Here is a 57671-nt window from a genome sequence, read left to right on the forward strand (position 1 = left end):
GGTATGAATCGGCCAGTCCCCAAGTATTGTCGTCGCACGTGTCGCCGGCAGGTGGTTCACAAACACCCCAGTTTCCCCCCACCGGGTTGCCTCCAGGCAGAATGCCATCGTCGCCGGGCAGTGGAACGTCGTCAGGTAGGACAGCGCCAGCGGCAGTGGCCACGCCGACTAGAGCGAGCCCGGCGGCCGCGACGAGGGCTGTCACTCGCGTCACGCTCGTCACGCCAGTTCGAGTTGGATTTGCCATAGTGCAACGCACCTATCCCTCAATCACGCATAGGCCATGTCTTCGCCCTAGGGTCTACAACGCAGAGCATGGTTAGTCCAGGTTACGTGAACGCTGAGATTGGCTCAGCCACGGAGCATCGTGGACCGTGAAGTCCGCGTCTTCGTACTGAACCCCGACAAGGGGAGCTTTGGCGGCCGCCGCTACCGCGTGCTTCTCGCTCGCGTAGTCGAGGTCGAGTACGCGCGTTAGTTGCGGCCAGGAGGCTGCGAAGGCGGGATGCAAGGGGAGGCTCTCGACGTCATCAATGGGTACCCATGCCAGGGTGAGGGACTCGGCGTCTCCCGCAACCGGCGTGAACGGAAGCGTGACGCGCGCGAGTACGGTCGTGTATGTCCAGACCTGGCGATCAAGAACAATGGCGGCAAACGGAAGTACCGCGTCGACCGGAACGCCCGCCTCCTCCCCTGCCTCACGCAGTGCTCCTGCAAGGGCCGACTCGCCTTCGTGGAGCGCACCACCTGGGATTCCCCACGTACCGCCGTGATGACTCCACAGCGCCCGATGCTGCATCAGCACACCGCGCTCGTCGTCGACCGCGAGCAGTCCGGCCGCTCCGAATCGGCCCCAAAACCTCTCGCCCGTGGCAGCCTCGACCCATGCCTCGCCGGGATCGCGATTCGGGTCCTGCGGAGGGGGTGCATCGGTCATGTGTAGAGCCTCCCATACCGTCGATGCGAGAGACATAGGGTGTCTAGGTCCTCGGCGGAGGGCAGAACGAACTACCGTATACCTATGCCTACACCCGATAATGCGAGCCCTGATAGCCCCGTCGAAGCCCCCGATGCAGTCACGTTCACCGATTTGGGCTTGGGTGACGCAGTACTGAAGGCCCTGAAGGGCGTCGGCTACGAGACCCCTTCTGCTATTCAGGCCGCCACCATTCCACACCTCCTTGAGGGACGCGACGTCATCGGACTCGCGCAGACCGGAACAGGCAAGACGGCGGCATTCGCACTGCCCATCCTGGACCGCCTTGACCGCACTCAGAAGAAGCCTCAGGCACTGGTCCTCGCCCCGACGCGCGAGCTTGCACTCCAGGTCTGCGAAGCCTTCGAGACTTACGCGGGCCACAGCGCCGGTGTGCACATCCTCCCGGTCTACGGCGGCCAGGGCTACGGCGTGCAACTGTCGGCGTTGCGTCGCGGAGTCCACATTGTGGTCGGCACCCCCGGTCGCATCATGGATCACCTCGACAAGGGCACTCTCGACCTGTCCGAGCTAAAGTACCTGGTGCTCGACGAGGCCGACGAGATGCTGAAGATGGGCTTTGCCGAAGACGTTGAAACGATTCTGGCGTCGACGCCGGACAGCAAGCAGGTCGCGTTGTTTTCCGCGACCATGCCGTCCCAGATCCGCCGCCTTTCTGCGAAGTACCTGAATAGCCCGGCAGAGGTCACCATCAAGGACAAGACCACCACCTCTGCAACGATCACCCAGCGCTACCTGATCGTCGGTTTCCCGCAGAAGGTCGATGCGCTGACCCGCATCCTCGAGGTGGAGAACTTCGAGGCGATGATCGTCTTCACGCGTACTAAGAACGACACCGTCGTGGTGGCCGAGAAGCTTCGCGCGCGTGGGTACGGGGCATCCGCCATTAACGGAGACATTGTGCAGGCGCAGCGCGAGAAGACCATTAAGCAACTTAAGGATGGCAAGCTCGACATCCTGGTCGCCACCGACGTGGCTGCACGTGGGCTCGACGTCGACCGCATTAGCCACGTGGTGAACTTCGACTTGCCTATTGACACTCAGTCGTATGTGCACCGTGTGGGACGTACGGGCCGCGCGGGCCGTACCGGCGACGCCATCAGCTTTGTCACACCTCGAGAGCGGCGCATGCTGAGCTCCATCGAGCGGGCCACGCGCCAGCCGCTGACTCAGATGCACCTGCCCACTGCAGAAGACGTCAACGCGACTCGGCTGACGCGCTTCGACGACTCGATCTCAGCAGCGCTTCAGCAGCAGGAACGCATCTCAAAGTTCCGCGACATCATTGACCACTACGTGGAACACCACAATGTTCCCGAGGCGGACGTTGCCGCGGCCCTCGCCGTGATGGCTCAGGGCGACACCCCCCTGTTGATCGACCCCGCCGCGGAACCGCGCAAGCAGGAGTTTGACACTCGTCCTGTAGGCAAAGGGGGCAGCCGGGACTCCGCCTCGGGCACCGGCCGCAGCTCGCGCAGCAACGACCGCCGCCCCCCGTCCGGTCCCATGGCCACGTACCGCATCGCCGTGGGCAAGCGCCACAAGGTCGAGCCCCGTCAAATCGTTGGAGCGATCGCCAATGAAGGTGGCCTTGGTCGTAGCGACTTTGGCGCCATCAAGATTCACCCCAATTTCTCCCTAGTCGACCTGCCGTCAAATCTGTCGCAGGACGCGTTCCGCAAACTACAGAAGACGCGCATCAGCGGCATCTTGATTGACCTCAAACTTGACCGAGGCACCCACCACTCAGGGGGCAGCACGCACGGTGGTGGCACCTTGAATCGTGACACCGATAAAGGCAGCTACGACAAGCGCCCGCCGCGCAAGCCGCGTCACGACAGAGGCTAGCGGCACGACCGCATGGTAGTGGCGTACTGAAGACGTAAAGATGGGTCCGGGGCTTGTAAGCCCCGGACCCATCTACGTCTAATCTTCAAGAATCGCAGCGTGGAGCCACTCCTCTGGAATTCCCATGCCCTCGACGATCGCCAGGGCGTTGGGACGCAACTTGCGGCACATCTCGCTGATCTGGCCGCCAATAGCCTTGGCCTTGGAACCGCTGATGCGGTTGTGCTCGAGATACCACGCACGGTCTTGTTCGATGCTCGTCAGCGCGAACAGCGTGCACAGGGTTTCTAGCACCTGCTTGGCGTCCTTGTCCTTGCAAGCATCGATCCCGGCGACGAACGCCTCAAGGGCTACCCGTTCCATGTGTGCCCGCGCCACGAACTGAACGTGATCGCCCAAGGCGTTAAAGGACTCAAACGAGTCACCCTTCTCCTGCGACGCGGCCTTAAAGCGACGTGCCAGCGACTCCAGCGAGTGACGTTCACGCTCTTCAAACATGAGCGCATGCCAGGAAGAGTCAAGTACGGACGCCTCGTCTGGCTTGCGGCGCGCCGATGCTGCGAGCTTGTCGAGCATCACCGATGCCGCCGTGCGTTCCATCATGGTCTCACTGACCACGCGGCCGGTCTCGCGGACCACTCCGCCTCGGTCCAACTCGCCCCAAGCGCGCTTGTAGTCGGACAGGAGAGACTTGGTGACCAACTGCATCAGCACTGTGTTGTCGCCCTCGAAGGTCGCGAACACGTCGACATCGGCGCGCAGGTCGGTGAGGTGGTTCTCACTGAGGTATCCCGATCCTCCGCACGCCTCGCGCGCCTCTTGGACAGCTTCGTTGGCGAAACGCGTGGTGACCGATTTGAGGCCCGCCGCGCGAGACTCGAGTTCACGTTGATCACTTTCGGTGTGTTCACCGCCACTTTGAATATGCACGAGCATCTGCGTGAGTTCATTCTGCGCGAACCCAAGCGCGTAACTGCGGGCGACACGTGGGAGCAGACGCCGTTGGTGCACCAGGTAGTCAAGAAGTAGTACTCCTCCCGGACGTCCCGCCTCGGGGAACTGGCGTCGCTTGAGCGCATATCTGGTCGCGGTGGAGAGCGCCCTGCGTGCGGCAATCCCGCCCCCGGCGCCAATGCAGACGCGGCCTCGTACTAGTGTCCCCAGCATCGTAAAGAACCGGCGATTGGGATTCTCGATCGTCGACGCATACTCACCCGCCTCGTTGACTCCGCCATAGCGATCCAGCAGCATGCGGCGTGGAACACGAATGTGGTCAAAGATGATGGTGCCGTTGTCGACCCCCATCAGGCCGCCCTTGTGGCCCTGGTCACCAATGGTGATGCCTGGCAAAACCGTGCCGTCCTCGTCCCGCAGCGGGACCAGAATGGTATGGACACCTTGCGACTTGCCGCCCACGTGCAACTGGCCGAAGACCGCCGCCATCCTGCCGTCCCGCGCGGCATTGCCGATGTACGCCTTAGCCGCGGTGGGTGTGGGCGAGTGCACCTCGTATTCGTCGGTCTCCGGCAGGTAAGTGATGGTGGTTTCCAGGCTCGCAACGTCGCTACCGTGACCCAGCTCGGTCATAGCGAATCCGCCGAGCAATTTCATCGAGGTGATGTCGGGCAGGAAGGTCTCGTGATGCCACGTGGTTCCGAGGTTAGTGACGGCACCGCCGAAGAGCCCGAACTGCACTCCCGACTTGATCGTTACCGAGAGGTCTCCATGGCTCAAGATCTCGAAGGCCATCACCGCAGACGTGGGGTCGGACACCGTGTTGGCGCCGGAAGGCACCCCTACCGAGCCAAGTCCGTTGTCGTTGAGGAACCGTAGTCGGTCCAGCGTCCACACGCGCGAGGACTCGATGTCGTACTCGGGGTTACGAAGCAGATCCGTCGCCGGGAAGCTCTCCCGGTTCATGGCGCGGACGTCCGCGTACGGACCATCAAGTGCGCGGCGCAATGACGCCCCTAGTGTGGTGAGTCGTTCCTCGTTCTTCACGGGTCGGCTCTCATCGGTCAACGTCATTGTTGCTCCTTATGTGTTGCTGAATTCAGGGTGTTGTCATAGCGCCGGCGAAGGCCGGTGTGAAAAGCCTGGAGACGTGGTCAACCACTTGGTGGCGAGGTTCCCGCTGCGCGGAGTCCATCCATCTGTCGGCGACTGCGCGAATGAATCCCACCAGCCCGTGGCCCCATGTTGCGGCACATTCCAGGCTCACGCCAGCAGCGCCCGCGTTATTGAAGATCACTCCCCCGACGTAGTCACCAATGCGCATCGGCATGGAACCCAAGGGATCCGCACCGTTTGACCCGGGCATGGGGCCGTTCATAACAAAGCGATAGATGTGCGGATCGCGTTCGACGAGCAGCAAATAGGCGTCCGCGAGCGTTGAGGCGAGGCGGTCTAGATTCTCGGGCTCGTGCTGCGCGATCGCGGCAGTGAGCCCCTGCTCGATGTAGTCATGCACGGACTGCACCACGGCCTCGTAGAGTCCTGCGCGGTCCCCGAAATGCCGGTAGAAGACTGTTTTGGATGTGCCAGCACGGGCCGCTATCTCGTCCATGCCCACCCCCGCGCCATTCACGCGAATGGCGCGCAAAGCATGAGACACCAGCTCCTGGCGCCGTGAGATGCGGTGGGCATCCCAGCGAGTGTTGCGACCGTCTTCAGTCATGGTCAAACCATAACCGATACTCGCAGTATCTGCTACCGTGAGTATCGGAGACATGTTTACGAGCAGTCCCTCAACTCGATTCACAAGCCAATGGAGGCATGATGAACAGCAACGCCGTCATCGTAGGTGGTAACCGCACCCCGTTCGCCAAGGCGGGCGGACCCTATGCGCAGGCCTCGAGCCACGACCTACTCACGTCCGCAATCGACGGACTCGCCGCGCGATACGGACTGAGCGGAAAGCAACTCGGCGAAGTTGCTGCTGGCGCGGTCCTCAAGCACCCTCGGGACTTCAATCTCACCCGCGAGGCAGTGTTGAGTTCGTCGCTTGCACCGACCACACCCGCGTGTGACCTTCAGCAGGCCTGCGGCACCGGCCTCGAGGCCACCATCTATATCGCCAACAAGATCTCGCTCGGCCAGATCGATTCGGGTATTGCAGGCGGCGCGGACTCGGCGTCCGACGCACCCATCACCGTCAGCGAGCCGCTCCGCAAGGCACTACTCGCAGCAAATGCCGCGCGCTCGACGGGAGACAGGCTCAAGGCGCTAGCACGCATCCGTCCCAGCCACCTCAAGCCCCTCGCACCTGGAGTGAACGAGCCCCGTACAGGGCTTTCGATGGGTGAGCACCAGGCCCTCACCACCAAACGATGGGAGGTCACTCGCGAGGCGCAGGATGAGCTTGCCGCGGCGTCGCACCACACCCTCGCGGCTGCATGGGACAACGGATTCTTCGACGATCTCGTCACCCCCTTCCTCGGAGTCGCAAAAGACTCGATCCTGCGACCCGACACCTCAGTCGAGAAGCTCTCCAAGCTCAAGCCCGCCTTCGGCGGACCAGAGGGCACCATGACCGCCGGCAACTCCACCGCACTGTCTGACGGCGCCGCCACAGTACTGCTTAGCAACGAGCAGTGGGCTAAGGACAACCATCTCCCCGTGCTCGCGAAGTTCGTGGACGCAAACGTTGCCGCAGTTGACCACCCCGCGGGTGATGACCTGCTCCTCGCACCAGTAGGTGCCGTGGGCCACATGCTTGAGCGCAACGGCCTCACCATCGAGGACTTCGATCTGGTCGAAATTCACGAAGCGTTCGCGTCCACCGTCCTGGCCACGCTTAAGGCGTGGGAATCCGAGGAGTACTGCACCAGCCTGGGGCTCAAGGGCGCAATCGGCACCCTCGACCGTTCCAAATTGAACACCATGGGATCTTCGCTGGCCGTGGGCCATCCCTTCGCCGCCACGGGCGCGCGCATCGTCCCAAGCCTCGCGAAGATGCTCCACGACCTCGGCCCCGGCAAGCGTGGCCTGATTTCGGTGTGTGCCGCCGGCGGACAGGGCGTCGTCGCGATTCTGGAGGCAGTGTGATGGGCGCGCTCGAGAAGCTGTTCTACTCCCCCGTCGGTCACGCCGTCTCTACCCGTGCGGGGCTTACCGATCCTCCGACGCTCCGTCGCGGTCGCACGTGGCCCGATGGCACCATGGTGCTCGCACCGCTAGGCGCGTCGACACTGGTTGCCGACACCCTGGACCTGCTGGGACTCGAGACCTCAGATCCTATCGTCGATGCGCCTGCCGATTCCCCTCCCGGGTACGGCTCGCGAATCGGCGCGCTAGTCATCGACGCGACGGACCTCACCACCATCGTCGGGCTCGAAGACCTGCGGGCAGTGCTTCGTCCCGCAGTACGGGCGCTCGAGGGTTCTGGACGCGTCGTCATCGTGGCGCGCGAGCCTTCCGGCAACTGGGAAAGCAAGTCAGTCACCCGTGCTCTGGACGGCATCAACCGGACCATCGGCAAGGAACTGCGCCGGGGGGCCACCTCCAACCTGGTCTACGTGTCAGCGGACGCGACGCCAAACGACCTGCTCTCCACCCTCGGCTTCGTTTTGCAGGGGCGTTCCGCCTTTGTGGACGGACAGACGTGGCACGTCGGTGGCGCCTCCTCCATCGTCGACGCGCTCTCCGACCAGCCGCTTAAGGACCGCGTCATCGTGGTCACGGGAGCAGCTCGCGGCATCGGCGCGTCGATCGCTCGCATCCTCGCCCGCGACGGGGCCACGATCGTGGGCGTCGACATTCCCGCCGCCGGCGAGTCACTCGCGGGGGTAGCGAACGAGGTCGGAGGCACTGCGCTGCAACTCGACATCACGGCAGACGATGCTGGGGCAGCCATCGCGGAACACGTCGCTAGGCGCGGCGAAAGAATCTACGGCGTGGTGCACTGTGCCGGAATCACTCGTGACAAGATGCTCGTGAACACGGATGCCGAACGCTGGGGTTCGGTGCTGGACGTCAACTTGGCCGCGCAGATTCGCATGAATGAGGTGCTGCTCGATCCTGCCATCCCGGGCTCGGTCGAGGACGGTGGCCGCATCGTAGGCATCGCATCCACCTCGGGTCTCGCCGGCAATAAAGGCCAGACCAATTACGCCGCGTCGAAGGCCGGAGTCGCAGGACTGGTCGAGGCAATGGCTCCGGATCTAGCTGACCGTCGCATCACGGCGAACGCAGTGGCCCCCGGCTTCATCGAGACAGCTATGACGGCGCGCATTCCGTTCATCCAGCGAGAGATTTTCCGTCGCAGCAACTCATTGAGCCAAGGTGGCCAGCCCGAGGACGTAGCCGAGGCCATTGGCTACCTACTGGACCCGGCATCGGCCGGAGTCAACGGACAGGTTATTCGGGTGTGCGGTCAAAACCTGGTGGGTGCCTGATGGATAGGCGCGAGGAACATCTCGACGAATTGCCCTCTATGGGGTCAGCCTTCGCGCGCGCCCTGGTTCCGAGCCGCGCCAAAACGGCCAAGATTCCACAGCACGTCGCCGTGGTCGAGGACCAGCGGCAGGACCTCGCTCGGCTCGCAGAATACAACCGAGTGTGTGGATTCACGCTACGGGACTCAGTGCCGCCCACGTGGCTCCATGTACTGACGTTCCCGTTACACGTCCACCTTCTGGGCGCGCCTGACTCATCAGTGAAGTTGGTGGGCGCGGTACATGTAAGCAACTCGATGACGCTGCACCGGCCAGTAGGTCTTGGAGAGAAATTGCAGGTGCGTGTGCACATAGACAACCTGCGCCCTCACAAGCGCGGCGCGATGATTGACCTCCTCGGTGAGATTCGCGTGGGCGACGAGACCGTGTGGAACGGGACTAGCACTTACTTGGCGACAGGCATGAGTGCCCCCGGTGAGGTCGAGGACATTGAGCGCCAGCCCTTCGACCCCCTCCAGCCGCAGGCCAAGTGGCGGTTGGCAAAGGACCTGGGACGGCGCTACCGCAGGGTCTCGCATGACCCGAACCCGATTCACACCAGCAAGGTGGCCGCCAAGGCGTTCGGATTTGCGCGCCCACTCATTCACGGTATGTGGACTCATGCCCGGGCACTGTCCGCTCTCGAGGGCCGCCTACCAGAAACCTACTCGGCATCGGTCAGCTTCTTGCGGCCCATCCTGCTGCCCGGAACCGTGGGATTCGCCGCATCGCCAACACCACAGGGATTCGACGCCGCAGTCACTAACCGCGACGGAACTAAGGCACACCTGCTCATGGGCGTCACCGGCGCGCCCTAGTTGTGCCAGAGGGGCAATGACCAGCATCATTGTTCCCATACATGCGACCCATCAACGAGGATGACAATGACTGCTAGCGCTAACACCCCGCTTCCCTCCGCCGACCCGGTAGGCGGCGAGGACCGTCCGTGGTTCAAGTACTACCCCGAGGCAGTGCCCTCGGTCATCAAGACGGTCGAGGAACGCTCACTAAGCGACATGGTCCGCAATGCGGCCAAGCACCACGGAGACAAGACCGCCTTCTCTAACCTGGGCGGCAAGCTTACGTTTAACGACGTTGACCGTCTCGCGACTGACTTCGCCGCTTTCTTGCAGACCGAACTCGGGCTCGTCAAGGGCGATCGCATCGTTATCCAGATGCCCAACCTCATGCAGTTTCCCGTCGCGTTCTACGGGGCGCTGCGGGCGGGGCTGATCGTGGTCAACGCCAACCCGCTATACACGGTCACTGAACTCAAGGAGGCCGTCCATGACGCTCAACCGCGCGCCATAGTGGTGCTCTCCAACTTTGCGTTCAAGGTTGAGGAACTGCTCGAGGGGTCCTCACTTGAGCACGTCGTGATCACAGACGCCGCGGACATGCTGTCGCAGCCCAAGCGCGCGATTATCAACTTTGCGGCCGACAAGATCAAGCACATGGTCCGCAAGTACTCGATTCCCAATGCGGTTTCATTCGTCACGGCACTCAAACAGGGTGCCGCCGCGACGTGGAAGGACCCGGAACTAACTCCAGCGGACGTGGCCTTGCTGCAGTACACCGGCGGCACCACAGGCGGAACCAAGGCCGCAATCCTGTCGCACTGGAACCTGCTGAACAACCAGGAACAGTTCATGGGGCAGATCCGCGACACCCTTGGTGAAGAAAAGCAGCCGGTGATCATCGCCGCCCTGCCGCTCTATCATGTGTTCGCGCTCACGGTGAATGCGATCGGCTTCTACCGGTTTGGGGCGCACAACGTCCTGGTCACCAACCCGCGCGATCTCAAGGGCTTTGTTAAGACCATCCACAAGTCCAAGCCCGACGGTCTGATGCTAGTCAGCACGCTGGCCGCAGCGCTCATGGACAACGAGGACTTCGCCAAGGACGACCACAGCGGCCTGCGCATCACCGTCGCCGGGGGCATGGCGCTGCGCTCATCGGTCGGTGAACGCTGGAAGAAGATCACCGGCAAGGACATCACCGAAGGATACGGCCTCACCGAGGCGTCGCCCGTAGTTGCCGTTAACCCCACCCACATGCCCCCGCGCATCGGCACCATCGGCATTCCGTTGCCGTCCACGGACGTGCGCATCGTCGACGAGGATCACCAGGACGTCGAACTCGGCGCGCCCGGTGAACTTGCCGTGCTCGGGCCGCAGGTCATGAGTGGCTATTGGAACAATCCCGAAGAGTCGGCCAACGTGCTGTTTGACGGTGGATGGCTCCTGACCGGTGACATCGCGACCATGGACGAGGACGGCTTCCTGCGCATCGTCGACCGCAAGAAGGAAATCATCGTCGTCTCCGGCTTCAACGTATTTCCTGGCGAACTCGAGGACGCGGCAATGCTAAACCCCAAGGTGTCGGAAGCCGGCGCCACAGGGGTTCCGGACGAGCACGCTGGCGAGGTTCCCAAGCTGTATGTCGTCAAGCGAGACGACTCACTTACTGCCGACGAGTTGCGCAAGTTCCTCAAGAAGCGCCTTGCTGGCTACAAGCGGCCTCACCAGATCGTCTTCGTGGCCGAGCTACCCAAGACCAATGTTGGCAAGGTGCTGCGTCGCGCGCTCAAGGATCTCGACGCGGAGGCCGCCGCCGAATAGTCAGGCCAAGCGAAGTTACGCGCTCGCACCCATCTGCACGTCCGCATCCTCCTCGATGGAGTGGGTGTGGGGTGGGATGGGGCGGTTGCGGGTAATCGCCCAGCCGGCCAACGCGCAGAGCACACCGGGAACGCAGAGCGCGAGCCCTAGCCAGACCGGTGCGACGTAACCCCAGCCAGCGGCGATCACGACGCCACCCAAGAAGGCGCCGAGGCTGTTGCCTAGGTTCAATGAGGAGTGATTGACGGCCGCCGCGATGGTCTGGCTATCTCCTGCCACGTCCATCAGTCGCGTCTGGATCGCGGGCGACAGCGCCGCCGCCGCGCCACCGACAAGGAAGACGCCCAGGAGCAGTCCGGCAACTCCGTGAACGGTCAGGATGAGTACGGTCATGGCCGCGGCGAGTGCTCCAAACAGAATAAAGACCGCACGCATGGCGCCGCGGTCCGCGAGGCGTCCGCCTATGAAGTTACCCAAGGTCATGCCCAGCCCAAGTGTGATCAGCGCGATGGGCACGAAGGATTCGCTCGCGCCGGTAACCTCGGTGATCAGCGGTGAGACATAGGTGTACACGGCGAAGAACCCGCCGAATCCGAGTGCGCCAGTGAGCAGGGCAAGCCAGACGGCGGGCCGCTTGAAGGCCCCCAACTCGCGTCGCACGGTTGCGGAGGGGTCTCCCTGCTGCCATGGGAGGAACCACAGAATCGCGAGTGTCGTCAGCGCGAAGATCGCGGCCACGGCCATGTAGGCGACACGCCAGTTGGTGTTCTGACCGAGGAACGTAATGGCGGGGACGCCAATCACATTGGAGATCGTGAGTCCCGACAGCACGAACGCGACGGCCTGACCTCGCTTACCGGGTCCCATGATGCTCGCCGCGACCAAAGCAGCCACTCCAAAGTAGGCGCCATGAGGCAGGCCTGCGAGGAAACGTGCAGCTAGAACCGTGTTGAAGGTGGGAGCCAGGGCCGAAGCAACCGTCGCCAAGGTGAACGCGATCGCGAGAACTGTAAGGAGGCGCTTGCGAGGGAAACGCGCCGAGAAAGCGGCGATAGTGGGCGCACCCACCACCACGCCGAGCGCGTAGGCCGAGATCACCGCGCCCGACTGCGCAATGGCGGCCTCAGGGTCCACTGCGTTGAGTCCGGGGAGCAGGTCTGCCGCGATATTGGGCAGGAGCCCCATTGCCACGAACTCCGTAGTGCCGATGCCAAAGCCGCCTAACGCTAGTGCGAACAGCGCGAGCTTGGTGCGGGCCGGGCTAAGTGTGGACATGCGACACCGATCTAAATGGAGACAACTGAAGGACAGTGCGCAACGGTGAGCGCTTCAACGATACCGCACTTACCAGGCGGTAGAAAGAGTGCCCTTGCTCGCCGGCCGGCTCCCGATTCCCAGGAATTCCCCAGGATCCTCATGGTCCGAACTCAGATTCGGTTTCTAGTTTCGATCATGTGACCACTCCACATGCTCCTCCTGCCCAGCACCCCGTACGGGCGGGGGCGCGCCGCCGCCGCATCCGCCGCATTGTCGTTGGCGCAGTCCTTACACTGCTCGTAATCTTAGGATCCGCGACCCTGTGGGCTCTCAATCGCTACGTGTTCGAGCACGTTGAAGTCTCCGACGTGTCGTCCTATGAAGCCTCCCTTGCTGGTGTCGACGAGGCCACCACCGCATCCCCGGCTGACCCCTCCCCTACGCCCCAGACAGAGACCTCCGCCGGCGTCAATACCTCGGACACCGACGCCCCAGACATCGATATCACCGAATACACGTTCGGCACCGGAACGGATCAGGCCAACTACTTTGTCGCGGACGTTACGTTCTCTGACATCGACCAGCTCCGTTCAGCGTTCGCACAGGATTCCTTTGGCCTCAACATCACTGAGGATCCCTCGGACATTGCTGCAGACGTTGGCGCTCAATTCGCGGTCAACGGCGACTACTACGGCTTCCGCGACACGGGAATCGAGATTCGCAACGGCGTTGCCTACCGCGACGACGGCGCACGCACCGGCGCAGTGATCTACGACGACGGGACCATGGATATCTACGACGAGACCGCCACGACGGCCGATGAATTGGTCGCCAACGGTGCTTGGCAGACACTTTCGTTCGGGCCAGCTCTGGTGGACGACGGCGAGATCGTCGAAGGCATCGACCAGGTGGAGATAGACACCAACTTTGGAAACCATTCCATTCAAGGGGACCAGCCGCGCACCGCCATCGGGATGGTTGCTGACAATCACTACGTGTTTGTGGTCGTCGATGGCCGGTCAAGTTCAAGTGTAGGCGTGACACTTCCGGAGCTCGCGCAAATCATGAAGGACCTCGGTGCGACTGAGGCCTACAACCTGGACGGTGGCGGATCATCGGCAATGGTCAGCGACGGTGGCCTCGTCAACGACCCGCTCGGCAAAGGTCGCGAACGTGGCGTCTCCGACATCCTGTGGGTGGGCTGAGCCATGTGGATACTGATTCCCTCGTTCGAGCCCGATTCACGCTTGGTAGAACTGGTCCGGACACTGCTGCCCCATAGCCCCGTCTTGGTTATTGACGACGGCTCGGGGCCGGCATACGCAGGACTGTTCGACAATGTCACCGAGGTGGGCGGTGTGGTCGTGACGCGGGACGTCAACCAGGGAAAGGGCGAGGCCCTGCGCATCGGCTTTGAATGGTTGCAGCGCTACGCCGAAGGCGAGGCCGTGGTCTGCGCGGATAGCGACGGCCAACACCGCGTCCAAGACATCCTGCGGGTGGGGGCCGAACTCTCTCGCCGCCAGCGCGAGGGCAGTCCCGATGCGGTCGTTCTGGGCGCGCGTTCGTTCGTCGGTGACGTTCCGGTTCGCTCACGCCTCGGCAACCGCGCCAGCACCGCGCTGGTGAGCGCAGCGCTCGGCAGGCGCATTACCGACACCCAGACGGGGCTACGAGGCTACCCGCCATCGCTGCTGAGTTGGGCAATTGGCGTACGCGGTGAGCGCTTCGCGTATGAATTGCGGCTGCTGCTGGACGCGTCAAAGCATCATGTGGCGATGGTGGAGGTTCCCATCCAGACGGTGTACCTCGAGAACAACAAGTCGTCGCATTTCCGACCGGTCGTCGACACACTCTTGGTGCTCGCACCACTACTACTATTCGGCGCGTCGTCCGTGGCTTCATTCGCTATCGACGCCATTGCGTTGCTTGCCTTGAATACCGCGACCGGTTCTCTGGCGGTCGCCGTCCTGGGTGCACGGCTGATCAGTGGATCCGCCAACTTCGCATTGAATCGGCGCACCGTGTTCAGGGCGAGGGGCAGCTTGTTGCCACAGGTGGCCAAGTACATCGCGCTCGCCGCGGTGGTGGCGGGGGCCAGCTACTTCGGTCTGCTTACTCTGACCGGGTATGGCTTGGCACTACTGCCCGCGAAAATCCTTACCGACCTGGTCCTCTGGTTCGCGTCGTTCGGCATCCAACGCCGCGTCGTCTTTTCTCATCCTCACGCCATGTCAGAGGCATGCGCCAAGGTGGTAACACCTTCAGAGGAGACGACTTGGCGAGCTACTTCCACGACATCGAGCAGGTCCAGAAAGAACAGCGCAAGCAGACTGATCTAATGGCGAAGATTCTGGCGACTCTCAAGGAGATCGAGAAGAACACGCGTTAAACGGGACCGCCCCTAGCCTAAATAGCGACCGGGGCGATGGTTGATCGCCAGAATCAGGTTGAGGAAGACCGCGCCGATGATCGAGACAATCAGGATGTATGGCGAGACCGTCGACAACGCGGCAACCACCACCACCACCACATCGAACGCACCTTGCGTGTAGCCCGCTCGGATTCCCTTGCGTTCCTGGAGATAGGCGGCGACAATGCCAAATCCGCCCGCCGATGCGCCATGACGGAAGATCATGATCATGCCTACGCCCACAGCCAACCCCGCAAAGATGCTGGCGTACAGCGGGTTAATGGCGCTCACGTCAAGAAAATGCTCGTGAACCCACTCGAACACCGAAATCAGCGAGACCGTGATAATTGTCTTCGAGGTGAATAGCCATCCCATACGCCAAATGGCGAACACAAAGAATGGAATGTTAAGCACAAAGTAGATCAGGCCAAACGACCAATGAGTCCAGTAGCTTCCGAGGATGGCGACTCCGGCGACACCTCCCGAGACGCCCCCAATCTGGCCTAGCAGGAATAGACCAAAGGCCATAAGGAAGGCGCCACTGGGAATCGCTAGCGCGTCCTCCCAGAGGGCGTGCTTCTCGGCCCGTGGTGCTTCTACTACTGCTGACAAGGCTGATACTCCAGGTGTTGGTACGGATCGCAACCGAGGCTTAGGTCACAGCCTCCATTGTTGCCGACGTCAGCGCACGTGGAGTTCCGGTGTTTCCCGTGAGCGGCGCGCCACCAACTCGTCACCAATGGCCTCTGCTGGGGCAAATGGCGTTCCGTAGCGGTGCGCCGTCATGGAGATCGCCTGCTCCCTCAGGAACGGCATCATTTCGAGTTCGGCATTCGCACTGACCGGAGTGTCGAATACCGCGACGTCTGGACGTCCTCGCAACTCGTTCTCAACAGTTCCGATTGTCCGAACGCGACCGCCCGGCACCGCAGCCACACGATCTGCCAGCGCCGATGCGTCCTCTACAATCACCGGCACCAGCACCTTGGCAAGGGCATGCGCGACGTCATCGGCCACATTTGCGGCCACCGAGACCTCGGTGGAGACATGTGCAGCGACCGACGCGGAGGCAACCCGAGCCAGGTACGCGGCGTTCTCGCCGTCCCAACGGATCACGGTGGGCGCCGGCAGGTAGCGGAGCACGTTGCGTTCGCTCACGAGCCCCGTGGGATCGTGCCCGATCCCAAAGCGCTCGACCCACGCGGCAGCATCCAGTTCCGCTCCCCTGCGCACCCAAGCCTGTCCGGCCAGATCAACTAGTGGGGCCACGCGAGTCGGAACTGAGGCGGATTCTGGCTCGCCCGCGTCGGTCGGCGTCCATCCGGTCAGCGTCTGCACGTAGTGAGGTCCACCAGCCTTGACGGTGGGCCCGACGACCGAGCGCTTCCATCCGCCAAAGGGCTGGCGCTGCACAATCGCACCCGTGGTACCCCGGTTGACGTAGAGATTGCCAGCATGGATGCCAGACATCCAGTGGCGGATCTCTGCCTCGTCCAGCGTGTGGATTCCAGACGTCAGGCCGTAATCGATCCGATTCACCAGATCAATTGCCTCGTCGAGCGTGTCCGCTCGCATCATGCCCAGTACGGGACCAAAGCACTCCACTGTGTGCATGAAGGAGCCTGGCTCGACCCAGCCTCGTACTCCTGGAGTCCACAAGGCGTCGGCGAGGCGCCGAGGCTCCACCCACCACTGTTCGTCGCCATCGAGGTCAGTGAGCCCCCGCAGCAACTTGTCAGTTGGCTCGCTAATCACGGGACCCATCTGCGCAGTGATCTCAGTGGCGCGGGCTACGTGCAGCGACTTGACGGCATCGAGCAGCTGGTCGTGGAACCGGCGGGAGTCTGCGACCGAACCCACCAGAATCGCGACCGAGGAAGCCGAGCACTTCTGGCCAGCGTGGCCAAAGGCCGAAGCCACCAGGTCCTTAGCCGCGAGGTCGAGGTCCGCGCTTGGCGTGACAATCAGCACGTTCTTGCCCGATGTCTCGGCGTGCAGCCTCATGTCCGGTCGCTTGCTCAGAAATAGTTCCGCGGTCTCAAACCCACCGGTCAAGATGACTTGATCAATGCGCTTGTCCGTGAGGAGGTTATCCCCGATCTTGCGTGTGTTGATCGTCATCAGCGTCAGCAGATCCTTGGGCACCCCTGCGGCCCACATCGCCTCAGCGAGCACTGCCCCACAGCGACGTGACTCGCGGGCCGGCTTCAGAATGACGGCGGAACCGGCCGCGAGCGATGCAAGTACGGAACCTGCGGGAATCGCCACGGGGAAGTTCCACGGTGGCGTCACGAGAGTGAGCGGACGTGGAGCCGCGGTAACTCCCGCCATCGAGTCGAGCTCGCGTGCACGTGCGGCGTAGTAGCGAGCGAAGTCGATTGCTTCTGACACTTCGGGGTCCGACTGGTCGAGAGTCTTTCCGGCCTCGGATGCCATGACCTCCATGAGATCGTGCCGGTGCAATTCCAGTTGGTTGGCGATGCTCTCCAGGAGATCGGCACGCTCAGAAGCCGGCACCCCACCCCAACGAACGCCAGCGGCGTGGGCCGCGGAGATGACGCGGTCTAGCGGCTCGGGTTCTTCAAGGTGCGCGACCGTCAACGACGCCTCGCCAGCATGCGAGGTTCGGGCTGCGAGCAGAATCGCCCTACCAGAGTCACGAACAGAGGCGCGGGCGGGATCCTGGTCGGGGGTGTTGACGAACCCGGCGCCGGTGGTGGCCTGAGAATCCACGTCGCGGCGTGTCTCCACAATCTGCGGCTTAAGGGATTCCGTGAACGAGGTGCGGAAGGCCTGCTCTTCACGGTCAAAGTGCTCTTTACTGGTGGACATGGTGGCGAGACGCGACAAGAAGTTCTGGGGGTTCGCGACCTCCTCAAGACGACGCACCAAATAGGCGAGCGCAACGTCAAAGTCACGCGGATTGACCACGGGCGTGTAAAGCCGGAGCGTGCCGACATCCGCGCTGACCGCGGTGGCCACGTGCTCCCCCATTCCCAGCAGCATCTCGAACTGAACGTCATCCATGACGCCACGCTCTTGCGCTCGCGACCACGCCAAGGCGATGTCAAACAGATTGTGACCGGCAATGCCAACCTTGAGCGCGCGCGTACGTTGTGGCGTCAGAGCTCGGTCCAGGAGCCGCTTGTACTGTGCGTCAGACTCCTGCTTGGTGCCCCACGTCGCCAGGGGCCAGTCACGAACCTCAGACTCGACGCGTTCCATGGAAAGGTTCGCGCCCTTCACGATTCGTACCCGCAGGGGCGCTCCCCCAGCGGCCACCCGGGAGTCCGCGAGGTGTTGGATGCGCTCCAATGCGGTACTCGACTCGGGCAAGTATGCCTGGATGACTATCCCGGCGCGCAAATCCATGAAGCGCTCCGTCATCATGAGCTTCTCGAAAACGGAGACCGTCAGATCCAGGTCCCGGTATTCCTCCATGTCGAGGTTGACGAACGTGCTGTTGTTCTCGAGAGCGGCCTCGTACAACGGAGTGAGAGTCGCGATGATGGGCTCGACAGCTTCCTCCGCTGCCCATGGCGAGTGCGGGGCGATGGCCGCGGAAACCTTGATGGACACGTAGTCGACATCAGGGTTGCGAATCAGGTCACGTGTCGCGGCCACGCGCTTCAGTGCTTCCTTCTTTCCCAGCACAGCCTCACCTAACAGGTTCACATTTAGGTGGGCACCACCCGCACGGAGCTTTCGCAAGTTCCCCGACAGTTTTGCGGGTGTGGCGTCAACCACCAGGTGACCCACCAGCGCGCGGATAAAGCGACGAGCAATGCGGACGGTGAGCACAGGCGCGACTCGCGCCGCAACGCCGCCCATCTTGGTGAGAAACGCCATTCCGCCCGGAAGGTGAAGCTCGGCATTCTTGCTCGCGCGCACCAATTCTCGGGCTGCGACACGAAGGTCCTCGGGGCGCACCACCCCGTCCACAACCTCCGTCAAATAGCGGAGTCCGCCTGGCGAGGACAGCGCCTGCGTCATGATCCTCGCAGCGGGTCGTTGCCGTTCGCTATGGACGGCGTCGAGCCACGTATGTACCTGTGCGACAGCTGCGTCGGCGGCGGCCTGGTCATTGGGCGAACCGGGCACGACGTTGAACCCGGCTGACTTCATGTGTGAAGTGGTCATTCCCCAAGTCTCTACTCGTTTATTGCATAGAACCAGTTCCTCTATCTGCATAATTTCATTAAGCCATGCTTAACTAAGACATGCTCGACGCCAACCAACTCAGAACCCTTCGCGAGTTTGCTCGCCGCGGCACTTTAGCCGCAACCGCAGACGCTCTCGGTTACACGCCGTCGGCCGTCTCCCAACAACTCACCTCGCTTGAGCGCGCGGCCGGCACAGCACTTACTCGCCGAGTGGGTCGGAAACTCATCCTGACGCCGGCGGGTGAACGACTTGCGGCATCGGCTGATGATGTTTTGTCGGCGTTGGAGCGCGCCCAATCGGCGGTGCGCGGAGCGGATGCCCGCGTGGCGGGCACCGTTCGACTCGCAGTGTTTCAGTCGGCAGCCCTGGCCCTGTTGCCCCTTGCCCTCGGAAATGCTCGACGCGTCGCACCCGAACTACGCGTGCAAGTAACTCAGAGCGAGCCGGCGCAAGCGCTCGAGGACACCTGGGCTCGCGACTTCGATCTAGTGGTAGCCGAGGAGTACCCGCATCATTCGGCGCCGCACTACGCGGGGCTGGTCCGGGACACGCTGGTCGCCGATGCCGTTCGACTCGCCACTCCCCTGACTCATGAAGGATCCACCATAGGCTCATGCGCGGCAACACCTTGGGTGATGGAGCCGCATGGCGCTGCGTCGCGCCACTTCGCCGAGCAATTGTGCCGGGTCGCCGGGTTCGAGCCTGACGTGAGATTCGTGACCGCTGATCTGCAGGCACACGTCGCCCTAGTAAGGGCCGGAGAGGCGGTGGCACTGCTGCCGGATCTGATGCTCACTGACGCGGATCCTGCGTTAGCGATGCATTCACTTCCCCAGGCACCCACCCGCACGGTGTTCACGGCCATGCGCGAATCGTCGCTCGCGGACCCCGCGATCAGGGTGGTCGTGACGGCACTTCGTGAGGCCGCGGCGCACTTGGGAACAGCGAGCTAGACGCACGGCGTGTCAGGGGCGAAGCGTGCTCGGGTCCGGATCACGTGTGCCATAGGCTGGCCAGCAGCACCTACGACGTTCGGAGACTGCGGATGGCTACGCGACGCAAACTATACCGACCTCACATCGGCCTACGCCGCCCCGGTGACCAGGGCGCGCCGAGTCCCCTCCCCACCAAGGACGTTCTGCGCCTGGCCCGGTTCGTTGAGGACGGAGAGGTGTCGCGGGCTCCGGAGCACGCCAGCGTCAAAGATGCCATGGACTACGCGAGCGGCGCGCCCAGTCGGATGTCCATGCTGCTCTACGCGGAGCCGGCGCAGGCCACTATCGACGAACTGGCTACCGCCTGGGGCCTACATCCCTTGCTTGTCGAGGACCTCATCAAGGGTAGGCAACGGCCGAAGATCGAACGCTACGACGACGTCGTGTTTTTGGTGGCGCGCTCCGCCTGGTACGTCGACGACCAAGAGATCGTTGAGTTCGCGGAGTTCCACGTACTACTGCGTGAGAATGCCGTGGTGGTCATCTGCCAGGACGGTCGATGGATTGGCGGCACCGATATCACCACTCTCGACATCGACGCCCAACTCTCCCCAAACGTACGCTCAGGAAACCTGCTGTCCGATCCGATCATGTTGCGCCTGGGCCCCGCCGCCGTCGCCTACCGCCTCCTCGACAGCATCGTCGATGGCTTTGTCCCTGTCCTCGAGGGACTTGCGGTCGACAAGGATCAGATTGAGCGCCAGGTCTTCAGCGGCGACGCCGCTGCAGCGGAGCGCATCTATCGTCTTAGTCAGGAGGTGATAGACCTCAAGCAGGCAATTTCTTCCCTGAGTGGCGTGGTGGCAACTCTCACCGGTGGCTACAAGAAATTTCATGTCACTGGCGACCTGCAGGCGTACCTCGGCGACCTGTCCGACCACCTCGCACGGGTGGACACCGAAGTCATCGAGCTACGGGAGTCGCTTACTCAAATCCTCGCGGTTAACGCGACACTCGTGGGCCAACGCCAGAACGAGGACATGAAGAAAATTTCCGGCTGGGCTGCGATCCTGTTCGCACCAACGCTGATTGCCGCCGTTTACGGGATGAATTTCACACACATGCCAGAACTACACTGGCTATTGGGATATCCGTTGGCTCTCGCCATGATGGTGGGGTTTGCCAGCATTCTCTACTGGGTCTTCAAACGCAGGAAATGGATGTAGGCATGTACGTAGGTTGAGGCAGGGAACGTCTCGACCACCTTGGGCGTTGTAGAAATGTCGCATATGTCTTGCGTCGCGTCACAGGACACAGGTTCGAATGGTGCGCGAGCGTATTAGGGCAGCGCGCGCAGTCTCAAAGACTGCCTAGAGCCACCGCAGCGACACTGGCGCCTTTGACAGTCGCATCTCAACACGTATGCGTCACTGCATCGCGCCGTTGAGAACCTCCCTGCCCCGAGAGTTCTGAGATCTATGAGCAATCCGATTCACAAGTCCCATGTCGTCGTCGCCGGTGTCGCGCTCGCGTGCTTCGGCGCAGGCTATGCCAGCACAAACGGCGCCCACAGCATCGAGAGTCATCGAGCTGTCAACCAAGCTTTCGCCGCGGCACGCGAAGTTGACGACAAACGACAGGCGCTCGAGGTATCACTTACCCGCGCACAGGATGTTGCCGCGTCAGCGGCTCCCGTGGCGGACGATGCGCAGGTCCAGAACGCCGCGGCATCGCTGTCAATCGCCTCAAGTGACGCCATATCCGTCGCCAGCGAGAATGCCGTCGAGGTGGCGGCAGCGCCCGTAAAGCTCACGCTCACCCCAGTGGCCAAGGTTCCCACGCTACTGCCCACGACATCCACTCCCGTCGCCACCACGCCAACCGCCGTTGCGGACGATCAACTCGCCAACGTGGTCGAGGACGAGGAGGTCGAGAAGGTCCTTGCTGGAGACGTCAAGGACATCGACGCCGCGCGTGACGCCACAGCAAAACTCACTGAGGTGAGCGATGCTCTCGACGCAGCGCTCGAGGAAGTTGACGCCAGCACTGATGCCGTTGAGGACGTCACCGCCAAGGCGAGCCTGGTTCTCAAAGTCAACGACCTCGACGCCGCCATTGAAGAAGTGCCGTTGTCCACGGAATCCGCATCGGAGATCCTCAGTACTGTGGGCCTTCACGTCGAATCGAGCGCCACGCTTTCCACCGTGCGCACCAGCATTGAGAAGCTCAGTAGCGCGGCCGCAGAAGCGAAAGAAATCGACCGCACGGATCCAGCATCAGTGATAAAGCAGCTCACTCGCATTAGCAGCGCCACCTACAGCCTGGACGCGTCGATCGACGCGGTGAGCACATCTCATCAGATCTGGATCGATGCTGAGAATGATCGCCGCGATAAACTCAACGATCAGCGCATCGAAGAGCACCAAGACGAACTCGCCACGGCGCTAGCTGACCATACGCGACAGAATCTGGATTTCGTCACGAGCCGCAGCAATGGGTGGACAGGGATGCCTGCCGGCACGTCGGGTTCCAACGGACGGCTTGCGAGCAGTTCACTATGTGCCGTCTCCTTCGCCATCGGCCACTCGCTTCAATGTGACGCCGCAGCCGCGCTCGACGCGGCTGACCAGGCGTATTTCTCTGAGACTGGCACACACCTCAGGATGACGGACTCGTACCGCACCTACCAGTCTCAGGTGATCACCAAGGCGCGCAAGGGCCATATGGCCGCCCCTCCTGGCACGTCGAATCACGGCTGGGGCATGGCGGTCGACTTGTATCCCGAGTCTGCGGCCTGGCTGACGGCTAACGGCGCGAAATTCGGTTGGGTTCACCCCGCTTGGGCGCGCCCGGGTGGATCGTTGCCAGAGTCCTGGCACCTTGAGTATGTAGCACCCGAGGTTGGCCGTTTTGTCGCCCCCGAAGCACCCGTATTGCTCGACCCCATCAAGAACGTCTTCGAGACCATCGCCGAGGACGAGGACGAGGATGGGGCGCGGGAGCCACTCGAGCAGGACTAGGTCGTCGTACTAGCCGAGTTGGATGGCCTCGCGCACGTCGTCGTACGGGAGGTCGTCGACAACTGCGGTGACGCTGAGCGACTCAAGGTCAAGCGTCCCGCTCAGAACGGTAAGGAACGCGGTGTCCGCGGCATCCCTACCGGTCGCGATGCGCACCATGGACGAACGCGGTGCGAGTGTGGTGGGATCAACGACTAGCCATCGCCCGTCGACATGCGCCTCGCACACGGCGTGAAAGTCCATGGGACTCAGGCCTGGCGCGTACACCGACGCGAGGCGTGCGGGGACATTCATCGCCCGTAACAGCCCGATGCACAGGTGGGCGAAGTCGCGGCACACACCTTCGCGCGCCAGGAGCGTTCGCACCGCACCGTCCGTGGGCAGGCTGGAGCCCGAGACATAGAAGAGTTTGGTGCCCACCCACGACCCCACAGCTTCCAGCAACTGACTTCCGGTGAGGTCAGCAAATGTCGCGAATGCGGTAGGTCCCAGCGAGTCCGACTCGCAGTAACGACTGGGGCGCAAATAGCGGATGATGTCCGCCTCGTCGGCCGTCTCGGGTTCAACTCGGCTCGGGATGTTCGCTGCGTAGCGGATCTTGAGTTCCCCTGGCCCCGTGGTGAGCCTGTGCAGCCGAGTGCTGTGACGATCCAGCAGTTCCAACGTGGGCAACGACTCGCCATTCAGCTCCACAATGAGTTCCTCGGAACCACCGGACAACTCCACGTCGGCACAGGCGACGGACAACACGATGTCGGCGGTGGACGTGACGTCCAAGACAAGTTCGGAATTTACGTCGCGGTTCATGTCCTCATAATCGCACGCCTCGTAGCCCACCGACCGCGCTATCGCTGTTTCTGGTCCGCCTGCTGCGATTCCTCAAGTACGCGGGCGCTCTTGGCGATGCGCCGGGCGCGGGTCGCGGGCGTAGTCGCCGTGGCCACCTGAATGATGTGTTGGTAACGCTCCGCTTTGGTTAGCGCGGCAAAGGCGGCAGCGGCTTGTGGTGACGTCGAGAGGGCTGCAGCCAGGTCCGCTGGCACCTCGGCCGTTGCTTGCCCTGCGTACGCACGATCCCACCGTCCATCCGACTTGGCCCGGTCAATCTCCGCCTGACCCTGCGCACGCATGCGGCCCTGTTCAGTCAGCATGGTGACGATACCAATGTTGCGCTGGGACCACATGGACGCCCTGCGTCGGGGCGTGAAGCGTTGCAGGAAGCTGTGAGCGTCACGGCCGCGCTTTTGCCCATCAATCCAGCCGCTGCACAGCGCCTCGTCGAGGGCTTGATCGTAGCGCAGCGTCGTGGGGTGTTCGGCGCCCTTCTTTGCCAGCACCAGCCACACGCCGTCCGATGCTGTTTCGTTCTTGTCGAGCCACTCACGCCATGCGTTCGCGTCGGCAACGATGAACTCCTCGATGGGCGCCTTGGTCATGTCACTCCCCCTGCCGCGCGTTCAGGCCAGGGCTGCCAGCCGTCCGCCAAGCCCTTGAGTGTCTCCCGGGCCGCGCGGACCCTTGCCGTGGGGTATTCGGACAGCGATCTACCGTGGGACCCAATGGAACCACCTGGGTACTTGAGATCCATGGCGTACTTCGCTCGTGGCCTCGACGTCATCGTCTCGCGAAAGCCGCCTGCAGCAACTGCCAGCACCTGCCACTCCAACTCCTCCGCCTGATAGACCCCTGACTCGTCGCATGCGTCGCAGCCGCAGTCGGGGAACCTCAAATCCTGGAGCACGCCGGCGTGCACAATGACCCCTGGAAATGCGGTGAACACGAACGTGATCCCCGCCGCATCAGCGGACGTCGGAGTGACCCGAACTGCTCGAGTGACGCCTTCTTGTTCATTGAGGAGATCCGCTGCGTAGGACACGGATTCGTCGACGACCGCGTCGTAGCGCGTCGTGAGGTGGTTGATCAGTGCATCAGCACTCGTATGCACAGGCGCGAAACGCTCCAGGTTGGAGGTCACGCTATAACTATCTTCGGGAGGCCCGGCTATGCCCCATCGATTTCCGTAGTCGATTACCGCGCCCGACGCATCGTGGAACACCGGGAGACTAATCGCCGGCCTCACATATGGTCGTGTCGGCACCGTCATAAGCGAGAATCTACCGCGCAACTCGCTTAGCGCCTGCGCCGGCCAGAAAACAGCGCGTGCATCAGCGGCAGAACGGACACGATCATCAGCAGGTTGCCAAGGAACGGGTCGTCGTGTCTGAGGGTCGCACCCGTGAAGAGCAGTGCCGCGAACAGCAACCCGGACATCACTTGGCGTGCGGAGTTCTCGAGACGCTCCATGCGGCGTTCAAGCTGGGGCATGGTGATGGCGAGTCGACCTTCGTCGATCTTGGTCACCAGCCCGTCGATCTTTTTGGGCAGACCCCAGGTAACCGCCGCCACATCAAGCGCCTCCTTACCCAGGTCCTTCACGACGTTGCTGCCTTCTTCGCGCAACAGCCGGGCCGCATAGGGCTCGACGGAGTCCCACAGGTTGTACGCGGGGTTCAGCGTGCTGCAGACGCCCGAGGTAAGCGACATCGCCCTGCCTACTAGCAGGAAGTGCCCGGGCAACTGGATAGGCAGCGTCCGCACCACATCGTTGAACTGCACCGCGAATTCCCTGAAGTCGTTGGGGTCAACATCGCGCAGTTCGGCAAAGCCCATTCCTCCAAAGCGCGCGAACAACTCCTTGAGGACGCGCTCGAGCTCGACGGTATCCGCGGAAGGTAGCAGCACTCCCAAATCGCGACCGGCCTGGACCAGGCCCTTGCCATCCCTGGTGGCAGCGGCGATCAGAAGTTGACGTAGTCCCCCGCGAGTGCTGTTCGGCAGCTCGCCCATCATGCCGAAGTCAATGAAGGTGAGCTTCCAAGAACGCTCGCCCGGCGCATCGGGCGTCGGGGTGACGAAGACGTTTCCGGGGTGTGGGTCGGCGTGAAAGAATCCATTGCCGAACAACTGGTCGTACATGACCTCAGCAAAGTCATGCGCCACGTCGGCGGGATCGATTCCCGCGGCCCGCAGTCCAGGCAGGTCCGAGATCTTGATCGCGGTCACGTCCTCGAGCGTCAACACTCGCCTCGAGGTTCGCTCCCATGCAATCGCGGGCACCGAAACCCTGTCGTCTCCCTCGAATTCCTCCGCGAAACGTTCCGCATTTGCGGCCTCGTGGAGGTAGTTGATTTCCTCGCGACTGGTGCGCGCAAACTCCTCGATCAGCGCTGGCAGGTCGACCCTGCGGTTCACGGCCCGGAGTCTGCTGAGCCAACCACCCACCTTGCGCAGCGCGGCGAGGTCGACGTCAACGATCGCGTCGATGCCGGGCCGCTGCACCTTGATGATGACGTTTGAGAGCCCTGTGTCGGACGCATCCATTGAACCAAGTCGTGCCCGGTGTGCCTGGCCCAGAGAGGCCGCCGCGACGGGTGTCTCCTCAACGTGAGCGAACGCACGATCCAGTGACACGCCGAGCTCCGCCTCGGCCAGTTCACGAATGTACTCGAACGGTACTGGCGGCACCTCATCCTGCAGACCAGCGAGCTCCTCCGTGATTTGAGGCGGCAACACATCGAGGCGCGACGACATGTATTGCCCGACCTTGATCATCAGGCCGCCGAGGTCCACAGCCAAGCCGTGAAACCGCTGGGCAACACGCTGCATGCGTGCAGCCCTGGTGCGCTCAGCGACCCTCGACAGGCCAATGCGCGTCAGCAGGATCTCGTACCACCACGTCACCACGAGGTTCCACGTAGCAAACCTCATGATGCGCCGGTAACGGGCGCGCGTGTTCCCGGCGCCGGCGTATTCCGGGGCCGGGCGTGGAGGCGCTGGCGTCAACCCGCTAGTCCTGGGCGAGAATGGCGTACATGCGGCGGCGCGTCTCGTCGAGAACGCTCGCCGCTTCCTTTACCTGCTCAGGCGTGCCCTGACGGCCTACCTGAGCGGCGGCCTGGGCGAGATTGATACCCGCCTTGGGGAGCTCGCCCATGGCGTGAATGTCGCGAGCACCGGTGGCCTCCCACGGAGGCGTCACGTCGGGGCCCTCGGCCGCCTCACGCCCTGCATCGGTCAGGGTGTAGGTCTTGCGTCCGTTGGACTCTTCGGCGGTAATGAGCCCCTCGTCGGCAAGAAGCTGAAGCGTCGGATACACCGATCCTGCGCTGGGCTTCCAACTTCCCTCGGTGCGCTCTTCAATCTCGCGAATGATCTGGTACCCGTGCATCGGCTCTTCCTTGAGCAGCGCGAGCACCGAGACGCGAACATCTCCGCGTCCCATCCGCGTGCCGACGCGCTTCTCAAACTGTGACCGCAACTGGTCCATCGCCTGCCACATGTTTTCGGCGCCCTTGCTTGGGTCGAAACTGCTGGTCTTGAACGATCCGCTCATGATGACCTCCCGTGTCGGTAGTGAACGATACTTAACGATATATCGCTAGCGCTTAACGCGCTAGTCCAAACTCGGATTTCTACTCGCGGCCTTCCTCGAGCGGAATCAGCATGGTGCGGAACTCCGCCGGAGTGTCCTGCAGGTGCCAAATCCTGTCCGCAACGTCGTCAATGCCGTGGGGCAGCTCGAGCTTGGGGATTCCTCCGGGAATGACCAGTTGGTGCACGCCAACCCCCTCTCCTTCCAGGGCCGCGTGAAGCATCTCGCCATAGGCGGTCTCCGCGGGGAAGGCGACGGATGTACCGGAAAAGTCCGGGCGCGACTGAATGGAGGTTCCGCCGTTGATGAGAACGATGCTGCCCCGGCCGGCCGCTCTCATGGAGGGAAGGACGGCACGGACCGCGCGAATCAGCCCAATCGCAGAGAACCGCAATGCCTCTACTGCGAGTTCAGGCGTGAGGTCGAGGACCGGTTTTAGGTAGCTGCGGGCCGGGAGTGGGCTGTATTGCAGTACGTCGATGGGGCCCAGTTCGTTGGCCGCGCTCGCAAGAGCGTGTTCGAGTGACTCCGGTTCCAGGACATCGGCGGCATAGCCGCGGGCCGCGACTCCACGATTAGTAAGTTCTGCTGCGAGGCTGTCTAGCTTGTCTTGGTCGCGTGAAATGAGCGCGACTGCGTAGCCTTCGCGCCCAAACCGACGGGCCACCGCCGCCCCGAGTCCAGGTCCAGCTCCAATAATCGCGAGGACAGGCATGACTTCTCCTTAATTGATGGCGTGACCTCGACAATATCGCGGCCAGGACGTGCCAACTTCATCGTTCAACTCGGACTGTGAGACTCACGCGTCGATAGACTGGAGAGCAGACCTGCACACAGTTTCGGAGCCAAACATCCGGTGGGAACGTGCACCTATTGCGACACGAGAGGCGACATGCGCGCACTGCTCAAGGCGACCTCGGGCCCAGGGCTCGAACTCGCAGACGTGCCAGAGCCAATTGCGGGCGATGCGGACGTCACCATTCGGGTCTTGCGCACAGGAATATGCGGCACCGACCTGCACATCGAGTCCTGGGACGCCTGGGCGGCGTCAACGCTGATGCCGCCGATTGTGCCGGGGCACGAGTTCAGCGGTGAAGTCGTTGCCGTGGGCTCCGCGGTTCGCGACGTCCACGTGGGGGCAATCGTCTCCGGTGAGGGCCACATAGTGTGCGGCACCTGCCGCAACTGTCGCGCGGGACGTCGGCAGATGTGCAACCGCACCTCGGGTCTTGGCGTCAACCGCAACGGGGCCTTTGCAGAGTACGTCGCGCTTCCCGAATCGAACGTGTGGGTCCATCCTGACGGCATGAATCTTGACCACGCGGCCGTCTTCGATCCACTGGGCAATGCGGTCCACACCGCACTGAAGTTCCCACTCGTAGGCGAGGACGTGCTCATCTCCGGCGCGGGTCCCATCGGTCTCATGGCCGCCGCCGTCGTCCGTCACATTGGTGCCCGCTTTGTGGTCGTCACCGACGTCTCCGAACCCCGACTCGAACTGGCACGCATCGTTGGTGCCGACATCGCCCTGAACGTGACGCAACACAAGATCGCCGATGCTCAGGAAATGTTGGGTATGCGCGAGGGCTTCGACGTGGGTTTGGAGATGAGTGGCCACCCCACGGCGCTACCCGAGATGATCGAGAATCTCACCCACGGTGGGCGTGTGGCGATGCTCGGCCTGGCATCCGAGCCGATCAACGTCGACTGGGCCAAGGTCGTGACGCACATGCTCACTATCTCGGGCATTTACGGCCGCGAGATGTTCGAGACGTGGAACGCCATGAGCGCAATGCTGCAGTCGAGCGCAGACCTTCGCGTTGCGCTCGACACGGTCATCACCCACCGCCTACCCGTGAGCGAATGGGAACAGGGATTTGCGGTCGCGCGCACCGCTTCGGCCGGCAAGGTTGTACTCGATTGGACCGAGGCTCCGGGTTAACGCCGGGCCGGGAAAGGACACCCCATGTACGGAAGTATGCAGGCACAGTTGCAAACGGCACTCGGCGAGATTCAGTCCGCTGGCACACTCAAGGGCGAGCGGCCGCTGGGAGGGCCCCAGTCGTCAGTCGTTGCTGCCGGAGGCGCCGATGTTTTGAACTTCTGCGCCAACAACTACTTGGGTCTCGCGAACGATCCACGGTTGGTGGAGGCTGCCAAGAAGGGCATGGACGACTGGGGCTTTGGACTTGCGAGCGTCCGCTTCATTTGTGGCACTCAGGACTTGCACCTCGAGCTCGAGGCGCGTGTCTCCGCATTTCTCGGCACCGAAGACACCATCTTGTTCTCGTCCTGCTTCGATGCGAACGGCGGTGTCTTCGAATCCCTCTTTGGCCCCGAGGACGCCATCATCTCGGACGAGCTCAACCACGCGTCGCTCATCGACGGCATCCGGTTATGCAAGGCACAGCGCCTGCGTTACACGAACCGCGACCTCGGCGACCTCGAGGAACAACTCAAGGCGGCATCGGGCGCCCGTCAGCGCATCATCGTGACTGACGGCGTCTTTTCGATGGATGGCTACCTCGCGCCGCTGCGTGGCATCTGTGACCTGGCGGAAGAGTACGGCGCCCTGGTCCTCGTGGACGACTCTCACGCCGTGGGCTTCATGGGCGAGAACGGGCGCGGGACCCCAGAGCTGATGGGCGTGTCCGACCGTGTCGACATCTACACAGGGACATTCGGCAAGGCTCTGGGCGGCGCCTCCGGAGGCTACGTTGCAGCGCACAAGGAGATTGTCGCGATGCTGCGCCAGCGAGCTCGCCCCTACTTGTTCTCCAACACCGTTGCGCCGGCAGTCGCGGCCGCCACGCTAGTGGCGCTGGACCTCATCGAGCACAGCGGCGAATTGCGCAGCCAACTCATGGCCAACGCCGCCCTGTTCCGCTCCCTCATGGCAGAGGCAGGCTTCGACCTCTTGGACGGTGAGCACGCGATCATTCCAGTGATGTTTGGCGACGCGGCGCTTGCGGCACGCGTCGCGGACAGAATGCTTGATCACGGCGTCTATGTGGTGGCCTTCTCCTACCCCGTGGTTCCCACGGGCAAGGCACGAATCCGGGTTCAACTGTCCGCGGCGCACTCCGAATCGGAGATTCGCCGCTGCGTTGCGGCATTCGTCGCGTCGCGCGACGAGAGCGAGGGTTCGGCCTAGGGGAGGTCCGCCGGTTCCGTACTCGTCCGTCGCTATGCGGAAAAGATATCGAGGCGTAGGTCACGCGCCAGGCTCTGAGCGATACCTGCGCCCTTGACGCTGTTGCCCGCCGCGTCGAGTCGGGGTGCATAACTCGCCAGACCCAGCCTGCCCGGCGCCACGGTAACAATATTGCCGCTGATTCCACTCTTGGCGGGCAGGCCCACCTTCATCATCCAGTCCCCCGTGGTCTCATAGAGGCCCGAGGTGGCCATCACAGCGACGCTCGCTCTGGCGATGTCTCCGTCGACAACGCGGTCACCCGTGAGCGGGTTGGTTCCGGAATTTGCGAGAGTTGCTCCCATCGCCGCTAGGTCGCGTGTAGACACGACGAGGCAACTGGCACGCGTGTAGAGCTCCACCGCGTCCCCCGGCGGGCTCGCCAGTGCCCCACGAGCAGAGAGCAAGTGCGCAAGCGCGCGATTTTGGTGATTGGCGGCGGACACCGAGGCGTATGCCTCGGGATCAGTTTCTAGGGCACGGCCGGCGAATTCCGATACCGCCTGAATAATGTTCTGCCACTGGTCGTCGACGGAGTCACCTGGCGTCAGGGCAATGGTGGCGAGCGCCCCTGAGTTCACCATCGGGTTGGTCCGAGACGTGGGATCGCGTTCGACCGCGGTAGCAGAATTGAAAGGTAGCCCTGTGGCATTGACACCTACACGCTCGCGCACCAGGGAGATCCCTCGTGCTTGGGCCACAAGCGCAAACACGAACGGTTTGGCGCAACTCATCATGGAAAAGCCCACACCGCAGTCGCCGACCTCGGCGATCTCTCCACTGATCTCAACCACCGCGGCTCCGAACAGCTCCGGCTCTGCGTCGGCGAGCACCGGGTACACGCTGGACACGGTTCCAGACGCATCACCGGACGCGTCAAGGTAGGAGCGTTCAAGTGCCTGAAGCACCCGCGATGGGACAACCTGGGTCACTCTAGGATCCTCGCTTAATGGTGCGGGTAGCAGCAAGATGCTCACGACTCGGCCGTCGGTTCTTAGTCAGAAGAACTTTCTGCGTGCGCCACGCACCTCGTGGCTGTTGGCACCGGACATTCTGCTATTGGACATTCCGGTCTTAGAGCGCACGAAGGTGTCCCCCTTCTTCATGTTCAGCAATGTTGCCTCAGTCTCGGACTCGTGCCGGTGTCGCTTATCCGCGTTGCGGTACCTGAAGTACATGAGCGCGTAGAAGGCGAATCCCGAGAGTAGGAAGATGAATCCAATAAAGCCGCCATCATCCCCTGAGGATCCTCCCGAGGCTAGAACTTGGTCATGTACGGCAAGCACCATGGCAGAGGTAGTCATCAGATTCCTAACGCCGTGAGAACAATTGCGGCGATGATTCCGGCCACCTCGACGCCGCCGGAGACCAGGAGCAACTTGCCCTGGTGGATAGGCACGCTTCCCATGGTTTCTCCTGTCCGGGCATTGACCGCAACGTAGTGCAGAAAGGTCTTGCCATTGGACTTGTGCTGCTGATAACTGTAGAGCCATACAGGCAAGTAGGCGGATACCCAGCGCTGGCCCCGCACGTTCACGTCTTGTTGAGTCCAGCGCACTCCGCGGTCGTAGAAACCGAGGGTGCTATTCACGCGGTTGCGGGTGATGTCTTCCGCCTGGGTAAAGGCGATCGGAGACAGTTCGTCAAGATTGCTATCTCTGCGTTCCGACGTAAAACCCTTCATGTAGTTCGAGTCGTAACGCACCGCATTCTCGACATCAAACGGCATGATCGTGTTGATGATGTTGTTGGAATTCTGTGAGGTGATTTGCTCGAGCCGGTCGCTCGACGACTCGACAGTGAGGTCACTCACATGGACGTCGAAGTCTCGGACCACGTTGTAAAGATCCGCGTCGTACCTGGTCTGCTGACTGTCTCCCACCTTGACCGTATAGGACCGCGTCTGGTGCTCCCCCTCACCGCTGAGGCGCGCGTGCGCGTTAATGTCGACCACCATGTAAGGCAGGTAGACGCCCATCACGTTCTCCGCGGTGAACTCGGCACGGAAGAGCGGGTGGGCAAAGAACCTGCGCTTTTGAACGAATTTATTGATGCTCGCAATCGCGGTCTCTTTAGGTACCTTGAACGGCAGAATCATGTCGGGTACTGCGCCGTTGGGCACTTGCTGGTTCATGGAGAGAGTGTTGCGGCACCAGTGGCAGCGCGCTTGAGTGCTGCTCGCGGTGTCAATCAATACCTCCGCCCCACAAGCGCTGCACTTGAAGGTCATCACTTCGTCCGTGGACGGCACGATGTCACTAGAACCCGAACCAACCGTGACTCCTAGGAGCTTCCCAATGTCACCGTCGAGATCAAAAGCGTCGTTCGCACTCTCCGCTGACCACTCGAACCGACAGAAATTGCAGCGGAGATTCCCTGTTGCGACATTGAGAGAAATGTCGGTCGCCCCGCAGCGGGAGCACTTTGCGAGCCCGTCCGTGGCACCCTCATCCGTCTGAATCACTCGCGTCGCATCATCATCGGGTTCTGGCGTAGGCGCCTCAGAGGAGTCGGCACCTCTTGCCCAGGAATCGCTGACCGGGTTCGTGGCCGCGACTGGCTCAGGCGCCGCGGGAGGCGCCTGGTCCTGGGGAGAACTTAGAGGTTGCTGCTCGGGCGCACGCGACGTTGGGTCGGGATTCTCCATGGGGATCGCTCCCTACAAGCCGAGTACTTTAGCCTTGGCGGCGTCGTAATCAGCCTCGGTGATGAGCCCGTTGTCGAGCATGTCCTTGTACTGCTTAAGCTTGGCCATCGGGTCGTCGGCTTCCGGAGCGGCGGCCCCAGGGGCGGGCGGTGTCTGTGGAGTCGGATTTGCCGGCTGTTGGAGACCACCGGCGGCTCCGCCCGCAGCGTTCATGCCCATGCCGAGGAAGGCCATTCCCGCTCCCCCGCCGGCGCCACCCTCGTTGGACCCTGCCGCCTCGAAGCCACGTGCGGCCGCTTGTTGCATGAAGGAATTGCCGCGGGCGCCTCCCAGTGCATCGGCCTTCTTGACGTCGCTCAGCAATGCACGTGTGTCCTCGTCGTACTCAATGGACTGAAGCGCAACTTTTGCGATGGTGAGCCCGCGGTCGGTGGTCCACTGATAACCATCGTCAACCGCGGCGCTCAGTGACTGTGCGAAGCCAATCGCGTCACCTTGGATCTTGGCGATCCGGTTTCCCTTGCTGGGGTCGTTCGTGTAATACGAGAATGCTGCCGCGAGCGAACCCACGACCTCATTGAAGAGCTGGCTGGCCGCATCGTTGTCGAGGTCTGAAAAATCAAACACTTTTGCGTCGTAACTGAGGTAGGTCAGCGGAACAAAATTCTTGACAAGCAGGATGGGATCGACGATCTTCAGCGAGTAGCTACCGCGAGTGATGGCGCCGACCTGAGTGCCTAGGTACGCGTCGTCCCAGTAGATCTCGGACTGAGTTCCGAACCTGTTGTTCGGGATCTCCTTGAGATTGACGTAGAACGCGAGCTGCTGCGATGCGGGTTGGCCGCCAAACTTGAATCGTTCCCACGAGGTCTTGACCGTGGGGCTGATAATCCCGTCGCCCGCAAACATGGACTGTGCGTTCTGGTCCTCGCTCGTGAAGATGAATCCGCCGGGCTCGCCGATGAATCCGGTGAGTGCGCCATCCTGGAACGTCACTAGCCCGTAGCCCTCGGGGACCACAATCCGGCTTCCGTTGGTGATGATGTGCTCAGAGCCCTTGGTGTTCGAGCCCCGGCCCGCGTTCTGGCCCTGCGGCACAGCTGGGAAGATCGCGGCGGTCGGGGCGAGCCCAGACGGCGGTACTAAGAAGTCCTTCCACTGGTCTGCGAATGTGCCGCCAATTGCACCCGCGAAGGCCTTAATAAATCCCATTTCTGCACCCCGTCAGCTCGTAGTGAGGGCCGCCCTCAAAGCAGAGGCCGTAGAAACACAGGCGGTGGGCTGGAGAGCCCACCGGAGCTGCGCGACTACGAGCGGCGTTCATTCACGATAGCACCGGGTCCGCCCCGAGGCCGTCTCAAAGCCCTGGCAGATCCCGGTTTGGCGAATACCTGCGGCGACGGCAGTGTGCACGCTTTGTCAGGCGCTAGTGATTAGGCTATATCCCAGCAGCAAAGCTGTGTTTAGCGCCCTCACCATCTCACCACATGGAGTTCCGATGCCCACCGAAAAGACACCCGCTGGCTCTTCGGATGAGGAACTTGTTCTTGCCGTTGTCGCTGACAACGCCGACGAAGCTCAAGACTCGGGCGACTTCCAGTCCAAGCTGTACAAGGCCATTGCCGTGCAGCGGCCGGTGGTGCTTGAATACCTCAAGTCAGTCCGGCGCGACAAGCCGAGCGCCACACCCGCGCAGATACTGAAGGAACTTGACCGACGCTATGTCGCGACCGTGACTGTTGCCAGCACGGGCGTCGGCGCATCGGCCGCAATACCCGTTGTGGGCATCCCCGTCGCCCTTGGACTCGGAGTTGCGGACTTGGTGTTCTTCTACGAGGCATCAGCGCTGTACGTCCTTGCCGTCGCAGAACTCCACGGAACGGAAGTGGGCGACATCGAGCGCACCCGACCCCTCATTCTTGGAGTGATGCTGGGAGAGAAGTCGCAAAGTCAACTGTCAAAGATCGTGCTGCAGGCATCCGGGGCGGGCGTCATTACTCAGGCTCGTACGGCAGCCGATGGCACGGTTGCGCAGGTACTTCCCGAGGGTTGGGGCAAGGTCCTCACCCAGCAGCTCCCTGACTCGGCCCTCGTGCCAGTCGCGACGGTAATTGCACGGGAGGCTCTGACTGCGGGTGCGCGGTTTGGGGCCGGCACGTTGGGCAAGGTCATTCCCTTTGGCATTGGCGCCGCCGCCGGAGGACTCGCGAGTTTCAAGTTTGGCAGTGATGTGGTGAAGGCGGCCAGGGTAGCCTTTTCGGCGCCGCCCTCGGAGTTTCCCGGCGGGCTGGTTGACTTCCACAAGCCAGATCCGGGAACGGTGGAAGCGTCACGTGCGGCGAAGGCCCTTCAAGCCGCCAAAAGCAAGGCAGCAGACTTTGGAGAGGCATCCTGGGGCAAGGCCACGGATGTCGCGGGGGTGTTCCGTAGTGTCGACACCAATGGGGACGGGATCCCTGACGAGGCCCGAGCACTCACGACGGTGAAGCGCACCGGCTCGGCCATCAAGGGTGCGGCTTCGAGCAGTGTGCGTGCGGTGGGATCGCGTCTCAAGCGCAAGGAATGACCTCCGCGTAGATGCGGTTGACGTAAGCACGCAGATTCACTGACGCGAGCGAGACGGGAGCCCTTCGGTGAGCAGAAACAATTGCAATGCACCAACGGCTGATGAGCTGAGTAGTCCACGTGGGTCTGAGGAAGCGTTACGCGCCCGGCCCCTCGCCAACGGTGACGCCCCGCTGGTGTTAGTGCTGGGCGCTACCGGGTACCTCGGCGGCAGGCTTGTCCCTCGCCTTCTCGCCGGCGGCTATCGAGTGCGCGCGCTGTCGCGAAACAGCCGTCGCATTAAAGCACTCCCGTGGGGTGACGAGGTTGACGTCGTAGACGGTGACGCGGCAGCTCGGGATTCAATGGACACCGCAATGGATGGTGTCGACATTGTCTACTACCTAGTTCACTCCATGACCGCCGGACACGATTACGGAAAGCTTGATCGTACTATTGCTCTCAACGTCGCGCGTAGCGCGCGCACCAACAACGTCAGCCGCATCATCTACCTGGGCGGACTCCACCCGGACGGAGTCGAACTCGCCGCGCACCTCGAGTCGCGCAAAGAGGTGGGCGACATCCTGCTTGCCACAGCCGTGCCGACCGCGGTGCTTCAAGCAGGCGTAGTGATCGGCTCGGGCTCCGCGTCGTTCGAGATGATTCGCCACCTGACGGAGGTCCTGCCCTACATGCCCGCTCCCAAATGGGTGCGCAACTCAATTCAGCCTATCGCCGTGCGTGACGTGCTGTATTACCTCCTAGGTGCGGCGCGTGCCACGGGAGACGTTAACGGGACGTATGACATTGGCGGTCCGGACGTCTTCCGCTATTCGGAGATGATGAATGGCTATGCCCGCGAGGCGGGACTTCCGCAGCGCCACATCGCAGCCCTGCCCGTCATGACTCCGTGGCTCGCGTCGCATTGGGTAGGACTCGTCACCCCTGTTCCGCGGGCGCTCGCAATGCCGCTCGTGGAGTCTCTCCTGCACTCGTGTGTGGTGAAGGACGATGCGATCGACCGGTTGGTGCCGCCGCCTCCCGGAGGCCTCACGGGATACCGAGAGTCCGTTCGGCTGGCGCTGGGCCGTATCGAGATCGATCAGGTGGAGACCAGCTCGCTCGACGCCAGGGTTTCCGGAGTGCCCAGCGACCCCATGCCGAGCGACCCTGACTGGGCTGGACGCACAGTTTTCAAGGACGAGCGCCATAAGACGACGTCCGCGGACCCGGCCGCGGTGTGGCGAGTCATCTCCCAAATTGGCGGGGCCACGGGTTGGTACTCCGCCTCGGTGCTGTGGGCAACGCGTGGGCTCATCGACCGAGTCGCGGGCGGTGTGGGCTCTCAGCGAGGCCGTCGAACCTACTCTCGACTTACTGTGGGTGACGTCGTAGACGTGTGGCGTGTCGAGGTCGCCGAACCCGAGAAGCTGCTGAGGCTTCGCGCCGAGATGCGCGTGCCGGGCAAGGCGTGGCTTGAACTCGGAGTTCGCCCCACCGAGGAGGGCTCCGAATACTGGCAACGCGCCGTCTTCTTTCCGCGGGGGCTCTCCGGCCGCCTCTACTGGTTGACGATGCTGCCGTTCCATGGCCTGATCTTTAGCGGCATGGTGAACCGTATCGTGGCTGTAGCGGAAGGCGACGGCTCCGACGGGGGGCGTTCCGTTAGCATCAAAGAATGACCAAGGCCATGAACACTCACGCCATCGCGAAGGCCACGGGCTTGACTTGGGCGCAATGGGTGACGCACCTCGACGCATTGGGCGGACGCGAACTGAACCACACCCAGCTAGCCACCGCCGCCCATGAGTTCATGCCGCCCGTGACAGGCAACCGCGAATGGTGGAGCCAGGGAGTCGCCGTGGCCTACGAGCAAAAAATTGGGCGTCGCGTCCCGGGCCAGCGCGCGGACGGCACCTTCGAGGTGTCAGCGTCACGCACACTTCCCGGATCTCTCGACGACGCACTTGCGGCATGGATCAGTCACGTCGAGAATCGCGCGACGTTGGCTGGGCGGGAACTCACTCAGGCCCCCACCACCTCAAGCACTGCCAAATGGCGGCGCTGGCGTGGCAAATTGGAAGACGGCCGCGCGATTGGCGTCGACGTCGGCTCTCGCGGAGACAAGTCCGTCGTGACGGTCACCGTGAGCATGATGGAATCGCTCGACGAACTGGAGTCCACACGTGCCTCACTCAAGGCTCTGCTCTCCGAGATCAAATGACCGCGAGAGAGCGCATGGCCAACGGTTAGGACATCGCGGTGAGATCCGAGATGTCGCCATGCACCTCCAGTCCGGCTGCCTCACCCACGTCCTTGTAAACCGTGCGCCCTGCTGGGTTCACCAGTTCCACGTGGACGCGTCCGTCGAGAGTTTCCTCGACCCGACGATGCATCTTGGTACGCGTGGGCGCGTGCAGTAAACCGCCGCGCCGGCGCTCTGCTCGGATGCGTAGCTCCGCGCCCTGAATATTGCGAAGCGTCCACGTCACCAGCTCATCGTCCACATTCAGCATCGTGGTCTCCGCACCCGTGTAGGTGGCAAAGCGGTGCAGGACGGGCGTTCCGTCGCGGCCGGGCATACGCAAGCCAACGATGAAGCCTCGAAACCGACTGCGTCCCCACGGGATCAGTGCTATCGAGGCGGAGAGGCTCACGCCGGGCATTTGAAAGTGGTTGGTCTGCATCCACACGTAGCCCGCCGGAAACGCACGTCCCCAATCCTTCTCGATATAGCCAAGGCCGCCGTCGAATGACTGCTCCACTCCATCGAGTGTGAGTGATCCCGCCAGATCGTGGCCAAACGAGACGAGCCCGTGATAGCACTCCATCACGGGAACCCACCCGTAGCGCCCCATGATTCCCGGAGACGTTGCGGTCACCGGCCACGGGTCCATCGGAGAGGTGAAGCGCACGCTTCCGTTCAGGCCCGACAGCGGCAGGTTCACGCCCACTCCCCTGTCGTTGAAGGTGTTTCCGGCCACATTCACGTCGAAGGACTTGGTGGCGCCGCGGAATTCTCGCGCGTCGAATGTCTCGTACCAGGACCGTCCGGTGACCCCGTCAAGCACCTGAACGAACGCCTCGTCGTGCTCGCCTAGGAACACTCCGGGAATGATCGCGATGCGGGCGGTCTTGTCCGCAGAGATCAGCTTGACGTACCAGCCCTCGAAGAACTGGCTACCGCGCTGGTAGTCGCCGTGATACCCCTCAGGGTGACCGGTGGCTGCGAGCGTGCGGATAGTGCGCGGCACCGCGTTGAACACTGATTCAAGTGTCATTGCTTCAGACTAGCGCCCGCGCTTCTTTTACTCCCTGATGAGCTCCGTAGACGACCAAGGCCAGCATCGCCAATCCAGAGGCCAGCACCAAGAGAATCACGATTGTCACTGGGATGGGCACCATTGCCACCATTCCGCTGAGGACCGAGATAGTCCCGGCGCTACGGGTCGGGCTCAGCGCGCGCCGATGCGCCGCGAGCCATGCCTCTTCGCTCGCCATAGTCTCGGTGGTCCGAATCCCTGCAAGATGATTTCGCTTCAAGTTTCCGGTGGCGGCACGTTGCGCCAGCCATATCATCAAGATTCCGGAGCCGACCATCGTGACGAACAATACGGTCCGTGTGGCCCACTCGGCATCCATCGTGTCCGACGCTACAGGTTGTTGCCGAGAACGGCAATAAACCACCGCCCTACTTGAGCGGCTGTCCCGATGTCATCTGTCTCGTGAATGCCCCACCCCCGGTTCCGATAGCTCGCGCAGTCGAAGGACCGCAGCCGCGCGACTCGTGACCCGAAGAACTCGGAAGATTGCCTCGAGATGCTTCTTGACGGTCGCCTCCGACATGCCGAGGTCACGGGCGAGTTCATTATTGGAACCGCCCGTGCGAGCGAGGGCCACCACGACATCCGCTTGGCGCCGAGTCAGACCAGCCCTCATGAGGACCTCGGAATCCGCGGCTACGTCCTGCTGCTTGCGCAAAAGCAACACGGTTGGACCGAGCCGGACCGGATGGACGATGCAGTGCCAACGTTGTGACCCAATCATCACCTCATGCCGCGCCTCCTCCCCTGGCTGCGACGACTTGTCGACCACAATCGACAGGAGGCTTTCTGGGACTCGCGTGCCCGCCTCGAACACGTGGGAGGATGAGGCTTCGACCACGCCATCCGATCGCACCGAGACCACGGCCCAGGCATAGCGATCCATCTCCGCGTCCACGAGGCGTGCGCGCTCGCCGTCGAACACTGATCGGTGGTGCATGGCGAGGTGTCCGCTGAGCGTATTCATGACGGAAACGTCGCGATCGCTGAACTCTCCCCGTGTCGCACTCCGATTGAGGGCGTAACCCACCACCACATCTGGCGGGGAAGGAAGTTCGACCACCAGTTGGAATCGGACGTTGAAGGGCTCGTAAAAGTGCCGATATAAGTCAGTGGACGTGATGTCCGCCCCGCCGTCGACGTCACAGAATCGAATAGCGCCAAGCCCGCGCGTCGAGTTCGCTGCCGTGATCAGTGGATGCTCGTGAAAGTACTTGTCGTACTGAGGTTTGAGACGCGTTGCTAGCACTGCGTCAGCGGCAGGCACGATCGCGTAGCGAAAATCACGGGTCTCCAAGACCATGTCGTTGAAGGACGCGCTGTCGCAGTCAATCACTTCGCGAAGGGTCTCAAGGACCTCGGCGAATCCCACGGGCGGATACTCGGTCAAACGCCCTGCGGCACGCAAGACCGCCTGCGCATCGTCATCGCTTAGTCCCATGCCTTTCCACACTACCCGTGCGCCTACGGCGAAAGCCGTATTGCGGGACTCGTGTGCCCGTTGGCAACCTTGACTACATGACAACTCTCCACTCCGCCATCACCAGAGACTCGCTCCCATGGGCGCGCAAAACACGCGCTGCCGCCGTCGGATTGGCCCTGGTCGTAGCCCTGGCCGGTTGCTCTCCCTCCTCGGAGAATGAGCCAGCCACCTCGAACGCACAGCCTTCCGCAACAGCGGGCAGCGACCTCACCGATGCAATTGCGGAGGACTCCAACACTCTGGATGCTGGCCCGGTGGACGAGAGTTCCGAAGCCGACGGCGCGGACGAGGCGACGGAGGAGGCACCCGGCGCAGGCGGACCGATTCCCGACGACGTCGGCAACGCCACCCTTTATGTCGATGGCGTTGAGTTTAACGACTTCACGGGCGACTGCGAGATCAGCCGCGAGCACGGCAAGAAGGACGTCGGCGATCTCAATGAGGGCGATATCTCGGCGATCATCGCCATTGACAACGTCAAGGCCCACGAGGACATGGCCATGAACTACGTCGCAATTAATGAAGAAAGGTTTAGGTTCGGCGATCCACTGGAGGCAGCGGGCGTAGGCGGACCTCGCAACAAGGGCGAAATCCTCACGATGACGGAGAAGGGCCCGCGCGGCGCAGACGGAAGCCGCGACATCGTCGAAGTGCGCTTTGCCGGCGTCCTCGAGGACGGGACTGAAATCAACGCCGACGTCATCTGTGAGCTACAGAACGCGTTCTAGAGTGGTGCCGGCAACTCGCCCGATGCCGCGCGGTGTCGAACCCCGCGACGACTCGGTTAGTGCGCGACGGAGGCGAAGTACTCGTCCCAGTTTTGGTGGGGTCGGCCCGCAGCCTTGGCGTAATCGCTAGGCGTATCGTTCGCTCCTTGGCGGATGCCTTCGTAGATGCCTGCGATGACAGTGCCCAGGAAATCGCCGAGCTCGTTGACGCGGTCAGTCCGATAGTCCTCGACACTCATTGAGCGGAAGGTGAGCTGGGTTCCAAACGCAGTGTTGAGGAACGCGGACAGTTCGGCCTGGCTGATGGGCTCGCCGTTGAGCGCGAGGGTTCGCCCGTCATTCGTAGATTCGGTGAGCAGTCGCGCGTACGCAAAGGCGAGTTCAGGGCGAGTCGTGTATCCGCACTTTGCGTCACCCGCGCAGTTGGCGACCTCCCCAGCAGACTTGTATGCGTCGACGCTCTCGAGGTCAGGTTCGATATAGATGCCGTTGCGGCCGATGACCCACTCCATGCCGCTGGCTCGTACGTCCGCCTCCGTCTGTCGATTGCTCTGCACCACTGGTGAAAAGCCGTTGCCCTCCTCCGCACCCTGCACGCTCGTGTAGACGACCTTCTCCACGCCGGCGGTCTTCGCCGCATTAAGCACGTTGCGGTGCTGCTGAATTCGCATGTCGGGTTGCTCGTTGCCAGAGACCAGCAGAACAGCGTCTACTCCCTCCAGTGACTTGGTCAGCTGCTCAGGATCCGAGTAGTCCCCAGGGCGTACCTCAATTCCAAGCCCAGCGGCGCGGGACGGAGTCCGGGCGAGGCCGATCACCTGCTCTTCAATGTCCATCGCCTGAAGCGCTTGAACTACTGCCGCGCCTAGTTGCCCGGAGGCGGACGTAACTGCGATCGTCATGTGGTTCCTTGCCTGTTTGGTGGTGGCTTAGTTGGTGGGGAGCTTGCTCTTGGCGCTCGGCGTCTCGGTGGCGACAGCGGCAGACTTCCGGAGCTTGCGCAGGGTGAGGCCAAGCTTGTGAAGTTCCTCTGCGGTGATACTGGCATCGAAGTAGCGGTGGAGCTCCGCGCTCACGACCCTGGCTGCGCGATTCAGCACTGCCGTACCATGGTCCGTGAGCTCGAGGACTGAGGAACGCCTATCCTCTGCGTTCTGCCGCCGAATCAGTAGCCCGGCGCGTTCCAGCCGATCAGCGAGCTTGCTCGCGCCCCCCACAGTGATGACCAGGTCCTCGGCGACCTGGTTGACGCGGGAGGTTCTGCGGTCCTCGATCACTTTCAAACCCTCGTAGTCGCCCAGAGACACTCCTGCTTCGCGGCGCACGGCAGTATCGACGACGTTCCACGTTTGAATCTCTACGCGCACCAAATCAGCGAAGATCGACTCGACCATCTCACCCCTTCCATTGATGGATACATTACCAGGAATGTAAATCTCGACACGCTGCCGACCGTTAGCATTCAGAGATGACAACAAACCAACCGGTGGAAGACGTCCGAGTCGACGGGGAGGTCATTCGGCTCGGTCAGTTCCTGAAGCTGGCCGGCCTGATTGACTCCGGGGCCAATGCCAAGGAAGCCGTCATGGACGGCGACGTGCTCGTCAACGGAGCGACCGAACTCCGGCGTGGTTATCAGCTCAAGGACGGCGACCTCGTCACGTTCCAAGACCGTTCGGCGCGAGTACGCTACTGACCTCAGCCTCGTCGAGGCACGATCTTGGCACGCCGTCGCGCGCTGGAGCCAGCGTCAGGACCGTCTGGGCCGCGGCATCGGCGGCGGTGGGACTTCCTTCGCGGCGATGATGTCCCCAACGGAAATCCGCTCGACGCCGCGCACTCCGTCAATCACCACCGTCTGGTCGTCGGCACTGAGCAGTTCTCCAAGAGCGTCCGTCGCTTGTCCCGTGGCGATCAAGTAGCGCACCACTACTCGGCTGCCCGGCGCGGGCCACCGCTTTGTGCTACTTCTCTCTTTTGGGTCGCTCACTCCCTCATCCTTACAGAGTCGGCTGCTAGTTGAGAACGAATGTGCACTATGTGGGCTCGCGCGCTGTAGGGCGTGGCCGTGCGACGCGCACCCCTGGCCGTGGCTAAGTCCGGGCCAAGTCGCGCGTCACTCGGTAGTGTCAGTGTGCGCGCTAAAGCGCACACGAGTGGAGGATGGTCGCCCATGGATCACTACGACACCCTCGTCATCGGCGCCGGAGTGGCGGGCCTGACTGCAGCACGGCTGCTCGCTAAAGCTGGCCATCGCGTAGTGGTGCTTGAAGCACGCGACCGTGTGGGTGGCCGAGTGTCCACCGAGCGCACCAACGGCATCGCCACCGATCTGGGAGCGTCGTGGATCCACGGCATAACCGACTCCCCCGTAGCCGCCGCGGCCGAGGCCTTCGGGCTACGGACCGTCGAGTTCACCGTCGGGGGCTATCAGCCCGACAGTCGACCCATCGCCTATTACGGTCCTGACGGAGCCAGGCTGGACGACAAGGGTGCGATTAGCTTCGTGAAGGATGTCCACGCGCTCGATGCCGCGCTCGTCAAGGTGATCGCTGCATCGGCCGCCAATGCTTCGTACAGGGACGTCACCGATGAGGCGTTGGCTACCCTTCGCTGGGCCGACGATCGCACACAGCGGGTACGCGAGTACCTCGAACATCGGTCGGAAGAACAGTACGGGGCCCGGATTGAGAACCTCGCCGCCCACGGTCTGGACGACGACCAGATCGAGGGTGACGAGGTGGTGTTCCCCGACGGCTACGACGGTCTTCCTGCGGGCCTCGCCCGTGACCTCGATGTGCGGCTCAATCACATCGTCTCTCGTGTCGAATGGTCGGCCGATGGCGTGGTGGCCTTCACCGACGAGGGCAACTTTGCAGCGGCTAGCGCAGTGATCACCGTGCCAGTGGGAGTGCTTCAATCCGACGACCTCGCCATCCAACCGCCCCTTCCCGAGCCCGTCGCTGGCGCGCTGAGCCGTCTTGCCATGAACGACTTCGAGAAGGTTTTCATGCGATTCCCCAAAAAATTCTGGGACGACGACGTCTATGCCATCCGCCAGCAAGGCGCCCAGGGGCACTGGTGGCACTCCTGGTACGACCTCACGCGGCTACATGACACGCCCACGTTGATGACGTTCGCCGCGGGCCGCGGCGCCATCGGGACGCGCGGTTGGGACGAGTCGCGTGTTGTCGACTCAGTCATGGCGCAATTGCGTCGGCTTTACGGCGACCGCGCCATGGCGCCATCCAGCGTGACCGTTACCAATTGGCACGCCGACCAGTTCGCGCGAGGTTCATACGCCTACATGACAGTGGGGTCGACCACAGCCGACCACGATGCGCTCGCGACTCCCATCGGCGGCGTGTTGCATCTCGCAGGCGAAGCTACCTGGACCGACGACCCCGCGACTGTCACTGCCGCACTGCTGTCGGGACATCGTGCCGCTGAGAACATTTTGGGGCGCGCGGTCGCCATGGAGGAGATCTGGACGGCATCGACGCCGTAGTTCACCTTGTCTCGCGAGGTTAGGCTTTCCACCATGTCCAGAACTCACTGGCGAGTGCTCGCCGCCTGCGTCAACCACCTTGAGCCTGCTGACGTTCGATGCGTCGATGGTGGCGTGACGCCGTGAGCGCCGTCCTGGATGAACTACGGCGCTGGCCTGACGTCGAAGCGCCTGGACTTGTCGCCGTTGACGCGGCCGACCGTTTGATTCTGGATGAGTCTGCCGCGCTGCGCGCTTGTGCCAAGGTCGGCGAAATAGTGGTGATCGGCGACGCATACGGAGCCCTCACACTCGGCGCTGCCGACGCGGGAGCAACTGCCATCCGCACGCACCTTGACTCCCTGAACAGTGAACGCGCGCTCGCGGCCAACGCAGAGCACGCAGGCATGGCGGAACACTTCCGCACCCTCGCGCTTGATGCCGAACTGGTCCACGATGCGCGAGTGGTCCTACTGCGCCTTCCCCGGTCCCTAGACGAACTCCGAGATATCGCCGGCCTGATTGCTGCACATGCGGCTCCGAACGTGGTCGTGCTTGCCGGTGGCCGACTCAAGCACATGTCGCTGTCAATGAACGAGGTGCTCAGTGAGTTCTTTGGGCGGCTGGACGTCACCCACGCCCGGCAAAAGTCCCGCGTGCTCCTCGCCCGTGAGCCTCACGATGGGCGCGATCCAGAGCCGGCGGCTGCGCAAGTCGATGGTCTCGAAGTGCGGGCCTTCGGCGGCGTATTCGCTGGCGCACGCCTCGACATCGGCACGCGGTTGTTGCTGGACAATCTCCCCGCGGAACTTAAAGGAGGGACGGCCGATGATCCCTATATTGACCTCGCGTGCGGGACTGGCATCGTGGGCGCGTGGTTAGCGACGCGGCATCCGAATACTCATGTCTACGCATGCGACCAGTCGGCAATAGCAGTCAGGTCCGCTCGCGCGACGATGAACGCCAACGGCATCGACACACGCGTCGAGGTAAGGCGCGACGACGCACTCTCCGCGAGACCTCCCGCTAGTGCCTCTCTCATTGCGCTCAACCCGCCATTCCACTCGGGCGCAGCCGTGACCGATCGGCTGGCGCCCAGACTCTTCGCCGATGCAGCTCGAGTACTTCGTCCCGGAGGAGAGCTCTGGTGCGTGTGGAATTCGTCGTTGGCCTACCGCCCGCTGCTCGAAGGCACTGTAGGACCCACCCAGCAAGTCGCCCGCAACGCAAAGTTCACGGTGACTGTCTCTAGGCGACGCTGAGTACACCTCGAGCCTTCGTAGTCGGGGCGTATCTGGAGATCTCAGCTCCTCGGGCACGGCCGACGTACACGCGTTCAGAGCCACACAAACAAAAAGGGCCGCCCACCCAGGTTCCCCCAGGTAAACGGCCCTCATCGGTCGGGCTGACAGGATTTGAACCTGCGACCCCTTGACCCCCAGAACGCCGGAGTAGACCTGTTTCGTACGGTTTTGAGCTGCGCAGTTTCGAGTCAGGGCCCTTTCGCCGGGTCTCGTGACGTAGAAACCTATACAACCTCGCGGCGTTTGTGATCACATTGTGACCGGGTGAAGCCAACGCCTCGCAAGACAACCGTTTCGACGATTAAGCCTTAAATCGCCATTCCTCGACCTCGGAACCGGAACCTTCGGTCCAGGAGACTAGGACGGTACTATCCGCAGTGGCCAGCGATGCCTCTGCCACGAACTCCAAGCGCTGGCCCGGATGCACGGTCTGTGCGCCGTCGAAAGGATCGCCGTCGCGGAACATTGTCGGGTCAACGGTCAGTGTCACGTTCTCGGCAACGGCATCGCCGATGTTCTCGACCCGATGTATGTTCTGCCCAACCCTTTGATGGCCCCACTGCACCCCGGCGCACGGAGAAGCGACGCGGTTGAATCCCATCTCGACAGCACTGGCCAGCATAAGCGTTGCGTTAGTCGCGCCCTTCTGGTTGGCCTCAATTTTCCCGAGGTCCTTGGCGATTTTGCTCAGGCGGCCAAGGACAGAATCTGAACTTCTCGTGAACACGTGACCGGTGTATACAGAGCGTTGGAGTTCGAAACGGTCGGTGTAGGACCCGATACGCCACCACGGTGACCTGTACGACACATCAACTGTGAGCACTGGGCCCACGTCGCTTTTCGTATCATCTTTGTCGTCAACCTGAAGTACCGAGAACAGTTCCTGGCCAGGCCCCATCACCGACACAGTGTCCTCGAATCGCCCCGCCGCCAAGTTCGCCAGGCGCCTCTCGGGATTGTCTGAAGCGAGCGACGGTCTGAACTTGAGCGAGATATCTCGCGCAGCAGTCGGGCCCACGTTCCGCACCACCAGGTCCAAGCGCGACATGCCCTGTTCAGGGACGCGATACTCAACGACGACATAGGGCCGCGTCCGAGCCGCGCTATCTAAGCCTGCGCGAACTAGTGCCAGGATGGCGATGACCGCCGCCAAGAGTGCGGCAATTGAACCGATCGCCTGGAGCGCTTCCGCGTTAGCATTGAGCCAACCAAACCCGTCCGCACTTTGGCCGAAAGACGTAGATGCGATAAACGGTTGCGGAGTCGCGGTCACTTCGGCCCGCTCGACGGGCCGGTCATGCGCCTGAATAGAATCATCTAGGAACTCCCTTCAGGATCAAAGACATTCTCGATCCTTCTCCGTTACGAACAATATCGGTGAATCCGTGCGCCTGCTATGCGCGCGACGAGCTTGCTACGTCGGCCCTCCTGTCGGCGTGGTTGTGCGATTACGAGGAAGCTGGAACCGAACCCCACGCCCCTGGGAGCACAACTAGTTATCCCAGTACTTCGCGGCCACCGCCCTCTCAATCGCCTCGGCTTCCGACAGGTCCGATAACACGGTGCCACGCACGCTCGCGCCAAACTGCGCATCTTCGATGGTTGAGAGCACCAAGCCTGCCGTCGCCCAAACGTCAAGCCGCAGGGTGGGTCTGGACACGGTATTGGGCGTAGTGACGCCCTTTTGCTGTCAAGGTGTACGTAGAAGCCCCTCTGCTTGACGAGGTTGTCGGAACGCGCCCAACCGCGGTTGCTGGCCGCGCACTCTGCCCCCCACTCCGTATTCTCAATCTCCTCGTGGGCGAGCACGACGAGCGACTGCGAACGAGGCTACATACATAGCCGGTCGGCGTCCTCTATGAGCGCGCGCCAGTAAGCGCGAGCCGTTTCAGGCGTCATGGTGGACATGACACTGGCGTTAGTCCTGATCGAAGATTTCCCAGTGAATGTTAAATAGTGCGCCCTCGGGCGTGTAGTCACCGTTCCCAAGGCTCTCTCCATAGGTGTTCATGAGGAGTTCCTTGCCTTCGGGTATGGTCGCCAGCCGTGCATACGCAACATACTGACCGTTCAACGCGCTCGCACCATAGTTGCGAACCTCGACCTCAACCTCCCGTTGTCGGATATTGAGGCGATAGGTCTTGACTTCGTAAGCAGCGTTGTCGCCGTAGCGCTCTTCAAACCAGAACAGAATCGGATCCATGGCGAAAGACTAGCGTCCATCAGCCGTTGGCGCATGGTTAGAATTACGCAATGGCCACTCCCGGTGTGACCGCAGAGGTGGTGGAATGGCTGTCGCCGACATCTACGGCCCAAACACGGCCCAGGTTATCGCTTTCATAGAGGCATCTAGGGCCCTAACCCTGGCGCAGTGGCAGTCCTGTGATACCTCCTCACGCGAATCGTGGGACGAGGCCAGATGCGACGCTTGGGACTCGGCCATAGCAGCCCTTCAAGCCGCGCCTGCATACGACGATTCGATGTACGACGCCAGAAAAGCCGCCATGGTGGACGCTTGGGACGCCGCCTATGAAGCCTACAAAGCTCGGCTAGCGGAGGGTCATGCTGTTACTCATCGAAACGGGTGGCCCATTGCGGGCGACGCGGGCTATAACGCTCAATGGGTTGCGTGCGCTCTCGTTTTTCGCGACCATGTCCCGCCCACGCATTTCGCCATTCTCACCGCGTCCATGCGTTCTTCGGGGATCACCTTCGGGGAGGAGACACGGTGACCGCGATCGCCTGCGATACGCCGGATGAGCCTGAGGCCACGGGCATCACTTGCGTGCGGCGGTATGTCGGCCAGGACGCCCCCGCCGAGTAGGCGTCCTACATCCTGTAGTAATTGTCCGGTTCGAAGTGCGACTTCCACCCTCGGTTCTTAGGGTGCGTAGACAACCACCTGGCCAGCTCCCTGAGCGTGTCGTTCAAATCCTCGAGCAACGCCACCTGGCGATGCACGAAGGACTTGTCCGTAATGTTGGCCCGCAGGGCGTGGGCTGGCCTTTGCCTGGCCTGACGAATTGACCGTAACGGCTGCATCAGGTCCTTCACGGTGGCCGACTCGATGCCCTTATCCTCAAGGAAGGCGGACAGGCGGCTGAGGGTGCCGAGGTTTTGATCGCTCTTGTCCTTGCGGGGCGCTCCGACGGCGTCCAGCGCATCGTGACGAATATTTTCCGAGAGCACCTTGTCAAGCTGAACGATGAACTCGTCCCATTCGCGCTGCGACGGCCGAAGCAGCCAACCGAACTCCTCTGGCCGGTCGGTGTGCTTGAACAGCGCTTCGCCGAAGGCACCGGTCCAAAGAGCATTGAGATTCTCAAGTTGAAGAAACAGATAGTCGAACGGGCCGATGCCGTCCGCCCAATGGCCCATCTGTGTCATCCACCAAGCAGGGTGTGGTTCAAGGCCATCTTCAGCCACTTGGTACGACTTCCAGCGTTGCTGATGCTCTGGAGTTAGCTTGGCTAGGTCACCGTAAAAGGCAGCGACGCGGCGCACTATTGGCGTTTCCTCGTCGGTCCGGTCGTAACCAGCGAGGTCGTATGCGAATCCAAGATGGCTCAGTGAAACCTTGTCCCGCTCGAGTTCAGTCTCGTCGAGATAGGCTTCGTCGCCGATGCCCATATCGACACCGAAGTCGCCGTAACGGAAGCGATACCGCGGGTCGTTTCGATACGGCTCGAGAACGTCGAAGCTGAAGTAGGCCACTTCGAGCGTGCCGCGGCCCTTCGCCATCGCCGTGGCGAACGGAAGCCCCTTCAGACGAGCGGGAACGCGCACGCCCTTCAGCGCCAATGGTGTGGGATATAGCACTACGCCATATCCCGCGCCGCTCAACTCGTCGAGCGACTCGATCTGCGACTCGATAGTGCGCCGCGAAGGCCACGGTCGAATGTGCGGATTCGGGTAGTCAACCTCTGACACCATCACCTGGAACTTTCCGTCGGCGACCAGCCCTTTCGCTACGCCCACAAGCTCGGAATCGACGTCCGTATCCAGGTAGAGACCGTTGAAGTCGCCTGACTTCAAATATCGGTCCACGACGGCCTTCATGAGGCCATCGGAGGTGGGATCGGTCATGATGCCATCCAATCGCAATCGAGTTTTCCCTTTTTACGTCGTCAGGTGACGCTAGAGGTGGACAAATGTAAGCCAAGCGGGACGAAGTACGAACTCCTCGCGAGCTGGTGCCGCAAATTCGAGCATCGCCCCCCTCCCTTGAAAGAAGTAGTCCCCGCACACAAATCTGGCCCGGTAGTACGGTAATGCACATGACTAACTTCGGTTTTAGTCGATTTTGCCTCTCGCGAGTCGCATTGCGAGCAGTATCCAGATCTGATGGTGCGCCTCGCAAGCGGTGCCGACTCGCATTCCAGTCCCAATAACGGTGGATATTCGCGTTCCGTTGTGTTCGATCTTGTGACCGAGACAACGTGAACTACGTACTACCTGGGGCTATGCGCGGTCACGACTTGACTCCTGAACAAGTGTCGACAATTCTCGAGAGCGTTCCGGAGGTCGGTGCGCCGCTCGCTCCGATGTCGGAAGTCTTGCGTAGTCTGGAGTCAGCCCAGCAAAGACCAACGAAGGATCCGCGTGCCGACTGACCCGATCTCGCTCCAAGAGTTAGAACAGTACCTCGCCAAGGCAGCGGATATTCTCCGTGGCAGCATCGATCAGGCTGACTTCAAGGCATACATCTTCCCGCTGATGTTCTTCAAGCGGATCAGTGACGTTTACCTTGAAGAGTATGAGCAGGCTCTCGATGAGTCGGGCGGTGACCACGAGTTTGCATCGTTCGCCGAGAACCACCGGTTCGCTCTTCCTGAGGGCAACCTGTGGGCCGACGTCCGTGGCCGCACCGAAAACATCGGTACGGCCCTGCAAACAGCCTTCCGTGAGATCGAGAAGGCCAACCCTGAGACCCTCTACGGCATCTTTGGCAACGCCAACTGGAACAACAAGGACAAGCTCCCGGACCGCAAACTCGCGGACCTCATCGAGCACTTCTCTACCAAGAGGCTCTCCAACGCCAACGTCGCTCCCGATGTCTTCGGCAACGCGTACGAGTACCTGATCAAGCGTTTCGCCGATCTGTCCAACAGGAAGGCAGGCGAGTACTACACGCCACGCTCGGTGGTCGGGCTACTCATCAACATCCTCGACCCGCAAGAGGGCGAGACCGTGTACGACCCCGCGTGCGGCACAGGCGGCATGCTGATCGAGGTGATCGAGCATGTGAAAGCGGCGGGAGGCAGCCCCAAGACTCTCTGGGGCAAGCTCTACGGCCAAGAGAAGGTCCTCGCCACGTCGGCGATTGCGCGCATGAACCTCCTCCTCCACGGCGTCGAGGACTTCAAAATCATCCGTGAAGACACGCTGCGCAGCCCTGCGTTCCACAGCGGCAACAGCCTCGCCCAGTTCGACTGCGTCGTGGCCAACCCGCCATTCTCTCTCAAGAACTGGGGAGAGCCCGAGTGGGCCACCGACAAGTGGGGCCGAAACAGCCTCGGCGGAGTCCCGCCAAAAGGTTACGCCGACTGGGCATGGGTACAGCACATGCTCACGTCCTCGCGCCTCAAGACGGGCCGCGTGGCCGTGGTGCTTCCGCAGGGCGCGCTTTTCCGCCAGGGCGCTGAGGCGAGAATCCGCACCCACATCCTCAGCTCCGACGCGGTCGATGCGGTGATCGGTCTTGCCCCCAACCTGTTCTATGGCACCGGACTTGCGGCGTGCGTGGTGATCCTGACACGTGACAAGCCCGTCGAGCGGAAGGGCAAGGTGCTCTTCATCAATGGCGAGGGGTTGCTGAAGCGTGGCCGCAATCAAAACACCCTTGAGCCGGAGCATGCCCGGACGCTGCTCGCCGCCTACCGGTCTTACGAGGCGATTGATAGTCTCGCTTGCGTCGTGGGCCTTGACGAGATCGCAGCCAACGACAACAACCTCAACATCCCGCTTTATGTCGCGCCAGTCGACACGGGAGAGAAGCTGACGCTGGAACAGGCTCTCGCCGACCTCGAAGCCGCACACGAGGCGACACGCAAGACGCGCGCCGACGTCGAAGCGGAGTTGGCCAAGTGGCGCCTCGAACAGGAGGTGGCGTCATGAGCGAGCGCATCACTCAACGCGAGCTGGAGAACTACCTTTGGGGTGCCGCCGTCATCCTGCGCGGCCTCATCGACGCTGGCGACTACAAGCAGTACATCTTCCCCCTCGTCTTCCTCAAGCGGATCTCGGACGTCTATGACGAAGAGCACGCCGCCGCGATGGAAATATACGGTGACGAGGCACTTGCCGACCTGCCAGAGAACCACCGTTTCGCCATTCCAGAAGGCTGCCGATGGGGCGACCTCCGTGCCGTCACCCAGGACATCGGCACCACGGTTCTCAAGGCCATGCGTGCCATCGAGACCGCCAATCCAGACACCCTGCCGGGCGTGTTTGGCGACGGCGACTGGGGCAACAAGAACCTGCTGCCCGACTCCACATTGGCCGACCTCATCGAGCACTTCTCTACCAAGAGGCTGTCGATCGCGAATCTGCCCGAAGATGAACTCGGCAACGGCTACGAGTACCTGATCAAGAAATTCGCGGACGACTCCGGCCACACCGCTCAGGAGTTCTACACCAATCGCACCCTGGTGCACCTGATGACGCTGATGCTCGAGCCCCAGCCCGGCGAGTCGGTCTACGACCCCACCTGCGGCACCGGAGGCATGCTCATCTCGACCGCCGCTGAGGTGAAACGCCAAGGCAGGGAATGGCGCAATCTGAAGCTGTACGGGCAGGAACTCAATCACGGAACCTCGGCCATCGCTCGCATGAACCTGTTCCTGCACGGCGTTGTCGACGGCCAGATCGCTCACGGCGACACGTTGGCTCGGCCCGCGTTCCACGACTCCGAGGGTCGGCTCCAAACCTTCGATGTGGTGCTAGCTAACCCGCCGTACTCCATCAAAGCGTGGAACCGCGACGCCTTCGCCAATGACCCGTATGGGCGCAACATGTGGGGCGTGCCACCACAAGGGCGCGCCGACTACGCGTTCCTTCAGCACATCGCCAAGAGCCTCGACCCGAAGACGGGTCGTGCCGCAATCCTCTTCCCGCACGGGGTGCTGTTTCGCCGCGAGGAGGCCGCGCTGCGCGAGGCGCTGGTCAAGTCAGACCTCATCGAGTGCGTTCTTGGCCTCGGAGCGGGACTGTTCTACAACTCGCCGATGGAAGCCGTCGTCATCATTTTGCGCGCCAAGAAGCCCTCCGAACACAAGGGCAAGGTGCTCTTCATAAACGCGGTGGACGAAGTCTCGCGTGAGCAGGCACAGTCGTTCCTGAGCGATCGGCACCAAGACAAGATCCTCGGTGCGTACCGAGACTTCGCCGATGCCGAACAGTTCGCAAACGTGGCGACCCTCGACCAGATCGGGTCGAAGTCCTACAGCCTCGCAATCCCGCTCTACGTTGCGGGCGCAAAGAGTGGCAACTCCGAGGAACAGGTTGACGTCGTCGACGCCCTCGCAAGTTGGCGCTCGGCTGCTGAGCAATCCAACGCTGCTATCGCCGATGTTCTCGAACTCCTGCGCGCGGAGGTGAAGTCATGAGCCTCAATCTGGACAAGTCCACTTGGACGCGCGTTTCTTTCGGCGACGTCGTGAACAACGTCAACCAGACCGTGCGGGATGCGAAGGCGGCGGGGATTGATCGAATCATCGCCATGGAGCACATGGACCGCAGTGAGCTCAAGATCCAACGTTGGGGCGACGCCGACGACGGCACCACGTTCACACGGCGCGTGACGCCAGGTCAGACCCTCTTCGGTAAGCGTCGCGCTTACCAACGCAAGGTGGCGTACGCCGAGTTCGACGCGATCTGCTCCGGAGATATCTATACATTCGAGGCCGATGAGGCGCAGTTACTCCCCGAATTCCTGCCGTTCCTCGTTCAGTCCAACGAGTTCTTCGACCACGCACTCGACACATCGGCTGGATCGCTATCGCCGCGTACGAACTGGCGCGACCTGGCGAACTTCGAGTTCGACCTCCCGCCCCTCGAAGAACAGAAGCGCATCGCCAGCCTACTCTGGGCCGTGGAGCACCATCGGCGAGCTCTAGCCGCTCACTTGAAGTCAGAAACTGAGGCGCTGAGGCAACTACTCCGTACGCGTTTCGAAGATGCAGTTGGCGAGGTATTCAAAGTCGCGGACCTCTGCTCTTCGGTGGTTGGAGGCATTTGGGGATTGCCCGAGGGCAAGAACGAGGTCGATGTGCTGGCTCTCGGTCCCCGCGTCTATGCCGCCGACGCGACTGTGCTCTCGGCGGCGGGGTCGCCAATAAGGTCAATCACCCGAAAGCAGGCCGATTCCCGGCTGATTCGTGAAGGCGACATCATCCTCGAACGGTCCGGCGGATCGCCTAAACAGCCAGTGGGGAGGGTTGTCATCGCGGGAAACGCACTTCAGTCATGCATTCCTACGGATTTTCAAAGGTTGCTTCGACCGGATACTGACCTTGTTGAGCCCACATACCTCTTCTGGCGGCTACGTCTCGATTGGCTCGAGGGCTTGACGCGCAACTACTCGAGGCGCACCACCAACATCACCAACTTGGCGGTCCCGGACTACCTTGCGCGCCAAATCATCGTCCCGCCCCGCGAGGAGCAGATGCGCATGCTCGGCGACGTGAAGACTTTGGAAATGGCGCTTAACGACCGCGCACTGGAAATGGCCTCCTTCGAAAGCGTTCGATCGGCGTTGGCCGCAGACATCTTTGGAGATAACTGATGGCACAGTTCGACGAGGCGAACACGGTGCGGGACTTCGTGCGAGATCTGGCCGAGTCGACCGATGTGCAGTTTGTGGCGGGTAACGAGTTGCCGCGCGGCACGGACGAAGTACTTCTCGAAGGCGTAGTCAGGGCGGCGCTTGTCAGGCTGAACCCTGACATTGCTGTTGACCCTGACAAGGCTGATGAGGTCATCTACAACCTCCGAGCGGTTCTCATCGCCGCGCGCACTACCCCGCACCCTGTCGTTGCGAACGAGGAGTTTATGGCGTGGCTGACCGGGCAGAAGTCGATGCCCTTCGGTCCCAACGGCGAGCACACCACGGTCCGACTGATCGACTTCGACCACCTCGACGATGACTCGTCGAACCAGTGGGTGATATCGACCGAAGTCAGTTTCGAGCAGGGGCGAGTCGGGAAACGCTTCGACCTCGTGCTGTGGTGCAACGGCTTCCCGCTCGTGGTCGGCGAGGCGAAGACGCCCGTCAGGTCGGCATACACGTGGATTGATGGCGCAGCGCAATTGCACGGCGACTACGAACAGAGCGTCCCTCAATTCTTTGTGCCCAACGTTCTGTCGTTCGCCACGGAGGGCAAGGACTTCAGGTACGGCACCGTGGGCATGCCCGTAGAGATGTGGGGTCCGTGGCGCGAAGAGTCAACCGACGTTGACGCACCTGCCAAGATCGGTTTGACCGCTGTTCAAGAGGCTGTCGAGGGCGTCCTCAATCCCGCAGCCGTGTTGGAATTCCTGCGTTTTTTCACCCTCTACGCGACCGATAAGAAGCACCGCAAGATTAAGATCATCGCGCGATTCCAGCAATACCAGGCGACCAACCTCATCGTCGAGCGTGTGCTCTTGGGCCAGATCAAGCAGGGGCTGATCTGGCACTTCCAGGGCTCGGGCAAGTCGCTACTGATGGTGTTCACCGCACTCAAGCTCCGCGCCGAGGCGGCGCTGACCAACCCGACGGTCCTCATTGTCGTCGACCGCATCGACCTGGACACCCAGATCACGGGCACCTTCAACGCATCCGACGTCCCCGGCTTGGTCTCGACCGACTCGCGGGCTCAGTTGCAGACCCTTCTGAGCCAGGGTGCCCGGAAGATCATCATCACCACCATCCACAAGTTCGGCGAAGCGCCGGGCGTGCTGGACGCGCGTGAAAACATCATCGCGATGGTCGATGAGGCACACCGATCGCAGGAGGGCGACTTCGGGCAGAAGATGCGTGAGGCACTGCCCAATGCGTTTCTCTTTGGCCTCACGGGCACGCCAATTAACAAGCGTGAACGGAACACCTTCATGTGGTTCGGGTCGGCGGACGACGCTGGCGGCTACCTGTCGCGGTACTCCTTCCACGACTCGATTCGCGACGGGGCGACGTTGCCGCTGCATTTCGAGCCGCGCCTGTCGGAGATCCATATCGATCAGGACGCGATCGATGCCGCCTTCGGGGAACTCGCCGCTGATCGTGACCTCTCCGAAGGCGACAAGATCACCCTGTCCAAGAGAGCTGCGTCGATCGAGGTGCTGATCAAGACTCCGTCCCGTATCGCCAAGATCGCGGGCGACATTGCCGATCACTTCCGCGCCAAGGTCGAGCCCAGTGGCTTGAAGGCGCAAGTGGTGGTCTACGACAAGGCATCCTGCGTTGCATACAAGGCAGAACTCGACAAGCATCTCGGCACCGACGCCTCGACCATCGTCATGTCGAAATCACGTGGTGACTCACCGGACTGGGCGGAGTGGACCCCCGGAGCTGTGGCGCAGGAGCAGGTGATGGCGCGGTTCAACGATGCCGCCGACCCTCTCAAGATCATCATCGTGACCTCGAAGCTGCTCACCGGGTTCGATGCCCCGATCCTGTTCTGCCAGTACCTCGACAAGCCGCTCAAGGAGCACACGCTTTTGCAGGCGATTACGCGGACCAACCGCGTTTACCCACCGCACAAGACACACGGGCTCATCGTCGACTACCTGGGAATCTTCGATGATGTGGCCAAGTCGCTCGCCTTCGACGAGAAGTCAGTGCAGCAGGTCATCTCCAACATCGGCGAACTCAAGGACCAACTCGCGCCAGCCATGTCTACTGCGCTGGCGTTCTTCCCCGGCGTTGACCGCACGGTGGGCGGGTATGACGGTCTCATCCAGGCGCAGTCGGCGATTGCTGACGAGACGACCAAGGACGCGTTCGGGTTGGCGTACAGCATCGTCTCTCAACTCTGGGAGGCCCTCAGCCCCGACCCGATGCTCGCGCCGTATCGGGAGGAATACCGCTGGCTGACGGACGTCTACGAATCCGTGCGTCCCTCAGACATTGCGGGTCGGCTCGTGTGGCACGCGCTTGGCGCCAAGACCATCGACCTCATCAACGAGCACGTCGAGGTCGAGCTACCGCAAGGTGCTGAGACGATCGTTCTGGATGCGCAGACCATCGAGGACCTGATGCTCGGTAAGCGCAACGATATCCCCACCGAGGAGGTTGAGCGACAGATCACCGCGCGGATTGCCCGGCACCTCAACAATCCTGTATTTGTAGAGCTCGGCCAGCGCCTCAACACCCTTCGTGACAAGTACGCGGATATCCAGCAGTCCAGCCTGGAGTTCCTGAGAGACCTGCTGGAATTGGCGCGCGACACCGTTGCTGCAGAGAAAGCAGTACACGAGGTCCCCCGCGAAGAACAAGGCAAGGCGGCGCTCACGGAACTCTTCGAGGCCCTCAGAGGCGAGGACACCCCCATCATCGTCACCAACGTCGTCAACCGCATCGATGAGGTCGTTGTGGCAGTGCGGTTCGATGGTTGGCAGTCCACGATCCGTGGGGACCAAGAAGTCCGCCAGGCCCTACGCAAGACGCTGTACGTGCAGTTCAAGATCCGCGACAACGACGTGTTCGAGAAGGCGCTCGGGTACGTGCGGGAGTACTTCTAGCCACTACGAGTTCGGCGGATATTTGCTTGCCGTCAGGTTGCTTCGCGCGCAAGTCTGAGTGCCTAATGCATGCAAGACACGCAGGTTGTTCCCGGTGTTCCCGCTGTTCCGGGAACCTG

Annotated in this window: 50 protein-coding genes (1 of these 50 cut by a window edge); 23 read left to right on the top strand and 27 right to left on the bottom strand. The window is 62.0% G+C overall.

All coding sequences use genetic code 11. The features are described 5' to 3' along the window. Together AOP77_RS11700 and AOP77_RS11705 are read right to left on the bottom strand one after the other, a co-directional pair. Positions 1–247, bottom strand: partial view of a choice-of-anchor A family protein gene (locus tag AOP77_RS11700; RefSeq protein ID WP_062213820.1) — the beginning only. It extends 1925 nt beyond the left edge of the window; 247 of the gene's 2172 nt are visible here — the first part of the coding sequence; it begins with the start codon at positions 245–247; its stop codon lies beyond the left edge, outside the window. 72 nt (positions 248–319) lie between these two features. Beyond that, on the bottom strand, positions 320–937 hold the full coding sequence (locus AOP77_RS11705; RefSeq protein WP_084622592.1) for an NUDIX domain-containing protein: 618 nt from the start codon (positions 935–937) through the stop codon (positions 320–322). Between the two features lie 84 nt (positions 938–1021). Here AOP77_RS11705 and AOP77_RS11710 point away from each other — a divergent pair, with 84 nt between their 5' ends. Further along, positions 1022–2845 (top strand): DEAD/DEAH box helicase, encoded by a 1824-nt coding sequence (locus AOP77_RS11710; RefSeq protein WP_062213822.1) that lies wholly within the window; start codon positions 1022–1024, stop codon positions 2843–2845. Between the two features lie 78 nt (positions 2846–2923). Here AOP77_RS11710 and AOP77_RS11715 read toward each other — a convergent pair whose 3' ends face one another. Both AOP77_RS11715 and AOP77_RS11720 read right to left on the bottom strand, forming a co-directional pair. Then, entirely contained in the window at positions 2924–4873 is a 1950-nt protein-coding gene (locus AOP77_RS11715; RefSeq protein WP_084622594.1) for an acyl-CoA dehydrogenase family protein, read from the bottom strand. A gap of 25 nt (positions 4874–4898) precedes the next feature. Then, positions 4899–5522, bottom strand: a complete 624-nt coding sequence (locus tag AOP77_RS11720) for a TetR/AcrR family transcriptional regulator (protein ID WP_062213824.1) — start codon at positions 5520–5522, stop codon at positions 4899–4901. Positions 5523–5620: 98 nt separating this feature from the next. Here AOP77_RS11720 and AOP77_RS11725 point away from each other — a divergent pair, with 98 nt between their 5' ends. The 4 genes from AOP77_RS11725 (at position 5621) to AOP77_RS11740 (ending at position 10901) form a co-directional block, all read left to right on the top strand. Beyond that, positions 5621–6892, top strand: a complete 1272-nt coding sequence (locus AOP77_RS11725) for an acetyl-CoA C-acetyltransferase (protein WP_062213826.1) — start codon at positions 5621–5623, stop codon at positions 6890–6892. After that, on the top strand, positions 6892–8241 hold the full coding sequence (locus AOP77_RS11730; RefSeq protein ID WP_062213828.1) for a 3-oxoacyl-ACP reductase: 1350 nt from the start codon (positions 6892–6894) through the stop codon (positions 8239–8241). The genes AOP77_RS11725 and AOP77_RS11730 overlap by 1 nt, the downstream gene beginning before the upstream one ends. After that, on the top strand, positions 8241–9098 hold the full coding sequence (locus tag AOP77_RS11735; protein ID WP_084622598.1) for a MaoC family dehydratase: 858 nt from the start codon (positions 8241–8243) through the stop codon (positions 9096–9098). Before AOP77_RS11730 ends, AOP77_RS11735 begins: the two co-directional genes overlap by 1 nt. Positions 9099–9164: 66 nt before the next feature. Further along, entirely contained in the window at positions 9165–10901 is a 1737-nt protein-coding gene (locus AOP77_RS11740) for an AMP-binding protein (RefSeq protein ID WP_062213831.1), read from the top strand. Between the two features lie 15 nt (positions 10902–10916). Here AOP77_RS11740 and AOP77_RS11745 read toward each other — a convergent pair whose 3' ends face one another. Then, on the bottom strand, positions 10917–12176 hold the full coding sequence (locus AOP77_RS11745) for an MFS transporter (RefSeq protein ID WP_084622600.1): 1260 nt from the start codon (positions 12174–12176) through the stop codon (positions 10917–10919). A gap of 179 nt (positions 12177–12355) precedes the next feature. Here AOP77_RS11745 and AOP77_RS11750 point away from each other — a divergent pair, with 179 nt between their 5' ends. Both AOP77_RS11750 and AOP77_RS11755 read left to right on the top strand, forming a co-directional pair. Then, positions 12356–13363 carry a phosphodiester glycosidase family protein gene (locus AOP77_RS11750; protein ID WP_062213833.1) on the top strand — a complete coding sequence of 336 codons (1008 nt, stop codon included), beginning with the start codon at positions 12356–12358 and terminating at the stop codon, positions 13361–13363. 3 nt (positions 13364–13366) lie between these two features. After that, positions 13367–14500: a bifunctional glycosyltransferase family 2/GtrA family protein gene (locus AOP77_RS11755; protein WP_062213835.1), complete on the top strand. Its 1134-nt coding sequence runs from the start codon at positions 13367–13369 to the stop codon at positions 14498–14500. 62 nt (positions 14501–14562) lie between these two features. Here AOP77_RS11755 and AOP77_RS11760 read toward each other — a convergent pair whose 3' ends face one another. Both AOP77_RS11760 and AOP77_RS11765 read right to left on the bottom strand, forming a co-directional pair. Beyond that, on the bottom strand, positions 14563–15183 hold the full coding sequence (locus AOP77_RS11760; RefSeq protein WP_062213837.1) for a YitT family protein: 621 nt from the start codon (positions 15181–15183) through the stop codon (positions 14563–14565). 69 nt (positions 15184–15252) lie between these two features. Further along, a complete protein-coding gene (locus AOP77_RS11765; protein ID WP_084622602.1) occupies positions 15253–18711 on the bottom strand; it encodes a proline dehydrogenase family protein in 3459 nt (1152 codons plus the stop codon). Between the two features lie 80 nt (positions 18712–18791). Between AOP77_RS11765 and AOP77_RS11770 the strand changes: the two genes are divergently transcribed. From AOP77_RS11770 to AOP77_RS11780, 3 genes are all read left to right on the top strand, one after another. Next, entirely contained in the window at positions 18792–19688 is an 897-nt protein-coding gene (locus AOP77_RS11770) for a LysR family transcriptional regulator (RefSeq protein ID WP_062213838.1), read from the top strand. A 92-nt stretch (positions 19689–19780) separates the two neighbouring features. Next, positions 19781–20896, top strand: coding sequence for a magnesium and cobalt transport protein CorA (locus tag AOP77_RS11775; RefSeq protein WP_084622604.1), 1116 nt, complete (start codon positions 19781–19783; stop codon positions 20894–20896). Between the two features lie 252 nt (positions 20897–21148). Then, complete coding sequence (locus tag AOP77_RS11780; RefSeq protein WP_062213840.1) at positions 21149–22690, top strand: M15 family metallopeptidase; 1542 nt, start codon at positions 21149–21151, stop codon at positions 22688–22690. Positions 22691–22699: 9 nt separating this feature from the next. Here the strand turns inward: AOP77_RS11780 and AOP77_RS11785 are convergent, their stop codons facing one another. From AOP77_RS11785 to AOP77_RS11810, 6 genes are all read right to left on the bottom strand, one after another. Further along, positions 22700–23497, bottom strand: coding sequence for a transglutaminase-like domain-containing protein (locus AOP77_RS11785; protein ID WP_062213842.1), 798 nt, complete (start codon positions 23495–23497; stop codon positions 22700–22702). Between the two features lie 38 nt (positions 23498–23535). Next, a complete protein-coding gene (locus AOP77_RS11790) occupies positions 23536–24126 on the bottom strand; it encodes a YdeI/OmpD-associated family protein (protein ID WP_062213844.1) in 591 nt (196 codons plus the stop codon). Next, on the bottom strand, positions 24123–24794 hold the full coding sequence (locus tag AOP77_RS11795) for a DUF6226 family protein (RefSeq protein WP_062213846.1): 672 nt from the start codon (positions 24792–24794) through the stop codon (positions 24123–24125). Before AOP77_RS11795 ends, AOP77_RS11790 begins: the two co-directional genes overlap by 4 nt. 26 nt (positions 24795–24820) lie before the next feature. After that, positions 24821–26458 (bottom strand): ABC1 kinase family protein, encoded by a 1638-nt coding sequence (locus AOP77_RS11800; RefSeq protein ID WP_084622606.1) that lies wholly within the window; start codon positions 26456–26458, stop codon positions 24821–24823. A 79-nt stretch (positions 26459–26537) separates the two neighbouring features. After that, on the bottom strand, positions 26538–27083 hold the full coding sequence (locus AOP77_RS11805; protein WP_062213850.1) for a PadR family transcriptional regulator: 546 nt from the start codon (positions 27081–27083) through the stop codon (positions 26538–26540). Positions 27084–27162: 79 nt separating this feature from the next. After that, on the bottom strand, positions 27163–27837 hold the full coding sequence (locus AOP77_RS11810) for an SDR family NAD(P)-dependent oxidoreductase (protein WP_062213852.1): 675 nt from the start codon (positions 27835–27837) through the stop codon (positions 27163–27165). A 177-nt stretch (positions 27838–28014) separates the two neighbouring features. On the opposite strand from AOP77_RS11810, the gene tdh reads away from it, so the two are divergent. Together tdh and AOP77_RS11820 are read left to right on the top strand one after the other, a co-directional pair. After that, positions 28015–29064, top strand: coding sequence for an L-threonine 3-dehydrogenase (gene tdh, locus AOP77_RS11815; protein WP_062213854.1), 1050 nt, complete (start codon positions 28015–28017; stop codon positions 29062–29064). Positions 29065–29088: 24 nt separating this feature from the next. Beyond that, the gene (locus tag AOP77_RS11820; protein ID WP_062213856.1) at positions 29089–30276 is read left to right on the top strand and encodes a glycine C-acetyltransferase; all 1188 of its coding nucleotides are present in this window, start codon (positions 29089–29091) and stop codon (positions 30274–30276) included. Positions 30277–30308: 32 nt separating this feature from the next. Here the strand turns inward: AOP77_RS11820 and glsA are convergent, their stop codons facing one another. The 4 genes from glsA to AOP77_RS11840 form a co-directional block, all read right to left on the bottom strand. Then, a complete protein-coding gene (gene glsA, locus AOP77_RS11825; protein ID WP_152649871.1) occupies positions 30309–31247 on the bottom strand; it encodes a glutaminase A in 939 nt (312 codons plus the stop codon). A 66-nt stretch (positions 31248–31313) separates the two neighbouring features. Continuing rightward, positions 31314–31619 carry a hypothetical protein gene (locus AOP77_RS11830; RefSeq protein WP_062213858.1) on the bottom strand — a complete coding sequence of 102 codons (306 nt, stop codon included), beginning with the start codon at positions 31617–31619 and terminating at the stop codon, positions 31314–31316. Continuing rightward, a complete protein-coding gene (locus AOP77_RS11835) occupies positions 31619–32449 on the bottom strand; it encodes a TFIIB-type zinc ribbon-containing protein (protein WP_236685832.1) in 831 nt (276 codons plus the stop codon). Before AOP77_RS11835 ends, AOP77_RS11830 begins: the two co-directional genes overlap by 1 nt. Before the next feature lie 525 nt (positions 32450–32974). Further along, complete coding sequence (locus AOP77_RS11840) at positions 32975–34174, bottom strand: SHOCT domain-containing protein (RefSeq protein WP_062213860.1); 1200 nt, start codon at positions 34172–34174, stop codon at positions 32975–32977. 286 nt (positions 34175–34460) lie between these two features. On the opposite strand from AOP77_RS11840, the gene AOP77_RS11845 reads away from it, so the two are divergent. The 3 genes from AOP77_RS11845 (at position 34461) to AOP77_RS11855 (ending at position 37730) form a co-directional block, all read left to right on the top strand. Then, a complete protein-coding gene (locus tag AOP77_RS11845; RefSeq protein ID WP_062213861.1) occupies positions 34461–35528 on the top strand; it encodes a hypothetical protein in 1068 nt (355 codons plus the stop codon). Positions 35529–35595: 67 nt separating this feature from the next. Continuing rightward, on the top strand, positions 35596–37188 hold the full coding sequence (locus AOP77_RS11850; RefSeq protein ID WP_062213863.1) for an SDR family oxidoreductase: 1593 nt from the start codon (positions 35596–35598) through the stop codon (positions 37186–37188). After that, the gene (locus AOP77_RS11855) at positions 37185–37730 is read left to right on the top strand and encodes a hypothetical protein (RefSeq protein ID WP_062213865.1); all 546 of its coding nucleotides are present in this window, start codon (positions 37185–37187) and stop codon (positions 37728–37730) included. Before AOP77_RS11850 ends, AOP77_RS11855 begins: the two co-directional genes overlap by 4 nt. A gap of 25 nt (positions 37731–37755) precedes the next feature. Here the strand turns inward: AOP77_RS11855 and AOP77_RS11860 are convergent, their stop codons facing one another. The 3 genes from AOP77_RS11860 to AOP77_RS11870 form a co-directional block, all read right to left on the bottom strand. Further along, the gene (locus tag AOP77_RS11860) at positions 37756–38787 is read right to left on the bottom strand and encodes a tocopherol cyclase family protein (protein ID WP_084622613.1); all 1032 of its coding nucleotides are present in this window, start codon (positions 38785–38787) and stop codon (positions 37756–37758) included. A 4-nt stretch (positions 38788–38791) separates the two neighbouring features. After that, positions 38792–39148: an SdpI family protein gene (locus tag AOP77_RS11865; RefSeq protein ID WP_062213867.1), complete on the bottom strand. Its 357-nt coding sequence runs from the start codon at positions 39146–39148 to the stop codon at positions 38792–38794. Positions 39149–39220: 72 nt separating this feature from the next. Further along, the gene (locus AOP77_RS11870; protein WP_062213869.1) at positions 39221–40270 is read right to left on the bottom strand and encodes a helix-turn-helix transcriptional regulator; all 1050 of its coding nucleotides are present in this window, start codon (positions 40268–40270) and stop codon (positions 39221–39223) included. Positions 40271–40347: 77 nt separating this feature from the next. Here AOP77_RS11870 and AOP77_RS11875 point away from each other — a divergent pair, with 77 nt between their 5' ends. Next, a complete protein-coding gene (locus AOP77_RS11875) occupies positions 40348–41040 on the top strand; it encodes a hypothetical protein (protein WP_152649872.1) in 693 nt (230 codons plus the stop codon). 56 nt (positions 41041–41096) lie between these two features. Here the strand turns inward: AOP77_RS11875 and AOP77_RS11880 are convergent, their stop codons facing one another. Both AOP77_RS11880 and AOP77_RS11885 read right to left on the bottom strand, forming a co-directional pair. Next, on the bottom strand, positions 41097–41942 hold the full coding sequence (locus AOP77_RS11880) for an NAD(P)H-binding protein (RefSeq protein WP_062213873.1): 846 nt from the start codon (positions 41940–41942) through the stop codon (positions 41097–41099). A gap of 27 nt (positions 41943–41969) precedes the next feature. Next, positions 41970–42434, bottom strand: a complete 465-nt coding sequence (locus AOP77_RS11885) for a MarR family winged helix-turn-helix transcriptional regulator (protein ID WP_062213875.1) — start codon at positions 42432–42434, stop codon at positions 41970–41972. A gap of 74 nt (positions 42435–42508) precedes the next feature. Here AOP77_RS11885 and AOP77_RS11890 point away from each other — a divergent pair, with 74 nt between their 5' ends. Further along, the gene (locus AOP77_RS11890) at positions 42509–42736 is read left to right on the top strand and encodes an RNA-binding S4 domain-containing protein (RefSeq protein ID WP_062213876.1); all 228 of its coding nucleotides are present in this window, start codon (positions 42509–42511) and stop codon (positions 42734–42736) included. Positions 42737–42790: 54 nt separating this feature from the next. Here AOP77_RS11890 and AOP77_RS11895 read toward each other — a convergent pair whose 3' ends face one another. Continuing rightward, positions 42791–43030 (bottom strand): putative acetyltransferase, encoded by a 240-nt coding sequence (locus AOP77_RS11895; RefSeq protein WP_062213878.1) that lies wholly within the window; start codon positions 43028–43030, stop codon positions 42791–42793. A gap of 183 nt (positions 43031–43213) precedes the next feature. On the opposite strand from AOP77_RS11895, the gene AOP77_RS11900 reads away from it, so the two are divergent. Continuing rightward, the gene (locus AOP77_RS11900; RefSeq protein ID WP_062213880.1) at positions 43214–44548 is read left to right on the top strand and encodes a flavin monoamine oxidase family protein; all 1335 of its coding nucleotides are present in this window, start codon (positions 43214–43216) and stop codon (positions 44546–44548) included. A 122-nt stretch (positions 44549–44670) separates the two neighbouring features. After that, positions 44671–45789 (top strand): class I SAM-dependent methyltransferase, encoded by a 1119-nt coding sequence (locus AOP77_RS11905; protein ID WP_236685833.1) that lies wholly within the window; start codon positions 44671–44673, stop codon positions 45787–45789. A gap of 343 nt (positions 45790–46132) precedes the next feature. Here the strand turns inward: AOP77_RS11905 and AOP77_RS11910 are convergent, their stop codons facing one another. The 4 genes from AOP77_RS11910 to AOP77_RS11925 form a co-directional block, all read right to left on the bottom strand. Then, positions 46133–47104 carry a DUF8453 domain-containing protein gene (locus AOP77_RS11910; RefSeq protein WP_062213884.1) on the bottom strand — a complete coding sequence of 324 codons (972 nt, stop codon included), beginning with the start codon at positions 47102–47104 and terminating at the stop codon, positions 46133–46135. A 219-nt stretch (positions 47105–47323) separates the two neighbouring features. After that, a complete protein-coding gene (locus tag AOP77_RS12400) occupies positions 47324–47491 on the bottom strand; it encodes a hypothetical protein (protein WP_160300078.1) in 168 nt (55 codons plus the stop codon). Positions 47492–47749: 258 nt separating this feature from the next. Then, positions 47750–48034, bottom strand: coding sequence for a hypothetical protein (locus AOP77_RS11915; protein WP_062213886.1), 285 nt, complete (start codon positions 48032–48034; stop codon positions 47750–47752). 626 nt (positions 48035–48660) lie between these two features. Next, positions 48661–49890 (bottom strand): hypothetical protein, encoded by a 1230-nt coding sequence (locus tag AOP77_RS11925; protein WP_062213963.1) that lies wholly within the window; start codon positions 49888–49890, stop codon positions 48661–48663. Between the two features lie 543 nt (positions 49891–50433). On the opposite strand from AOP77_RS11925, the gene AOP77_RS11930 reads away from it, so the two are divergent. From AOP77_RS11930 to AOP77_RS11945, 4 genes are read left to right on the top strand one after another with little or no spacing between them, the layout of a single operon-like run. Beyond that, entirely contained in the window at positions 50434–51948 is a 1515-nt protein-coding gene (locus tag AOP77_RS11930; protein WP_062213890.1) for a type I restriction-modification system subunit M, read from the top strand. Continuing rightward, a complete protein-coding gene (locus AOP77_RS11935; protein WP_062213892.1) occupies positions 51945–53438 on the top strand; it encodes a type I restriction-modification system subunit M in 1494 nt (497 codons plus the stop codon). The genes AOP77_RS11930 and AOP77_RS11935 overlap by 4 nt, the downstream gene beginning before the upstream one ends. Continuing rightward, positions 53435–54616 carry a restriction endonuclease subunit S gene (locus tag AOP77_RS11940; protein WP_062213894.1) on the top strand — a complete coding sequence of 394 codons (1182 nt, stop codon included), beginning with the start codon at positions 53435–53437 and terminating at the stop codon, positions 54614–54616. The genes AOP77_RS11935 and AOP77_RS11940 overlap by 4 nt, the downstream gene beginning before the upstream one ends. Next, positions 54616–57552: a type I restriction endonuclease subunit R gene (locus AOP77_RS11945; protein WP_062213895.1), complete on the top strand. Its 2937-nt coding sequence runs from the start codon at positions 54616–54618 to the stop codon at positions 57550–57552. Before AOP77_RS11940 ends, AOP77_RS11945 begins: the two co-directional genes overlap by 1 nt. Positions 57553–57671: the final 119 nt, after the last annotated feature.

It is taken from the genome of Demequina oxidasica, from assembly GCF_000975115.1.
In the GTDB taxonomy this organism is placed as follows: Bacteria; Actinomycetota; Actinomycetes; order Actinomycetales; family Demequinaceae; genus Demequina; species Demequina oxidasica.

Bases quoted from the DNA above. Each gene is read 5' to 3' on its own strand.
- AOP77_RS11705 (WP_084622592.1), bottom strand. From the start codon at position 937: ATGACCGATGCACCCCCTCCGCAGGACCCGAATCGCGATCCCGGCGAG.
- AOP77_RS11710 (WP_062213822.1), top strand. From the start codon at position 1,022: ATGCCTACACCCGATAATGCGAGCCCTGATAGCCCCGTCGAAGCCCCC.
- AOP77_RS11715 (WP_084622594.1), bottom strand. From the start codon at position 4,873: ATGACGTTGACCGATGAGAGCCGACCCGTGAAGAACGAGGAACGACTC.
- AOP77_RS11720 (WP_062213824.1), bottom strand. From the start codon at position 5,522: ATGACTGAAGACGGTCGCAACACTCGCTGGGATGCCCACCGCATCTCA.
- AOP77_RS11725 (WP_062213826.1), top strand. From the start codon at position 5,621: ATGATGAACAGCAACGCCGTCATCGTAGGTGGTAACCGCACCCCGTTC.
- AOP77_RS11730 (WP_062213828.1), top strand. From the start codon at position 6,892: ATGGGCGCGCTCGAGAAGCTGTTCTACTCCCCCGTCGGTCACGCCGTC.
- AOP77_RS11735 (WP_084622598.1), top strand. From the start codon at position 8,241: ATGGATAGGCGCGAGGAACATCTCGACGAATTGCCCTCTATGGGGTCA.
- AOP77_RS11740 (WP_062213831.1), top strand. From the start codon at position 9,165: ATGACTGCTAGCGCTAACACCCCGCTTCCCTCCGCCGACCCGGTAGGC.
- AOP77_RS11745 (WP_084622600.1), bottom strand. From the start codon at position 12,176: ATGTCCACACTTAGCCCGGCCCGCACCAAGCTCGCGCTGTTCGCACTA.
- AOP77_RS11755 (WP_062213835.1), top strand. From the start codon at position 13,367: ATGTGGATACTGATTCCCTCGTTCGAGCCCGATTCACGCTTGGTAGAA.
- AOP77_RS11765 (WP_084622602.1), bottom strand. From the start codon at position 18,711: ATGACCACTTCACACATGAAGTCAGCCGGGTTCAACGTCGTGCCCGGT.
- AOP77_RS11770 (WP_062213838.1), top strand. From the start codon at position 18,792: ATGCTCGACGCCAACCAACTCAGAACCCTTCGCGAGTTTGCTCGCCGC.
- AOP77_RS11775 (WP_084622604.1), top strand. From the start codon at position 19,781: ATGGCTACGCGACGCAAACTATACCGACCTCACATCGGCCTACGCCGC.
- AOP77_RS11780 (WP_062213840.1), top strand. From the start codon at position 21,149: ATGAGCAATCCGATTCACAAGTCCCATGTCGTCGTCGCCGGTGTCGCG.
- AOP77_RS11785 (WP_062213842.1), bottom strand. From the start codon at position 23,497: ATGAACCGCGACGTAAATTCCGAACTTGTCTTGGACGTCACGTCCACC.
- AOP77_RS11790 (WP_062213844.1), bottom strand. From the start codon at position 24,126: ATGACCAAGGCGCCCATCGAGGAGTTCATCGTTGCCGACGCGAACGCA.
- AOP77_RS11795 (WP_062213846.1), bottom strand. From the start codon at position 24,794: ATGACGGTGCCGACACGACCATATGTGAGGCCGGCGATTAGTCTCCCG.
- AOP77_RS11800 (WP_084622606.1), bottom strand. From the start codon at position 26,458: ATGAGGTTTGCTACGTGGAACCTCGTGGTGACGTGGTGGTACGAGATC.
- AOP77_RS11805 (WP_062213850.1), bottom strand. From the start codon at position 27,083: ATGAGCGGATCGTTCAAGACCAGCAGTTTCGACCCAAGCAAGGGCGCC.
- AOP77_RS11810 (WP_062213852.1), bottom strand. From the start codon at position 27,837: ATGCCTGTCCTCGCGATTATTGGAGCTGGACCTGGACTCGGGGCGGCG.
- tdh (WP_062213854.1), top strand. From the start codon at position 28,015: ATGCGCGCACTGCTCAAGGCGACCTCGGGCCCAGGGCTCGAACTCGCA.
- AOP77_RS11820 (WP_062213856.1), top strand. From the start codon at position 29,089: ATGTACGGAAGTATGCAGGCACAGTTGCAAACGGCACTCGGCGAGATT.
- AOP77_RS11830 (WP_062213858.1), bottom strand. From the start codon at position 31,619: ATGACTACCTCTGCCATGGTGCTTGCCGTACATGACCAAGTTCTAGCC.
- AOP77_RS11835 (WP_236685832.1), bottom strand. From the start codon at position 32,449: ATGAACCAGCAAGTGCCCAACGGCGCAGTACCCGACATGATTCTGCCG.
- AOP77_RS11840 (WP_062213860.1), bottom strand. From the start codon at position 34,174: ATGGGATTTATTAAGGCCTTCGCGGGTGCAATTGGCGGCACATTCGCA.
- AOP77_RS11845 (WP_062213861.1), top strand. From the start codon at position 34,461: ATGCCCACCGAAAAGACACCCGCTGGCTCTTCGGATGAGGAACTTGTT.
- AOP77_RS11855 (WP_062213865.1), top strand. From the start codon at position 37,185: ATGACCAAGGCCATGAACACTCACGCCATCGCGAAGGCCACGGGCTTG.
- AOP77_RS11860 (WP_084622613.1), bottom strand. From the start codon at position 38,787: ATGACACTTGAATCAGTGTTCAACGCGGTGCCGCGCACTATCCGCACG.
- AOP77_RS11865 (WP_062213867.1), bottom strand. From the start codon at position 39,148: ATGGATGCCGAGTGGGCCACACGGACCGTATTGTTCGTCACGATGGTC.
- AOP77_RS11870 (WP_062213869.1), bottom strand. From the start codon at position 40,270: ATGGGACTAAGCGATGACGATGCGCAGGCGGTCTTGCGTGCCGCAGGG.
- AOP77_RS11875 (WP_152649872.1), top strand. From the start codon at position 40,348: ATGACAACTCTCCACTCCGCCATCACCAGAGACTCGCTCCCATGGGCG.
- AOP77_RS11880 (WP_062213873.1), bottom strand. From the start codon at position 41,942: ATGACGATCGCAGTTACGTCCGCCTCCGGGCAACTAGGCGCGGCAGTA.
- AOP77_RS11885 (WP_062213875.1), bottom strand. From the start codon at position 42,434: ATGGTCGAGTCGATCTTCGCTGATTTGGTGCGCGTAGAGATTCAAACG.
- AOP77_RS11890 (WP_062213876.1), top strand. From the start codon at position 42,509: ATGACAACAAACCAACCGGTGGAAGACGTCCGAGTCGACGGGGAGGTC.
- AOP77_RS11900 (WP_062213880.1), top strand. From the start codon at position 43,214: ATGGATCACTACGACACCCTCGTCATCGGCGCCGGAGTGGCGGGCCTG.
- AOP77_RS11915 (WP_062213886.1), bottom strand. From the start codon at position 48,034: ATGGATCCGATTCTGTTCTGGTTTGAAGAGCGCTACGGCGACAACGCT.
- AOP77_RS11925 (WP_062213963.1), bottom strand. From the start codon at position 49,890: ATGAAGGCCGTCGTGGACCGATATTTGAAGTCAGGCGACTTCAACGGT.
- AOP77_RS11935 (WP_062213892.1), top strand. From the start codon at position 51,945: ATGAGCGAGCGCATCACTCAACGCGAGCTGGAGAACTACCTTTGGGGT.
- AOP77_RS11940 (WP_062213894.1), top strand. From the start codon at position 53,435: ATGAGCCTCAATCTGGACAAGTCCACTTGGACGCGCGTTTCTTTCGGC.
- AOP77_RS11945 (WP_062213895.1), top strand. From the start codon at position 54,616: ATGGCACAGTTCGACGAGGCGAACACGGTGCGGGACTTCGTGCGAGAT.